Raw genomic sequence first — 56,397 nt, 5'->3', positions numbered from 1 at the left:
ACCAGTTATCACTGAGAAGAGCATGGAGCTTATGGGTGAAAAGAAATATACTTTCTTAGTACACACAGAAGCAACAAAAAATCAGGTAAAAGAAGCTGTTGAAAAAATGTTCGCAGGAACAAAAGTTGCAAGTGTTCACACAATGAATATGGATGGAAAATCCAAAAGACGTGGAATGACAGTTGGAAAAACAGCTAAAACAAAGAAAGCGATCGTTCAGTTAACAGCTGACAGCGCAGATATCGAGATCTTCGAAGGACTGTAAGAAGTAGTCCGCGAACAGAATTGAAACTATATACGGTGCAAATCCGTGAAACGAATAATTAGGAGTTGAAAGGAGAGACAGTAATGGGAATAAAACATATAGCCCTTACACACCTTCCAGAAGACATATGACAAGCTCTGATTTCGCAGAAATCACAAAGACAACTCCAGAGAAATCATTAGTAGTTTCTCTGAAGAAAACAGCTGGTCGTAATGCACAGGGTAAAATCACAGTAAGACACCGCGGAGGCGGAGAAAAGAGAAAATACAGAGTAATCGATTTCAAGAGAAATAAAGACGGAGTTCCGGCTACAGTAATCGGAATCGAATACGATCCAAACAGAACAGCTAACATCGCACTGATCTGCTACGCTGATGGAGAAAAAGCATACATCTTAGCTCCACAGGGATTAACAGACGGTATGAAAGTTATGAACGGACCGGAAGCAGAAGTTAGAGTAGGAAACTGCCTGCCGCTTTCTGAAATCCCGGTTGGTACACAGATCCATAACATTGAGCTTTATCCGGGACGCGGCGGACAGCTTGTTCGTTCAGCTGGAAACAGCGCTCAGTTAATGGCTAAAGAAGGAAAATACGCAACACTTAGATTACCATCTGGTGAAATGAGAATGGTTCCGCTTGTATGCCGCGCATCTATCGGTGTAGTTGGTAACGGCGAGCACAACCTGATCAACGTAGGTAAAGCAGGACGTAAACGTCACATGGGTATCCGCCCAACAGTTCGTGGTTCTGTTATGAACCCTAATGACCATCCGCACGGTGGTGGTGAAGGTAAATGTGGAATCGGACGTCCGGGTCCATGTACACCTTGGGGCAAACCTGCACTTGGTCTCAAGACAAGAAAGAAAAACAAATCTTCTAACAAATTAATCGTAAGAAGAAGAGACGGAAAAGGTATTAAATAATTCATTTCAAGGAGGTAAAACCTAATGGCTCGTTCACTGAAGAAAGGACCATTTGCAGATGCAAGCTTACTGAAAAAAGTAGATGCTATGAACGCTGCAGGTGATAAATCAGTTATTAAGACATGGTCACGTCGTTCAACAATCTTCCCTTCATTCGTTGGACACACAATCGCTGTTCACGACGGAAGAAAACACGTTCCGGTATATGTTACAGAAGATATGGTAGGCCACAAACTCGGAGAGTTCGTTGCTACAAGAACATATAGAGGACACGGAAAAGACGAAAAGAAATCAAGAGTTAGATAATAGATAACGTATTCGAAAGGAGGTTTCATCCATGGCTAAAGGACATAGATCCCAAATCAAGAGAGAGAGAAATGCTCAGAAAGACAACAGACCATCAGCTAAGTTATCTTACGCAAGAGTATCTGTTCAGAAAGCATGTTTCGTATTGGATGCCATCAGAGGTAAGGATGTAACAACAGCACTTGGTATTTTAACATACAACCCAAGATATGCTTCAAGTATTATAAAGAAATTATTAGAATCAGCAATCGCTAACGCTGAAAACAATAACGGTATGAACGCTGAGAACCTTTATATTGAAGAATGCTATGCAAATAAAGGACCAACAATGAAGAGAATCAGACCGAGAGCACAGGGCAGAGCTTACAGAATCGAAAAGAGAATGAGCCACATTACACTTGTGCTGAATGAAAGATAAGGAGGGCAATCATGGGACAGAAAGTTAATCCTCATGGCTTAAGAGTCGGTGTTATTAAAGACTGGGACTCTAAATGGTATGCAGAAGCTGATTTTGCAGACTGCTTAGTAGAGGACCACAAGATCAGAACATTTCTTAAGAAGAAATTATACAGTGCTGGAGTTTCTAAAATCGAAATCGAAAGAGCTTCTGACCGTGTAAAAATCATTATCTACACAGCTAAACCAGGTGTAGTAATTGGTAAAGGCGGTTCTGAGATCGAGAAAGTAAAAGCAGAACTTCAGAAATTTACAGATAAAAAACTTATTGTTGATATTAAAGAAATCAAGAGACCAGACAAAGATGCTCAGTTAGTAGCTGAGAACATTGCATTACAGTTAGAGAACCGTATCTCTTTCAGACGTGCTATGAAATCTTGTATGTCAAGAACAATGAAAGCCGGAGCACTTGGTGTTAAAACAGCAGTTTCCGGACGTCTTGGCGGAGCTGATATGGCTCGTACAGAGTTCTACAGCGAAGGAACAATTCCGCTTCAGACATTAAGAGCAGATATTGATTATGGCTTCGCAGAAGCTGACACAACTTACGGAAAAGTAGGTGTGAAAGTTTGGATCTACAAAGGCGAAGTTCTTCCAACAAAGGCAACTAAGGAAGGGAGCGATAAATAATGTTAATGCCAAAAAGAGTAAAACGTCGTAAACAGTTCCGTGGCTCTATGAAAGGTAAAGCCTTAAGAGGAAATACGATTTCAAATGGTGAATATGGTATCGTTGCAACGGAGCCATGCTGGATTCGTTCAAACCAGATCGAAGCTGCCCGTATCGCTATGACACGTTACATCAAACGTGGTGGTAAAGTTTGGATCAAAATATTCCCAGATAAACCAGTAACTACAAAACCAGCTGAGACTCGTATGGGTTCCGGTAAAGGAACATTAGAATACTGGGTAGCTGTTGTAAAACCGGGCCGTGTAATGTTCGAGATTTCAGGAGTTCCGGAAGAAGTAGCTAGAGAAGCTCTTCGTCTTGCAACACACAAGTTACCTTGTAAATGTAAAATAGTTTCTCGCGCAGACTTAGAAGGCGGTGATAACAGTGAAAATTAAGACATTTGTAGAAGATTTAAAGACAAAATCAGCTGCAGAATTAAATGAAGAATTAGTAGCTGCTAAAAAGGAACTTTTCAACTTAAGATTCCAGAACGCAACAAATCAGTTAGATAACACAAGCAGAATCAAAGAAGTTAGAAGAAATATTGCCAGAATTCAGACAGCAATCACTGAAAACGCTGGTAAATAATTATTGAGCAAGTCCGGAAAGGAGTGACAGTTGTGGAAAGAAACCTTAGAAAAACTCGTGTTGGTAAGGTTATCAGCAACAAGATGGATAAAACAATCGTAGTTGCAGTTGAGAACCATGTAAAACATCCTCTTTACAACAAAATCGTGAAGAGAACATACAAATTAAAAGCACATGATGAGAACAACGAATGCAACATTGGTGATAAAGTAAAAGTTATGGAGACAAGACCGTTATCAAAAGATAAGAGATGGAGACTTGTCGAAGTTATGGAAAAAGTTAAATAATTGAAGGAGGTTTACCTGCAATGATTCAGCAAGAAAGTAGACTGAAAGTAGCAGACAATACAGGAGCAAAAGAACTTCTTTGCATCCGCGTATTAGGTGGCTCTACTAGAAGATATGCTAATATCGGCGACGTTATCGTTGCTTCTGTTAAAGATGCAACACCAGGCGGCGTTGTTAAAAAAGGTGATGTAGTGAAAGCTGTTGTTGTTCGTACAGTAAAGAGCACACGTCGTAAAGATGGTTCTTACATCCGTTTCGATGAAAACGCAGCTGTAATTATTAAAGATGACAAAAACCCAAGAGGAACTCGTATTTTTGGACCAGTAGCAAGAGAACTTCGTGAAAAACAGTTCATGAAGATCGTATCTCTGGCTCCGGAAGTATTATAGGGAGGTGCCGAGGATGTCAACTATGAAAATTAAAAAAGGTGATTTAGTTAAAGTAATCGCTGGAAAAGATAAAGACAAAGAAGGAAAAGTTATTTCCGTAAATCCTAAAAACCGCACAGTTCTTGTTGAAGGAATCAACATGCTGACAAAGCACACAAAACCAAGTGCTGCTAATCAGAACGGCGGAATCATTCATCAGGAAGGCCCGATTGATATTTCAAACGTAATGTACATTCACAAAGGAACAGCTACAAGAGTAGGTTTCAAAATGGATGGAGACAAAAAAGTTCGTTTTGCAAAATCAACAGGCGAAGTAATTGATTAATTTTAGGAAGGAGGTACAGGGCGTTGAGTAGACTGAAAGAACAGTATCAGAACGAGATCATTGATGCAATGATCAAGAAATTTGGATATAAAAATATCATGGAAGTACCGAAACTCGATAAAGTTGTTATCAACATGGGTGTAGGTGAAGCAAAAGACAATGCTAAGCTTTTAGACGCAGCTATCGCTGATATGGAAAAAATTTCCGGACAGAAAGCTGTCGTTACAAGAGCTAAGAATTCCGTAGCGAACTTCAAAATCAGAGAAGGTATGCCGATCGGATGTAAAGTTACTTTAAGAGGAGAAAAAATGTATGAGTTCGTTGATCGTTTAGTGAACCTTGCATTACCTCGTGTACGTGACTTCCGCGGTGTTAACCCGAACGCATTTGATGGAAGAGGTAACTATGCTCTTGGAATCAAAGAACAGCTGATTTTCCCTGAAATCGAATACGATAAAGTAGATAAAGTGAGAGGTATGGACGTAATTTTTGTTACAACAGCAAAAACTGACGAAGAAGCTCGTGAACTTTTAAGACAGTTTAACATGCCATTTGCGAAATAATTAAGGAGGGAAATTCATGGCAAAGACAGCAATGAAATTAAAACAGCAGCGCAAACAGAAATTCTCTACTAGAGAATACAACCGCTGCAGAATTTGTGGTCGTCCACATGCATATTTAAGAAAATACGGAATTTGCAGAGTTTGCTTCCGTGAATTAGCATACAAGGGAGAAATCCCGGGCGTAAGAAAAGCCAGCTGGTAGGCAGTAGGATATCCGTAGCAGCGCCGCCGGGCTTTTCGGCCAGGGCGGCATCTGAAGGATGTTTATAAAAGAAACAAATCAATAATATTTTTAAGGAGGCAACTTCAAATGACTATGAGTGATCCAATCGCAGATATGCTTACAAGAATCCGTAACGCAAATACTGCAAAACATGATACAGTAGATGTTCCGGCATCAAAAATGAAACTTGCTATTGCAAATATTCTTTTAGACGAAGGATATATTACAAAATATGACCTTATTGAAGATGGAGTGTTCAAAACAATCCATATCACATTAAAATACGGTGCAGATAAAAACGAAAAAGTTATTTCTGGACTGAAGAGAATCTCAAAACCAGGTCTTCGTGTATACGCTGGTAAAGATGAGCTTCCGAGAGTTCTTGGTGGACTTGGAACAGCTATCATCTCTACAAACCAGGGTGTGATCACAGATAAAGAAGCCAGAGCAAAAGGTGTAGGCGGAGAAGTTCTTTGCTTTATTTGGTAGTAACTGAAAACAGAGCGGATATCATATCCGTTCCGAGAATTTAAGTAGGAGGTAAAGGCAATGTCACGTATAGGAAGACTGCCGGTAGCTATTCCAGCAGGTGTAACTGTTGAAATCGCTGAGAATAACAAAGTGACTGTAACAGGTCCTAAAGGAACTCTTGTAAGAGAGCTTCCAGTTGAAATGGAAATCAAAAAAGAAGACGATGCAATCGTTGTAACAAGACCAAACGATTTAAAGAAAATGAAATCTTTACATGGTTTAACAAGAACTCTGATCAATAACATGGTTGTTGGTGTAACAAACGGTTACGAAAAAGTTCTTGAAGTAAACGGTGTAGGTTACAGAGCGTCTAAATCAGGAAATAAATTAACACTGAACCTCGGATACTCTCATCCAGTTGAAATGATCGATCCGGAAGGCATTGAAAGTGTTGTTGAAGGACAGAACAAAATCACAGTTAAAGGTATCGATAAAGAAAAAGTTGGACAGTACGCAGCTGAAATCAGAGATAAGAGAAGACCTGAACCGTACAAAGGAAAAGGTATTAAATATGCTGATGAAGTTATCAGACGTAAAGTTGGTAAGACTGGTAAGAAATAATTAAGGAGAGTGCGAAAATGGTTAGTAAAAAATCAAGAACAGAAGTTCGTGTAAATAAACATAGAAAATTACGTAATCGTTTCAGCGGAACTGCTGAGAGACCGCGTTTAGCTGTGTTCAGAAGCAATAATCATATGTATGCTCAGATCATTGACGATACAGTAGGAAACACTCTGGTTTCTGCTTCCACTCTTCAGAAAGATGTGAAAGCTGAGCTTGAGAAAACAAACAACGTTGAAGCAGCAGCATACCTTGGAACAGTTATCGCTAAAAAAGCAATCGAAAAAGGTATTGAAGAAGTCGTATTTGACAGAGGCGGATTCATTTACCACGGTAAAGTAAAAGCATTAGCAGACGCAGCTAGAGAAGCTGGATTAAAATTCTAGGAGGAAAGACACATGAGACAGAATCGTATTGATGCTAGTTCATTAGAATTAACAGAAAAAGTAGTATCAATTAAACGTGTAACCAAAGTTGTTAAAGGTGGTCGTAACTTCAGATTCACAGCTTTAGTAGTTGTTGGTGATGGAAATGGCCATGTTGGTGCAGGTTTAGGAAAAGCAACAGAAATTCCGGAAGCTATCCGCAAAGGAAAAGAAGACGCTATGAAAAAATTAGTGACTGTTGCTTTAGATGAAAACGAAAGTATTACACATGACTTATATGGTAAATTCGGAAGCGCTTCCGTGTTACTGAAGAAAGCACCGGAAGGTACTGGAGTTATCGCAGGTGGTCCTGCGCGTGCGGTAATCGAGATGGCTGGAATTAAGAACATCCGTACAAAATCTCTTGGTTCAAACAACAAACAGAACGTAGTTCTTGCTACGATCGCTGGTTTAAGCCAGGTAAAAACTCCGGAAGCAGTTGCTAAACTTCGTGGCAAATCTGTAGAAGAGATTTTAGGCTAAGGAAGGAGAGCATAAAATGGCAAATTTAAAAGTAACATTAGTGAAATCTACTATCGGTGCTGTACCGAAGCACAAAAGAACAGTAGAAGCTTTAGGTTTAAAGAAACTTAACAAAACTGTTATTTTACCAGATAACGCCGCAACAAGAGGTATGGTAAAACAGGTTGAATATCTTGTAAAAGTTGAAGAGGTATAATAATAGATAAGGAGGTGTCACAATGGACTTATCAAACTTAAGACCAGCTGATGGTTCAAAACAGAACGATAATTTCAGAAGAGGCCGTGGACACGGTTCAGGAAACGGTAAGACTGCAGGTAAAGGTCATAAAGGTCAGAAAGCTCGTTCAGGAGCACCGAGACCAGGCTTTGAAGGTGGTCAGATGCCGTTATACAGAAGATTGCCAAAGAGAGGTTTCACTTGCAGAAACTCTAAGACAATCGTAGGTATTAATGTTAGCGCATTAGAGGTATTCGAAAATGATGCAGTAGTAACTGTAGATACATTGATCGAGGCAGGAATTGTTAAAAACCCAAGAGATGGTGTGAAGATTCTTGGCAACGGTGAATTAACTAAAAAACTTACAGTACAGGTTAATGCATTCAGTGAAGGCGCAAAAGCTAAAATTGAAGGACTTGGTGGAAAAGCAGAGGTGATCTAATGCTTAAGACATTCCGAAAAGCATTTCAAATTGAGGATATTCGTAAGAAAATCATCTATACATTTTTAATGTTGATCGTAGTGCGAATCGGATCACAGCTTCCGACTCCGGGAGTAGATCCAACTTACATTCAGAACTTCTTTGCAAACCAGACTGGTGAAGCGTTTAATTTCTTTAACGCCTTCACCGGTGGTTCTTTTGAGAGAATGTCTGTATTTGCGTTAAGCATTACACCGTATATCACTTCTTCTATCATCATGCAGCTGCTCACAATTGCAATTCCAAAACTTGAAGAAATGCAGAAAGAGGGCGCTGACGGAAGAAAGAAGATTGCAACAATTACCCGTTATGTGACGGTTGTTCTTGCACTGATCCAGTCTACAGCAATGGCTGTTGGATTTGGACGTCAGGGACTTCTGGTAGAATATAATTTTGTAAATGCTGCAGTTGTTGTAATTGCTTTAACAGCCGGTTCCGCATTCTTGATGTGGATTGGCGAAAGGATCACAGAAAAGGGTGTCGGCAATGGTATTTCAATCGTGTTGCTGATTAATATTCTTTCTCGTGTTCCAAGTGATCTCACAAGATTGTATGAACAGTTTATGAAAGGCAAAAGCCTTGCAAAAGCTGGACTTGCGGGTGTGATCATTCTTGCGATTATTATTTTCCTTGTTGTATTTGTTATTATTTTACAGGATGGGGAAAGAAGAATCGCGGTTCAGTATTCTCAGAAGATTCAGGGAAGAAAAAGCTTTGGCGGTCGTTCCTCAAATATTCCGCTGAAAGTTAATACAGCTGGTGTTATTCCGGTTATTTTCGCATCATCACTGATGCAGACACCGATTATCATTGCATCTTTCTTAGGAAAGGGGAATGGAACAGGTATCGGAAGTGAGATTTTACGCGGACTTAATTCCGAGAACTGGTGTAATCCGGATCAGCTGAAATATTCCTGGGGACTTCTGGTTTACATCCTTTTAACTGTATTTTTTGCATATTTCTATACTTCTATTACATTTAATCCGTTAGAAATTGCAAATAATATGAAAAAGAGCGGTGGATTTATTCCGGGTATCCGTCCGGGTAAACCAACAGTCGATTACCTGACAAAGATTTTAAACAAGATTATCTTTATCGGTGTATGCGGACTGATTCTTGTTCAGATCGTACCATTTTTCTTTAATGGTGTGTTTAATGCCAGTGTTTCATTTGGCGGTACTTCACTCATCATTATTGTAGGTGTCGTTCTGGAGACAATTAAACAAATTGAATCACAGATGCTTGTGCGTAACTATAAAGGATTTTTGAACAATTAATATTTAGCTCGCGGGTTTTTCTTGGAAATTATTCAGAGAAATCTCGCGGGTTAAAACGCTATAAGGAGATTTTTTATGAAGATAATTATGTTAGGTGCTCCTGGAGCTGGTAAAGGAACTCAGGCAAAAAAAATATCAGAGAAATATCAGATTCCTCATATTTCTACAGGTGACATTTTCCGCGCGAATATTAAAGAGGGAACAGAGCTCGGAAAACAGGCCAAGACTTACATGGATCAGGGACTTCTTGTTCCGGATGAACTGACAGTAAATCTTGTAATCGATCGTGTTGAGCATGATGACTGCAAAAATGGTTATGTGCTTGATGGTTTTCCAAGAACAATCCCACAGGCAGAAGCTCTCGACAAAGCGCTGAGCGGATTGGGAGAACATTTAGACTATGCACTTAATGTAGATGTTCCGGATGAGAATATCGTAAAACGTATGGCAGGAAGAAGAGCCTGCATCTCCTGTGGGGCTACATATCATGTTGTTTATGCAGCGCCAAAAACAGAAGGAATCTGTGATGTATGCGGCAGCGAGCTCGTACTTCGCGATGATGATAAGCCAGAGACGGTAACAAAACGTCTTGGGGTGTATCATGAACAGACAAAACCTCTGATCGACTATTATGCTGAAGAAGGCATTCTGAAAACGATCGATGGAACACAGAACCTTGAAGCTGTATTTGATGATATCAAAAGAATTTTAGGTGAATAGGGATGCCAATCACAAATAAGTCCGGTGATCCGGTGTTCCTTACTTTGCCAAAAGAGGATAAAATATGATTGACATGAGAACGGGAATGCTTGTAAAATCAAAAGCGGGACATGATAAAGATCAGATATATCTCATATGGAAAGAAGAGGGCTCATACATTTATGTTGTTGACGGCGTACATAGAATGATCGATAAGCCGAAAAAGAAGCGAAAGATACATGTTCAGCCTATTTGCAGATATTATGAGATATCCGAAGCAGACAATGTAAAAATCAAAAAAATAATAAAAGATTATGTTCAGGAACGTAAGACCGGACACAAGGAGGAATAGTATGTCAAAGAGTGACGTGATTGAAATTGAAGGAGTTGTAATTGAAAAACTGCCAAGCGCAATGTTCAGAGTAGAACTTGAGAACGGACATCAGGTGCTGGCTCATATCAGTGGGAAACTCCGTATGAACTTTATTAAAATCTTACCTGGAGATAAAGTAACATTGGAGCTGTCTCCGTATGATTTGTCAAAAGGAAGAATTATCTGGAGAGATAAATAAAACTATTGACTTTCCAGGGATAAAGGTGCTATAATAATTAGCGTACGCTTGCGGAGTTTTCTTCGCAAGTTATTGAAATGTAGGCAGGCACTTAGGGAAAGGAGGATTTGACGTGAAGGTTAGATCATCAGTTAAACCGATTTGCGAAAAATGCAAAATCATCAAGAGAAAAGGAAGCATCAGAGTAATCTGTGAGAATCCTAAGCACAAACAGCGTCAGGGGTAATTATTGACTATGTTTGTATCCCGCACTTAAAAAAAGAGTGCAACATTTTCATTAGGCGGCTGTAGCAGATGACACACACGGTCGTGTGGAACTGCTATTAAAATATACAAGGACGCACCAGAGTCTTCTACAGGCACATTGGTGTAAGGATCGGGTGTCACATACCATATTCGATCCCTGGTATATTGCTTATAATACCGGCTCGTCATTACCGTAAGGTGGCCGGAAAGGCTGCGCGGTCGCGCGGCTGGGAGTGAAAAAACTTTTCTTACTCCCCAATTTGAGACAATATTAATAAGAGCAGTCATCACACACACATTTCAGGCTTTGGCGACAAGGAGCTGTGTGAGCGGACTGACAGAATTCAAAATGGAGGAATTTTACAATGGCTCGTATTGCTGGTGTAGACTTACCAAGAGACAAACGTGTAGAAATCGGACTTACTTATATTTATGGAATCGGAAGAGTAAGTGCGAACCGTATTTTAACAGAGGCTGGTGTAAATCCAGATACTCGTGTAAGAGACTTAACAGATGATGAAGTTAAGAAAATCAGTGCTGTAATCGATGAAACACAGATGGTAGAAGGTGATCTTCGTAGAGAAATCGCTTTAAACATCAAGAGATTACAGGAGATTGGATGCTACAGAGGTATCCGTCATAGAAAAGGACTTCCTGTTCGTGGACAGAAGACAAAAACAAATGCCAGAACAAGAAAAGGCCCGAAGAGAACTGTTGCTAACAAGAAAAAATAATAAAGCAACTGCATTCGGTTTGGACGGGCTGCATGATGCAGCTTAAAGATTTAGAAACGAAGAAATTATATCATATAGGAAAGTGTAGGTTAGTTTAAATGGCTAAAAAAGTTACAAAAAAAGTGACAAAAAAACGTGTCAAGAAAAACGTTGAACGCGGACAGGCACATATCCAGTCATCTTTCAATAATACAATCGTTACATTGACAGATGCACAGGGAAATGCTTTATCATGGGCAAGTGCCGGTGGTCTTGGATTTAGAGGTTCAAGGAAATCTACTCCATATGCTGCACAGATGGCAGCTGAAACAGCAGCTAAAGCAGCATTAGTTCATGGTCTGAAATCAGTAGACGTTATGGTAAAAGGACCGGGTTCAGGAAGAGAAGCAGCAATCCGTGCATTACAGGCATGCGGTATTGATGTAACAAGTATCAAAGATGTAACTCCGGTACCACATAATGGTTGCCGTCCACCAAAACGCAGAAGAGTCTAATTTTAGGAGGATAGAAGAACATGGCAGTAAATAGAGTTCCGGTTCTTAAAAGATGCCGTTCATTAGGAATGGACCCAATCTACTTAGGAATTGATAAAAAATCTAACAGACAGTTAAAAAGAGCAAATAGAAAAATGAGCGAGTATGGTCTCCAGTTACGCGAGAAACAGAAAGCTAAATTCATCTACGGTGTATTAGAAAAACCTTTCCGTAACTACTTCAAGAAAGCTCAGCGCATGAGTGGTATGACTGGTGAAAACCTTATGGTTCTTCTTGAGTCAAGATTAGATAACGTTGTATTCCGTCTTGGATTTGCAAGAACAAGACGTGAAGCTCGTCAGATCGTTGACCACAAACACGTTTTAGTTAACGGAAAACAGGTAAACATCCCGTCTTACCTTGTAAAAGCCGGAGATACAATTGAAATCAAAGAAAAATGCAAAGGTTCTCAGAGATACAAAGACATCCTAGAAGTAACAGGCGGAAGATTAGTTCCGGAATGGTTAGATGTTGATGCTGAAAACTTAAAAGGTGCAGTAAAAGAACTTCCACACCGTGAAGCAATTGATGTACCGGTTGACGAAATGTTAATCGTCGAGTTATATTCTAAATAGGCCATAAGGTTTAAATAGAAGGAACCCTCAACATTTTATTAACCCATAAGGAGGGCTTTGTAGTGTTTGATTTTAATAAACCAAATATCGAAATTACTGAGATTTCAGAAGATAAAAAATATGGCAGATTTGTTGTAGAGCCGCTCGAAAGAGGTTACGGTACTACACTTGGAAACTCCCTGAGAAGAATTATGCTTTCTTCTCTTCCGGGAGCTGCTATCAGTCAGGTAAAGATTGAAGGTGTACTTCACGAATTCAGCTCAATTCCGGGCGTAAAAGAAGACGTGACAGAGATCATCATGAATCTCAAGACTTTAGCTATCAAAAATTCTTCAGAAACAGATGAACCAAAGACTGCTTATATTGACTTCGAAGGTGAAGGTGTAGTAACAGCTGCAGATATTCAGGCAGATCCTGATATCGAAATTATGAATCCGGACACAGTGATCGCAACTTTGAACGGAGGCGTAGACAGCAAATTATACATGGAACTGACGATTACAAAAGGCAGAGGTTATGTAAGTGCAGAGAAGAATAAACGAGAAGACCTTCCAATTGGTGTCATTCCGATTGATTCTATCTACACACCGGTAGAACGTGTAAACCTGACAGTTCAGAATACGCGTGTCGGACAGATTACTGACTACGATAAACTGACACTTGATGTTTATACAAATGGAACACTCGTGCCGGATGAAGCAGTCAGTCTTGCAGCGAAGGTACTTAACGAACATCTGAAACTCTTCATCGATCTTTCAGAAGTTGCTCAGGCAGCAGAAGTTATGATTGAGAAAGAGGACGATGAGAAAGAAAAAGTCCTTGAGATGAGCATTGATGAACTTGAACTTTCCGTTCGTTCATACAACTGCCTGAAACGTGCAGGTATCAATACTGTAGAAGAACTTACAAACAGAACTCCGGAGGATATGATGAAAGTTCGTAACCTCGGACGTAAGTCTCTTGAAGAAGTACTTGCGAAATTAAAAGAGCTCGGATTAGAATTAAATCCGGGAGAAGAATAATTCTGGCTAGTAAGCCCGAAGACGCATAACCAGACGGCAGATGCAGTAAGCCCGAAGACGCATGTATTTGCTGCATATTATTGGAGGAAAATTACAATGGCAAATTATAGAAAACTTGGAAGAACATCCAGTCAGAGAAAAGCACTGATCAGATCTCAGGTTACAGCTTTATTAGCTAACGGCAAGATCGTTACAACAGAGGCAAAAGCAAAAGAAATCAGAAAAGTTGCAGAAGGTCTGATTGCTTTAGCAGTAAAAGAAAAAGATAACTACGAAGAAGTTACTGTAAAAGCTAAAGTTGCCAGAAAAGATAAAGATGGTAAGAGAGTAAAAGAAGTTGTAGACGGAAAGAAAGTAACTGTATACGACGAAGTTGAAAAAACAATCAAAAAAGATAAACCATCAAGACTTCATGCAAGACGTGAAATGTTAAAAGTTCTTTACCCAGTGAAAGAAGTTCCAGCTGGAAAGAAAAAAGCAGAAGAAGTTGATTTAGTTGCAAAACTGTTCGACGAAATCGCACCAAAATATGAAAACCGTAAAGGTGGATACACAAGAATCATCAAGATCGGTCTTCGTAAAGGTGATGCTGCAATGGAAGTTCTTATGGAATTAGTATAAGAATATTTAAGAGCCTAACCCTTGTAAATAAAGGGCATAGGCTCTTTTTCTTTGCGCTGTGATACTACGTGTCGTGTGTGTTAGGTTTTCTGATGGTATATTGTAGTGTTTTATGATATTATTCATGTATAAATAGAACAGGAAACAAAGAACTTCAAAACGGAAAGGGAAGGAATATGGAACAGGAACAAAAGCATAAAAGACGCGTACGGTATAAAGGAACACATCCTCGCAGTTATAAAGAAAAATATAAAGAATTGCAGCCGGAAAAATATCCGGAAATGGTAAAGCACATTATTGATAAAGGCGGAACTCCGGCAGGAATGCATATTTCAATCTGTGTAAAAGAAATTCTGGATTTTCTGCAGATTCAACCTGGACAAAAAGGCTTGGATGCAACACTTGGTTATGGAGGACATACGTTGGAGATGATGAAATGTCTGAAGGGCGAAGGGCATATGTATGCATTAGATATCGATCCGATTGAGTCAGTGAAAACAAAAGAACGCTTAGAAAGTCTTGGTTATGGACCGGAGATTCTGACAATTCGCAATATTAATTTTGCAGATGCAGATCAGGTGGCGGCAGAGGCAGGAAAATTTGACTTTGTACTGGCAGATCTTGGAGTATCCTCGATGCAGATTGATAATCCGGACAGAGGTTTTTCTTATAAGATTGAAGGACCGTTAGATCTTCGCCTAAATCCGCAGAAAGGAATTTCAGCGGCAGAAAGATTGAATTCGGTTTCAGAAGAGGAACTTGTGGGAATGTTGATTGAGAATTCAGATGAACCGTATGCGGCAGAGATTGCAGCCAAAGTAATGCGAAAGAGAAAACAGGGAATCCGTATTGCGACGACAACGATGCTGCAGGAAACGATTGAAGAGGCGCTTCGTTTTCTTCCGGAAGCAGAGCGAAAAGAGGCGGTAAAGAAATCCTGCCAAAGAACGTTTCAGGCGCTGCGGATTGATGTAAACAGCGAGTATGAGGTATTATATACGTTTATGGAAAAATTGCCGGAAATTCTGGCACCGGGCGGAAGGGCAGCCATTTTGACGTTCCATTCCGGAGAAGACAGAATTGTTAAAAAAGCCTTTAAGGAATTTAAGCGTCAAGGAATTTACAGTGATGTGGCAGAAGATGTGATTCGTCCGTCAAAGGAAGAGTGTATTATGAACAGTCGTGCCCGCTCTACAAAAATGCGTTGGGCAATCCGCGCAGAATAGATATGAAGAGTGCTTCAAAGAAATCTCATTTCGTGATACAATAAAAGAAATCTATTGAATGTGATAAATACATGACAAAGGAGACAGCAATATGGAGAAAAGGGAATTTGAAAAATTAGGGGTGGAAACGTCTTTGCTTGGATTTGGATGTATGCGTTTTCCAATGACAGAAGAGGGAAAGATTGATGAGCAGGAAGCAGAAAAGATGATCGACTGTGCTATTGCAGGCGGCGTGAATTATATTGATACTGCATACCCATATCATAATGGGGACAGCGAGCCTTTTGTGGGACGTGTACTTGATAAATATAATCGTGCAGATTATTACCTGGCAACAAAACTTCCAATCTGGAAACTTGAGACACTGGAAGATGCAAAGCACATCTTTGAGGAGCAGCTGGAAAGACTGCATAAAGATTATGTGGATTTTTATTTATTGCATGCGCTTGACAAATCACGTTTTCAGAAGGTAGTAGATCTTGGAATCATTCCATATCTTGAAGAGATGCGTGCGAAAGGAAAGATTAGATATATTGGATTCTCTTTCCATGACGATTATGAAGTATTTGAGGAGATTCTGAATTACTATCATTGGGATTTCTGCCAAATTCAGTTTAATTATATGGATACAGAAGAACAGGCAGGATTAAAAGGCTATCATCTGGCAGAGGAAAAAGGAATCCCGATTGTTATTATGGAGCCGATCAAAGGAGGTATGCTTGCATCGCTTCCGGCACAGGCAGAAGGTCCGTTAAAGGCGATGGCGCCGGATGAGAGCGTAGCTTCATGGGCGCTTAGGTTTGTAGGAACATTTTCCAATGTCAAAGTTATTTTAAGCGGTATGAGCACTATGGAGCAGGTGGAAGACAATCTGCATGTATTCCAGAACTTTCATCCGCTGTCCGAAGAAGAGCAGAAGCTAATTGAGGATACGGCAAACGGACTGAAGGCAAGAGTAAAGAATGGCTGTACAGGATGCGCTTACTGTATGCCTTGCCCGGCAGGAGTAAATATTCCGGCAAACTTTAAGCTGTGGAATGAACATGCAATCTACGAAAACACATCCCAGATCAAAAAGCGATGGGAAGGCTGGGAAGAGGAATCCAGGGCAGATCACTGTGTCAAATGCGGCAAATGTGAGACGGTATGTCCACAGAAGATTTCCATTCGGGAAGACCTGGCAAAAGTTGCAGCGGAAATGAAAGCACTTTAGTGATTCATTTGCAGAGTGCTTTCAGGATATTCGACTGTTTCTAAAAAGAGTCCCTGTGGAGGAGCGGTAATTCCCGCATCTTTCCGGTCGCAGGAGGAAAGAATCTGTGCTGCGGCAGTTTGAGGAAGTGTGCCCCGCCCAATATCTACAAGGGTTCCGCAGATAATGCGCACCATATTATAAAGAAATCCATTTCCGCGGATACGAATTTGAATCTCGCGTTCCAACTCGATGATATCAAGTGAGTAGATTTCCCGGACAGTGGATTTCTTTGTTTTTTTCAGAGAAGAAAATCCTTTAAAATCATGAACGCCGATAAGCACGGAAGCTGCCTGACGCATGACAGAAAGGTTTAGTGTTTCCGGAAACTGCCAAGTATACTTACGGTCGAAAACAGACGGGCAATCCGGCTTTGCGATACGGTACAGATAAGTCTTGGCAGAGGCGCTCAGGCGGCTGTGAAACCGTTCAGGAACGTCTTCTACGGAATATACAAAAATATCCTTTGGAAGATAGGAAGACAGATATGTGCGAATTTCCTGACAGGATCTGCAGCAGTTAGTATGAAAGTTAGCAGTTTGTCCGAGGGAATGAACACCGGCATCTGTTCGCCCGGAACCAATAACAGAAATTTCTTCTCTGGTCATTTTGGAGAGTACCTCTTCCAGTTTTCCCTGAATTGTGTTTGTGTTAGTATCATTTCCGAGACGCTGCCATCCATAATAGCGGGTTCCATCGTATTCTAGTATCATCTTTATATTTCGTTTCATTAGTTGTTCTCCATCATTTTAAATTTTTATGCGATTTTCTCATGAAAATACTATAATTATCTTAACATAGCCCCCCATTCAATGCTATACTAAAAAAGAATGTAAATGAAAGTTGAGGAGGAAAGAAATATGGAATTACAAGGACTGCTGATTGTGTGTCCGTTAGTCTTTCTTGCGGGATTTGTGGACGCGATTGCAGGAGGCGGGGGGATTATTTCGCTTCCAGCCTATTTATTTGCAGGGATTCCACCCCATATGGCGCTGGGAACAAATAAACTCTCGTCTACTAGCGGAACATTGATTTCAACAATCAGATATATGAAGAATGGTTATTTGAAAGGAATCGGTTTGCTAGCTGCGTTAGCTGCTGTGGCAGCAATTGCCGGAAGTGCAGCAGGCTCCAGGATTGCATTGTTTGTTCCGGGGAAGATTATTGAGAACTTGATGCTGATTGTATTGCCGGTAGTAGCATTTTTTGTATTGAGAAATAAATCATTTTCAGAGGAGAAGGAGGCACAGCCGCTTCCGGGAAAGAAAAGAATCGTTTTGACGCTTGCAGCAGCGTTTGGGATTGGAATGTATGACGGGTTGTACGGACCTGGAACCGGAACCTTTCTGCTGCTTGTTTTGACAGGAATTACCCATCTTTCTATGAAACAGGCAAGTGCTGCTACGAAGATCATTAATTTGTCAAGCAATGTATCGGCGCTGATTACATTTCTTATCAGCGGCTCGGTAGATTATCGACTTGGAATTGCCGGAGCTGTCTGTTGTATTGCCGGACATTATGTTGGTGCGGGAATGGTTGTCAAGGATGGAACAAAGATTGTAAAACCGGTCGTGATATTTGTGCTTGCGGCTTTATTTATAAAAGTAATATTAGGAAAGTAGGGGTAAGTTATGGAAAAGTTATTTACATATGGAACATTCCAACATCCATATGTGCAGGAAAAGATTCTTGGAAGGGTGATACAGGGACGAAAAGGTATCTTGGAGAATTTTGCGGTAAACTGTGCATTGGAATATTATGATCTTACCGAATGTGAGGGCAGCAGTGTAAGTGGAATGGTGCTTGATCTGACGGAAGAGGAGCTTGATCGGGCAGATATTTGGGAAAATGTACCGCTGTATACGAGACGACATTTTCCGGTTCGCACAGAACAGGGCCTGGAAGAGGCTACTGTTTATATGATGACAGAGCGCCCGAAAGAATTTCGCAAACTGGAAATCAGCGGAACATACTCCTGTGTTTCCGAAGAAAATCTGAGAAAAGAGATTGATGCATGTGTAGATGCGCATCCGGAACTTCAGACGCATAAACGGGAATAAAAACAGGGGGAAGAGTGGTCATGGTAGGAATTTATAAGACAGAACATGGTGTTATGCACGCTCTGGAAAAACCGGAAGATGGTACATGGATACAGCTTACGAGTCCGACACTGGATGAATGTCGGGAAGTGGCAGCAGAATTCGAGATTGATATTCTTGATCTTAGAACAGCGCTTGATGATGAGGAGAGTGCCCGTGTCAGTATTGAAGACGGATATACACTAATCCTTGTAGATATTCCGTCAAGAGAAGTACGACATGGAAGGGAAGCGTACACAACAATCCCTCTTGGTATTATTTTGACAGAATCGGTAATCATTACTGTCTGCGCGGAAGAAAATGCGGTGCTGGATTATTTTACAGATCATCGCCTGAAAGATTTCAGTACAAAGAAACGTATGCGCTTTGTATATCAGCTGTTGTATCGCTGTTGTATGTATTATCAGAGTTATCTGAGAGTCATTAACCGCAGAAGAACGGAAATCGAGGCAAGCATTCATAAAAACACAGAAGATTCTGATCTCATCGATCTTCACGAATTAGAGTCAAACCTTGTATATTTTGCAACATCTTTGCGGAAGAATGGAGTTGTATTAAACAGACTGACGAGATATGAACGGATTAAGCAGTATCCGGAGGACAGTGAACTTTTGGAAGATGTGATTGTCGAGAATACGCAGGCGATTGAAATGACACAGATTTACAGAGATATTATCAGTGGTACAAAGGAATTGCTGTCAACGGTCATTAATAATCGTTTGAATAATGTAATGAAATATTTAGCTTCGATTACGATTGTAATGGCGATTCCGACAATTATTTCCGGGCTGTACGGGATGAATGTTGAGGCAAGCGGGATGCCTCTTTCACAGAATCCATATGGATTTGGAATTATTTGTCTCATGACGCTTGTGATCTGCTGCGTGACAGTAGTGATCTTAAAGAAGCGAAAGATGATGTAATCACTTTATATGGACACGCTCATATTGTGAAGAAATTTCATACTATTTATAAAGAGATAGAGTTTTATGACAGTCTTTAGCAGAAAAAATATATAGGAGGGATCAGATGCAGGGAATCGGTGAAAGTATAGCAGGAGCTGCCAGGGAGATCTGCAAGAATTACGAAGAAGAAGAACTGTTTCGGCCGAAGCCGGGGAAGAAGATGCCGGAACGGACAGTGATTATTGAATTTATCCGGGAATTGAAGAAGATTATATTTCCGGGATATTTCGGAAGAGATGCAGCGCTGGACGGAGATGTAAATTGTTATATCGGCTACAGGATCAGTCACCTGTATTGTATGTTAAAGGAGCAGGTTGCGATTGCAATGGCCTATTTTAGAGAAATAGAGGCATGTGAGGCTGAACGGGATGAGGAGGCAGATAAGATCTGCCAGAGATTTTTTGAGGAATTGCCGAAGCTTCAAAGAACACTTTTGACAGATATTCAGGCCGGGTTTGACGGAGATCCGGCAGCTAAGAGTAAAGAAGAGATCATTTATTCCTATCCGGGATTGTTTGCGATTTATGTATATCGGGTTGCCCATGTACTTTATCAGGAAGAAGTACCGTTTCTTCCACGCATTATGTCAGAATATGCTCATGGAAGAACCGGAATTGATATTAATCCGGGCGCATCGATCGGAGAATATTTTTTTATTGACCATGGTACAGGAGTGGTAATTGGAGAGACAACAGAGATTGGGCAAAATGTAAAACTCTATCAGGGTGTTACACTCGGAGCGCTTTCTACGAGAGACGGTCAGCAGCTTGCAGGAGTAAAGCGGCATCCGACAATTGAAGATAATGTAACGATTTATTCAAATTCAACGGTACTTGGCGGAGAGACTGTGATTGGAGAAAATACAATCATTGGCGGAAATACGTTCATTACAACATCGATTCCGCCGAATACGAAAGTGAGTGCGAAAAGTCCGGAACTTGTAATTAAAAGTCCGAAAAGAAATGCAAAGGATTGGGAGATTTAAAAAAGGAGATACAAATGAGTATTAGTATTTTATTTGGCCTGCTTGGCGGGTTGGCATTATTTTTATATGGAATGCAGATGATGAGTACGAATTTGGAAGCAGTTGCCGGAAGCCGTATGAAAGGGCTTTTGGAGAAACTTTCATCGAACCGTCTGCTGGGAGTTATCGTGGGGGCGGTAATCACTGCGTTGATTCAATCGTCATCCGGTACAACAGTTATGGTAGTTGGATTTGTAAATTCCGGATTGATGACGCTTCGCCAGGCTGTCTGGATTATTATGGGTGCCAATATCGGTACAACGATTACCGGGCAGCTCGTAGCGCTTGATATCGGTGTATTTATGCCGTTTGTGGCATTTATTGGTGTGGCAGTGCTGATGTTTTCAAAAGATAAAAAAGTGCAAAGCATTGCAAGTATTGTTGCCGGGCTTGGAATTTTGTTTATGGGGCTGGATGCCATGAGTGCAGCGATGGAACCTTTGAGAGATTTACCGGAATTTATTAATCTGATTACGAAGTTTTCCAATCCACTTCTTGGCATTATGGCAGGTGCTCTGTTTACAGCAGCGATCCAGTCTTCTGCGGCATCTGTAGGTATTCTTCAGGCGCTTGCGGTAAGCGGTGTAATCGGACTTGACAGCGCGGTATTTGTACTTTTTGGACAAAATATCGGTACTTGTATTACAGCAGTTCTGGCATCTATCGGTGCGAATCGTAATGCAAAGCGTACAACGGTGATCCATTTACTGTTTAATGTGATTGGAACGACAATATTTGTAATCATCGCATTAGTTACACCATTTGTGCCGTGGATAGAGTCATTGACACCTACGAATCCGGCAGGACAGATTGCAAATGTACATACTGTGTTTAATATTGTAACAACATTGTTGTTACTCCCGTTTGGAGAGTATCTTGCGAAAGCAGCAGAGATGATTCTTCCGGAGCGTGCCGGTATGCACAGTGGTTCCCGCCAGTGGTATCGTGCGATCGGAAAACCGGGACGAGCTCTTGGTTCCTCTGCGATTGCTGTACAGAATCTTCTTGAGCAGACAGGGCATATGATGGATGCAGCTCGTGAAAATGTAAATGCGGCATTTGAAATGTTTTTGACAGGCGAGACAAGTGACATGCAGGATATCGAGGACAGAGAAGAACAGATCGACCTTTATAACGTAGAGATTTCTGAACGTATTTCAGACATTCTTGCGGTAGAGCAGTCAGTAAGTGAAATAGAACAAGTGAACTGCATTTTCAATATTATCGGGAACATCGAACGAATCGGCGATCACGCAGTCAACCTCGCAGAGTATGCCCAGACAATGAAAGAAAAGGGATATGAATTGTCTAAAAAAGGAAGAAAAGAAGTAGAACGGATGCAGGAAAACTGCCGCGAAGGATTAGGTGCATTAAGGTTTGAGCAATTTGATGCATGCAAGGAGATACTTGATGCGGCAATACAGTTTGAGCAGCAGACGGATGAAGAATCTACGGACTACAGAAGCAGACAGATTCGCCGTATCGGAAAGAAAGAATGCAGTATGGAGAGTGCGATACTGTATTCGGAATTACTTGTGGATTATGAACGAATTGGGGATCACGCATTGAATATTGCACAGAATTTTGCAAAGATTCAGGACGTATAATAAAGTTTTGAAGTGTTTTATTGTAATTTGAAGCGCTTTCTTGTAAACAGAAAAAAGGATAAATGAAAGAAAAGGAATTGATTATGGGAGAAAGAAAAGCAGTCATAAGAAATGCAAGACCGGAAGAATGGGAATTGCTGGCGGATATTGAAGCAGAGTGTTTTCCACCGGCGGAGGCAGCAACGAGAGAATCCATTGAAAAACGTATGCGATTGTTTCCGGAAAATTTCTGGGTGGCAGAAGCAGAAGGCGTCATACTTGGATTTATCAATGGAGGAGCAACTGATCAACCAGAACTTCCGGATGCGTTCTATCACGAAGAAGAAAAGCTTCATGTGCCGGATGGAGCTTATCAGACAGTGTTTGGTCTGAATGTGCGTCCTCAGTATCGAAGACAGGGGATTGCCAGACAGTTAGTTATGCAGATGATAGAAGCATCAAGACAGAGAGGAAAGAAAGGTGTTATTCTGACATGCAAGGAACATTTAATTCCCTTTTATTCTTCCTGTGGTTTTGTGAATCATGGAGTATCAGATTCTGTACACGGAGGGGCAGTCTGGTATGATATGAAATGTATTTTCTGATTTTTATAAAGGGAAATATATAGAAATAGTAACGGAATATACGTTTTTAGAAATGCTTGGAGTGGGTGATCAGAGATGATCCCACTCCAATGCTGTGTCAGGGGGAATTTTAGGCACCAGTGGGAGAAGAAATACAAAGAAAATGTATAATTATATACAAATATCTTGGAAACTAAATAGAAATAGTGTTAATTTGCATAAATATACAAAAATATTAATAAAAATACTTGCATTTGCCAAATTAAGTGATATAATAAGAAACATCAGAACACAAGAAATAAGAAATAATAATTAAGATTGATTGATAAGAAGGGAAGAGAGATTATGAAAAATTGGAAGAAAGTTACAGCAGGGATTTTAACAGTAATGATGGCAGCTTCACTTGCTGCATGCGGAGGCACAAAAGAAGCGAAAACAATTGCAGGGAAAGAGGATCTGAAGGGCGCTGTTATTGGAGTACAGTTAGGAACAACAGGCGATCTTGAAGCATCAAAAGAAGAGTACGGTGCAAAAGAAGTACAGCGTTTCAGTAAAGGAAGCGAGGCAATTCAGGCAGTGAAAACGGGACAGATTGACTGTGTGATTATTGATTCACAGCCGGCTAAGAATTTTGTAGAAAAGAATGATGATCTGAAGATCCTTGATGAAGAATTTGTGAATGAAGAGTATGCAGCATGTTTGAAAAAAGGAAATACAGAGCTTCTTGAAAAGATTAATCAGGCGCTTGAAGAATTAAAAGCAGATGGAACTATCGATGAAATTATGTCTAACTACATTGGTGAAGATGCGAAAAAAACTCCATACGAATCTCCGGCAGATGCAGACCACTCTAATGGAAAATTGATTATGGCAACCAATGCAGAATTTGATCCGTATGAGTACCATGAAGGGGATAAGATTGTTGGAATTGACATAGACATTGCACAGGCAATCTGCGATAAGCTTGGATATGAATTACAGGTTGATGATATGGAATTTGATTCTATTCTTCCGGCAGTACAATCCGGAAAGGCGGATTTTGGAATGGCAGGTATGACTGTGACAGAAGAGCGTGAAAAAAATGCTGATTTTACAGATACATATGCAAATGCAAGCCAGGTAATTATCGTTAAGAAATAAGAAAGCAAGCGGGTGACAAAGTGAGTTTGATTAATAAGATAGCAGATGGGTTTTACTCTAATTTTATAGCCGGAGATATGTATCAATGGCTTTTAGATGGTTTGAAAAATACACTGCTCATTACAATCTTTGCAGTAATCCTCGGAATTATTATCGGATTTTTTGTAGCGATTGTGCGGGCGAGCCATGATAAATCAGGATCTTTTAAGATTCTTAACAGATTGTTTGTAATTTATATTACAGTCATCCGGGGTACACCGGTTATGATTCAGCTTTTGTTTATGAATTTTGTTATTTTCGCAAGTGTGTCTATGAATAAGATTCTGGTAGGGGCACTGGCATTTGGAATTAATTCCGGCGCATATGTGGCAGAGACAGTGAGATCCGGTATTATGGCGGTGGACAATGGACAGTTTGAGGCGGGCAGAAGCCTGGGATTAAATTATCGTCAGACAATGCGTCTCATTATTATACCACAGGCATTTAAAAACGTATTGCCGGCGCTTGTAAATGAGTTTATTGCGTTGATGAAAGAGACTTCAATCATTGGATATATTGGAATGCAGGATCTGACAAAGGGCGCTATGATGATTCAGAGCCGTACATTCGATGCGTTCTGGCCGTTATTGGCAGCAGCGGCAATTTATCTCGTACTTGTTATGGCGTTGACAGCATGTATGAATAAACTGGAAAAGAGGTTGCGTACAAATGAGCGATAAGAAGAATGTGTTAATTGAAGTAAAAAATTTGCAGAAGCAGTTTGGCAATAATAAGGTGTTGGACGGTATTTCTACAGACATCTGTCAGGGAGAAGTTGTGGCGATTATTGGACCATCCGGTTCAGGAAAATCAACATTTCTCAGATCGTTAAATCTTCTGGAAGTACCAACAGGAGGACAGATTTTATTTGAAGGAACAGATATTACCGATCCAAAAGTGGATATTAATCGTCACCGCCAGAAAATCGGAATGGTGTTCCAACAGTTCAATTTATTCCCGCACAAGAGTGTGAAAGAGAATATTATGTTGGCTCCGGTGACACTTGGACTTTTGACAAAAGAAGAGGCATCAGAGAAAGCGGACGAACTGCTGGCAAGAGTAGGACTTCCGGACAAGGCAGATTCCTATCCGGATTGTCTTTCCGGCGGACAGAAACAGCGTATTGCTATTGCAAGAGCGCTTGCGATGAATCCGGATGTGATGCTTTTTGATGAACCAACATCCGCACTTGACCCGGAGATGGTAGGAGAGGTTTTAAATATTATGAAAGAGCTGGCGGCGGACGGCATGACTATGGTTGTTGTTACACATGAGATGGGATTTGCAAGAGAAGTTGCAACGCGAGTTATTTTCATTGATGAAGGTAAGATTCAGGAAGAGAACACTCCGGAAGAGTTTTTTGCTCATCCGAAAAATGCAAGACTTCAGGATTTTTTATCTAAAGTGCTATAGTGATTTTTTGTGCCGGATATGATATAATGGTACAAGGTGAGGACAGTGATTTTCACTGTCCTTTTTGAATTTGCAGAAAGGAAGAGCTGATCGGCACAGCATGCAGACAGCGAAAGAGTTGAGCGATGAGGACAAGAGAAGAAAACATTGAGTTAATCAAAACATTGAGCAATGCCAACGGTGTATCCGGATTTGAGGATGAGGTTGCTGAAATCGGAAGAAAAGAGACAGAGCACTATTGTAATGTTACTATTGATTCTTTGAGAAATACATACATGAGCCTGAAAAATAACAAGGGGCGGAAGTTAAAAGTATGGATGGATGCTCACAGTGATGAAGTAGGATATATTGTGCAGGCGATCAAACCAAATGGAACGATGAATTTTCTTACTTTGGGCGGGAGTGAAGTGACAAACCTTCCCTCAAATAAGGTGCGGGTAAGGAATGACGACGGAGAATATATTCCAGGCATCATTACAAGTAAACCACCGCATTTTATAAGTGAAGCGGAAAAAGGACGTGGACGCACGCTTTCTGATATGGCAATTGATGTGGGAGCTGTAAGTACAGAGGATCTGAAGAAGAACTTTAACATCCGTATGGCTGCCCCGGTAGTTCCGGATGTGGAGTGTACTTATGATGAGAAACGGGATCTGTTTATGGGAAAAGCATTTGACTGTCGCGTAGGCTGTGCGGCTCTGATCGAAGCGCTGAACCAGTTAAGTAAAGAAGAACTGGAGGTGGATGTGGAAGCGACGCTTACCGTGCAGGAAGAAGTGGGAGAAAGAGGTGCTATGGCAGCTGTAGACAATATTGATGCAGATGTGTGTATTGTTTTTGAAGGATGTCCGGCAGATGATACGTTTTCACCGGATTATATGATTCAGACGGCTCTTAGAAAAGGACCGATGCTGCGCCATTTTGATTGTTCTATGATTACAAATCCGCGATTCCAGAGATTTGCATTGGATCTGGGAGAAGAACTTGGTATTCCGGTACAGGAATCCGTAAGAAGTGGCGGAGGAACGAATGGAAAATACATTCACGCATCACGTCACGGTGTTCCGACAATCGTTATTGGAGTGCCGGTACGCTATATTCACAGCCATTATGGAATCTGTACACTTGAAGATTACCAGAATTCTGTGCGGCTTGCCGTTGAAATCGTGAAACATCTCAATGAGGAGACGATTGGAAACTTCTAGTAACAATAAACAGCAGAACAGTAAAAAACAGAAGATAAAAAAGAGGTCGGGATTCTTTGTGTTTGTTCAAAGAATTCCGATCTCTTTTGATGAAAAGCGTTAAAATACAATATGGTGGAATATAGTCTGACTTTATTCCATTTTTGTTATCGCATAAAATGGTCGATTACATGAAGAATCCCATCTTCATCATTGGATTTTGTAATAAAATCTGCCCGTTCCAAAAGAATCGGCTGTGCATTGGCCATTGCTACGCCAAGTCCTGCAAATTCCAGCATCGTCAGATCGTTAAAGCCGTCTCCGCAGCAGATCATTTCATTGGCGCTGCGTCCGATATTGTTCAGAAGCTTCTGGAGAGAATAGGCTTTATCGATGTTTGCCGGCATGATTTCCAGAAAGAAAGGTTCGGAGCGATAAATATTGAGTCTGGAACGAAACTGCTTTTTCAGCAGTGTTTCCAGGTCTTCCGTATATTCTGGTTCCCCGGAGATTAATATCTTATTGACCGGAAAGGAGATGCCGGAAAAATCATTGACCGGAACTACCGGGATAGAGTTGATCCGGGATTCCAGCATTGTGTATTCATTCGGTGTCTCTTTTGCCTGGATACAGTAAATGTGTTCCATATCGTAAGTGAGAATATCAACCGGATAAGATATGGAAGCTTCTGTAATTGGCAGCAGTACGTCTGGCGGAAGCACCTTCTGGTAAATAATTTCACCTGTTTTGCAGTTCATAATCCGACCACCGTTAAAAGAAAGGACGTAGCCGCCGAAACGGTCAAGTTCCAGTTCTTTTGCAAGAGGGAGCACACCGGTTGTCGGTCGGCCGGAAGCAAGAATCACTTGTTTGCCGGCTTTCTGAATCTCTATCAGTGCATTTTTGGTAGGCGGAGTAATCTTCTTCTCTGAATTAGTTAGCGTGCCGTCCAGATCGAGCGTAATGATTTCGTAACTCATAGCTATTGCAGTGCCTCCACAATGACTGGAAATTCCATTCCATGTGATGCCTTGATCAGAATAGAGTCCCTGTCTGTTAAGAGTTCTTCACGGTGCTGAAGAAATTCTTCTTTTGTTGCAAAATAATGTATTTCCGGGTGAAAATCATCGTTATGGTGAATGCTTTTAGCGCCTTCGGCAATCTGCTGTGCCAAAGTTCCGATACATATAAGTACATCAATTGCTTTTTGGGCGGCATATACACCTACTTCATAATGCATTTCTTTTTCATTCGCTCCAAGCTCAAACATATCTCCAAGTATGGCCACTTTGCGTCCGAGCGCACAGGTAAGAACATCAATGGAAGCTTTCATGGAAACTGGATTTGCGTTGTAGCAGTCGTCAATCAGCATATAATGTTCAGTTTCTATGATGTTATTGCGTCCGGAGACCGGTCGGAGCGCTTCGATTCCGGAGCGTATCTCGTCAAGAGAAAGTCCAAGTCTCATACCTACCGCAGCTCCGGCAAGAGCGTTATATACCATATGAGCACCCGGAATTGGAATAATTGCCCGGAGTGTACCGGATGGAAGATGGATTGTGCAGGCAGTGCCGCGAAGGCCAAGGTCTTCTACATCGGAAGCATAAATACCGCTCTGAGAAGAGCGGCCGAAGAAGAAGCTGGAAGCGTGCTCCGGCACTTCTGCATGAACCAGCATATCGTCGTCTCCGTTTAAAATCACATCTCCGCCATGATGCATATGACGGAACATCTCTGTTTTGGCACGAAGAACGCCCAAGCGGTCTCCGAGCTGTTCTAAGTGGCAGTAGCCGATATTTGTAATGACACAGATATCCGGCTGTGCGATGGCAGCCAGGCGATCCATTTCGCCAAAATCGCTGATTCCCATTTCAAGGACAGCAACCTCATGTTCCTCACGGATACGAAATACTGTCAGAGGAAGACCAATTTCGTTATTGAAATTACCTTCTGTTTTCAGAACATGGTATTTCTGAGCCAATACAGAGGCAATCATTTCTTTTGTACTTGTTTTTCCGACACTTCCGCTAATGCCGACAACTTTAATTCCAAGTGCCTGACGATAGTGACGGGCGATATCCTTGAGCGCCTGAGGAGCAGATTCCACAAGGATGTATGGAAAGGATACATTGCCGAGCGGTTTTTCAGAAAGTGTGGCAAGAGCTCCTTTTTCTATGACTTGCGGAATAAAATCATGTCCGTCTACCCGGGCGCCTTTGATCGGGACAAATAAAAATCCGGTTTCAATTTTGCGGCTGTCAATAGCAACGCCGGTAACTTCCCGGGCGGCAAATTCATCTTTACCAAAATAGGTGCCGCCGCAGGCAGCGGCAATTTCTTTTAATGACATTTGTTTCATAATACCGTTCCTCTTTTGTTTAGACCGTTTTGTTGTAGCGGGCAAGAGATTTTTCGATGATCATCTCACAAAGCTCACTGTAATTGATTCCGGCAGCGCCGGCTTCCTTTGGGAGAAGGCTTGCAGGAGTCATACCAGGGAGGCTGTTGACTTCCAGACAGTAGATATCTCCATTCTCTGTCAGAAGGAAATCTGCTCTTGAATAAACATCTAATTTTAATGCAGCAAATGCTTTTTCGGCAGCAGATTGCATCTTATGTGCAATGTCTTCCGGAATTTGTGCCGGACAGATTTCCTGAGTACATCCGTCCTGATATTTGTTTTTATAATCGAAGAAACCGCTGTTTGGAATGATTTCAATAACCGGGAGCGCTTTTCCTTCAATAATTCCGACAGCAAATTCCCGTCCTTTAATATATTCTTCAATAATCAGCTCATCTTCATAGCAAAAAGAAGCTTCAATCGCCTGCTGATATTCGTCTTCCGTGTGTACGATATATACACCAACGCTGGAACCGCCGGAGCATGGTTTTACAACGACTGGGAGTGAAAGACCAAGAGCAGCAAGAGAAGTATCCCGGCAGGATTTGTAAAGCCATGTTCCCTTTGGTGTTGGTACGCCTTCTGTGCGGAAAATTTGTTTTGTCAGTCCTTTGTCCATTGCCAGAGCGCTGCCAAGAGAATTCGGGCCGGTATATTTGATTCCCAGCACATCGAAAGTAGCCTGGAGCTTTCCGTTTTCACCAATATCACCGTGAAGTCCCATAAATACAATGTCTGCCATCTGGCAAAGGGCGATTACATTTGGTCCAAGCAGACATGGAGACTGGTCCGGGCGGGAAGCGCGGATGGCAGCCAGATCAGGTTCATCTGCGCTGATTCCGGATGCAATGGAAAGTCCGGCATCCGGAAGGGAGAACAGTTCATCTAATTTATCAGCATCATATGGAATTCCCATAAATGCATCCATCAGGACAGCCTGATGACCATTTGCAAGTAATGTACGGCAGATACCGGCACCGGATGTAAGAGAAACATCACGCTCTGTGCTTAATCCGCCTGCTAATACAACTATTTTCATATATATTATCCTCTTTTCTCAGTTTAACGATAGTCTATCCTATTTTAATCATCCATGCTCATTTGGTCAAGCAGTGACTTCTTCACATCATAGAGTTTCTGGGAAAGGTCAACATAGACCGGATGCGGGTTAAAGAGACGCATTGTCTCATCCCAGAGAGTTTCTTTCTCCTGACGGCAGTAGTCAGCAATTTCGGTAACAGATTTCTCAAGATAAACACAAGCCCCATTTAAAAATACCGGGCACATCAATTCACGAACAGTGTAGGAACCGCCTTTTAAGCGTGTTTTCTTCCATGTTTCAATTGGATCAAAAAGAAGAAGTTCCTTTTCCGGGTCCAGAATCTCATCGGCAAAGCAGATCAGATCGGCTTTAATCTTTCCGGTTTCTTTCTCATAGATTCGGTAAATGGTTTTATTTCCTGGATTGGTAATTTTTTCTGAATTTTCAGAAAGTTTAATCTTCGGGAGAAATTCTCCTTCTTCATTTTGAATGGCAGCCAATTTGTAAACACCGCCGAAAGCAGGGCAGTCTTTGGAGGTAATCAGATTTGTGCCGACGCCCCAGGAATTAATGGCTGCGCCCTGCATCTTCAGATCATGGATCAGGTATTCATCCAGATCATTAGAGGCAGAAATAAATGCATCCGGAAAACCGGCTTCATCCAGCATCTTGCGGGCCTTTTTGGAAAGATAAGCAAGGTCGCCGCTGTCAAGACGAATACCGTATTTTTCCAGTTCGATTCCCTCTTCCTTCATTTCGCGGAATACCCGGATGGCATTTGGAACACCGGATTTCAATGTGTCATAAGTGTCAACGAGAAGACAGCAGAAAGAAGGGTAGAGTCTTGCATATGTCTTAAATGCAGTGTATTCATCCGGAAAACTCATAATCCAGCTATGAGCATGGGTACCCATAACCGGGACATCAAATTCTTTGCCGGCCAGTACGTTGGAAGTTCCGGCACAGCCTCCGATCATAGCAGCTCTGGCGCCGTAGAGTCCTGCATCCGGTCCTTGAGCCCGTCGCAGACCGAATTCCATAATGGTATCATTCTGGGCAGCATGAACTACCCTGGAAGCTTTTGTTGCGATCAGCGACTGGTGATTGATGATATTTAAAAGAGCGGTTTCTACAAGCTGCGCTTCCATCATCGGTGCGATTACTTTTACAAGAGGCTCCCGAGGAAAGACAACAGTTCCTTCCGGAATGGCATAGATGCTCCCGCTAAAATGATATCCGCTTAGATAGTGGAGAAATTCTTCACTGAACATATGAAGACTTCTTAAATAATCTACGTCATCGTAAGAAAAATTCAGGTTCTTTACATAGTCGATAGCCTGTTGAAGTCCGGCGGCAATGGAATATCCGGAGCCGCATGGATTCGCCCGGAAAAAGATATCAAAAACGACTACTTCATTGTCTCCCCGTTCAAAATATCCCTGCATCATCGTTAATTCATATAAATCTGTAAGTAATGTTAAATTTCTTGAATCCATATTAATTGTCCTCCTACAGCAATGCTGCATTTTTGTGTATGGTTTCGTCGATGATATTCTGGCAGTAACGTCCAGATGTTTACGAGTCTCTTTATCAAGGGAACCCGGATAGATCGGTTCGCCATATTCGATAACCACATGTGTTTTTTTGATCCGCGGGAGATGATTCTCGAAGATCTCAGCTGTGTTATTCATAGAAATCGGTACAATGGCACAGCCTGTTTTTTCGGCAATTTTTAATGAGCCGTCTTTGAATGGAAGGAGTGAGAGTTCTTCTCCTTTATTCCGCGTTCCTTCCGGGAAAATGCAGATAGAAATTCCCTTTTTTACATAGTCGATGCCCTGCAGAATTGTCTTTAATCCTTCTTTAATATTCTCGCGGTCAAGGAAGAGGCAGTAGAGCAGACGCATCCATGTGGAAAGAAGCGGGATTTTCTCCATTTCTTTTTTGGCTACATAGCCTGTCAGCCGCTTACAGCGGGAATATGTGAGAAGAATATCGAAAAAGCTTCTATGGTTACCGATAAAAAGCACCGGTTCATCCGGAACACGTTCTTCTCCGATGACAGTAATCTTTACCCCGGTGATTTTAAGAATACATTTAAAACCCCACTGTACAATACGCAGACTGGAGTAGTCCCGTGCATTTGGACGGAATTTACCTATGAGCCATTCCACAAGCATAACAGGAATAGACAAGATTAAAAAGCTGACTAAAAAAATAAAGACGAAGATAAAGCGAATCATAGTATTCGGTCCTTTCTAATATCTTCCATATAAATGGGAGAGAGATTTTAAATATTCCGCGAGGGAATCACTCAATGCTTCGCGGCAGAAGCGCCAACTCCAGTTTCCGGCTGCTTTACCGGGTACGTTCATGCGTCCGTCTGAGTTGACGCCGAGTACATCCTGCATTGGGAAGATAGCATAGGCCGCAATGCTTCCGAGACAGGTGCGGATGAAGTCAAAATGAACAGAATTGCCGTCCGTATTCATATAGCGGCGCACTTTATCCTGAGCTTTCGGAGAAGCATTCGTATACCAGCCCATAGAAGTATCGTTATCGTGAGTGCCGGTGTAACAAACACAGTTCGTTGTTGTGAATTGGTGAGGAAGATATGCGCTTTCTTCTTCTGATTCAAAGGCAAACTGCAAAACTTTCATTCCCGGAAAGCCAAACGTATCCCGAAGTTTTTCGACTTCCGGTGTGATGATCCCAAGATCTTCTGCGATGATTGGCAGATGATCTCCAAGAGCTTTCTGGATCGCAAGAAAAAGAGATTCTTTTGGACCGCGTTTCCATGTTCCAAGAGCAGCAGATTCGGCGTTGGCAGGAACTGCCCAGAAGGCTTCAAATCCACGAAAATGGTCAATCCGCAAATAATCAACAAGATCGAGCTGGTTACGAATCCGCGCAATCCACCAGGCATATCCGGTTTTCTTGTGGACTTTCCAGTCATAGAGGGGATTGCCCCAAAGCTGTCCGGTTGCAGAAAAATAATCCGGCGGAACACCTGCAACGACAGTTGGATAGCCTTCTTCATCAAGAAGAAAGAGTTCCTGATGACTCCATACATCTGCGCTGTCCAAAGAGACGAAGATAGGGATATCACCGATAATCTTGATATCTTTGTCATTGGCATATGCTTTTAAGGCATACCATTGACGGAAGAATATGAACTGAACAAATTTGTAATAATGAATCTCATGTTTCAGAGACAGCATTAATTCTGCCTTTTCTGCCGGAGAAGGATTCCGGTACGGAGCCTTCCAGTCCAGCCAGGAACGCCCATCATTAGCAGCTTTACATGCCATATAAAGTGTGTAGTCAGAAAGCCAGAATTCATTTTCACGGCAGAAAGAGTCGTACTCTTCCAGAAGCATCTTGTCAGCTGTGTGACAGAATTTTTCGTAGGCTTTCCGGAGAAGTTCATTCTTCCACGGAATCACAGTCCCATAATCAACAGTTTCAGAATCTGTGTCCGGAAAGTCTTTTAAGTCTTCTGCGCTGATGAGATCCAGTTTTTGAAGATCGTCAGGACTGATCAAAAGCGGTTGACCGGCAAATGCAGAGAAACTCTGATAGGGAGAATCTCCGAATCCGGTCGGGTTAAGTGGAAGCACCTGCCAGAGATGCTGACCTGCTTTATTTAGAAAATCAATAAATTCATAAGCACCGTCTCCGAGATCTCCGATGCCGTATGGAGATGGAAGAGAAGTAGGGTGCAGTAAAATCCCGGACAGACGGTCTGACGGACCATATGTCGTCTGGGCAGTTTCAAAATTCATAAGTGCCCTCTCCTTTTTTGAAATGATTTGAAGTTTATTATACTCGATTTTGGTATTTTTCACAACCTTCCTGTGTATGATGTTAAAAAAGAATGAAAGCCGGAGGGGATATGAAACGGGCAATACTGGGCGTGCTGCTGACAGGCTTTTTGGTTTTGTTATCAGGATGTCATTTCCAGAAGCTCCATGAGGCAAGCGGAAAAGATCTGGATTATGTCATTCTTGAAGAACATGAGATTCCGGAAACATTTCTAAAAGAACTGGAAACTGCGAAGAAAGAGCCTTTTCAAATGACATATGAAGATCAGGGAATGATTTATGCAGCAAAGGGCTACGGGGAGCAGGAAATGAGCGGTTACAGTATTATTGCAGATGAGGTTTATGAAAGCAAAGATGCGGTTTGGATCCATACAAATCTGCTTGGTCCAAAGAAAGGAGAAAAGACAGAGGAAAGAAAAACATATCCATATATTGTCATAAAAATGGAACAGACCGATAAATATATTGTATTCAAGTAGAGGAGGAAGAAGCAATGGAATTAGTAAAAAAGATGATTCATTTTAATGATGCGGGAAAGAAGGTCACAGCTCAGTTTTTTCTTGATGAAGATTATAATGTGCCGGATGCAAAAAATGATGTAGGGCGGATTGTTCTGAGTGAAGGAAAGCTTCGGGTAGAAGAGCTGCGGCACATGGAAAACTATCTGAAGATCTCCGGCAGGCTTATATTTTCCATTTTGTATGTGACGGAAGAGGGAGAGAAAAGGCTGGCTTCACTGGAAGGGAAACTTCCGTTTGAGGAAATGATCTACATAGAAGAACAGGAAGAAGGGCGCTATCAGCTGACGGATATGAAAGTGGAATTTTCAGCATCCATTGTACATTCCAGAAAGCTTAGTATCAAAGCAGTCGTGGATCTGGCAGCAGCGCCGGAGGGACTTCGGGATGAAGAAGCGTCTATTGATGTGGATAGTGAGGAGAGCATCTGCAAGAAGTTCCGGAAAGAAAATCTTTTGGAACTGCGGGCAAGTAAAAAAGATACTTATCGGCTGAAAGAAGAAATACGCCTTCCGGGAACAAAGGAAAATGTCGGAACAATCCTCTGGTCAGACGTAACGGAAAGAAAACTGGAAACAAAGCTTGAGGAGGGAGCGTTGGCGCTTCAGGGAGAGCTTCTTGTCTTTGTTTTCTATGAGTCGGCAGAAGGAAAACTGGACTGGCTGGAACAGACGGTTCCTTATGAGGGGCGCATTGAAGTAAGTAAAGCGGAAAGTGGAATGTATCATCATGTTATGAAAAATCTCGGGGATGTAAATATAGATCTTCGCATGGATGAAGACGGGGAGCCGAGGATTTTGGGAATTGAAGGGACGATTGATTTAAAAATCGCAGTATATGAGGAAGAGGAAGTAACTTTTCTGGAAGACGTATATTCTCTGCAGCAGGAGCTGAAGCCTTCTTTTCGAAAATGCTGCTATGAGAGTATGGTTATGCAGAATCACTCTAAGTGTAAGCTGACAGAGCAGTTATCGCTGCCGGAACTGCAAAATGATATTTTACAGATCTGTCACAGTAAAGGTGTACTGCAGCCGGAAAATTGCCGTGTGGAATCCGATGGTATTCGCGTAGAAGGGGTGATTCATATTTGTTTTCTGTATGTGAAAGCCAGTGATGAGGTACCATTTGACGTATGGCAGGGGATGATCCCATTTTCTCATCTGATTGAGAGCAATGAGACTGTACCGGACATGAAATACGATATTACGCACGGGATTGAACAGCTTTTTGTGAATCTGCTTGGCGGAAATCAGGTGGAAGTAAAGGCGGTACTTTCTTTTCAGAGTTTTTTGAAAAGAGCATTTGAGATGGACACAATGGAATCAATAGAAGTTAGTGAAATTGATAAAAAAGAGTTGGAAAAATGTCCGGGGATCGTAGGGTATACAGTAAAAAAAGGCGATACATTATGGGCGCTTGCGAAACGCTACAGTACAACAGCAGAGGGAATCCGGGAAGTGAATCATCTGCAGACAGAAGAGGTAAAAGAAGGAGAGAAAATATTGATTTTTAAAGAAAGTACGAGTATACTTTAAAATAGTATAATGTATACAAGATACAGCTAATACATGATATATGCGAAAGAAAAGGAGGGAATATACAACATGGATAAGCTGAAGTTAAGAGCATTGGCGAAAATTAACCTTGCGCTTGATGTACTTGGACGACGGGAAAATGGATATCATGACGTGAGAATGATTATGCAGAGTATTTACCTGTATGATAATGTACTTTTGGAAAAGACAAAAGAGCCGGGAATCCGGATTTCAACAAATCTGTATTTCCTTCCGGTTGATGAAAATAATATTGCATATAAGGCAGCAAAGCTTCTAATGGATGAGTTCGGGCTTCCGGGTGGAATCAGTATTTCACTTCAGAAATATATTCCGGTGGCAGCAGGATTGGCCGGAGGAAGCTCTAATGCTGCTGCAGTGTTGTTTGGAATGAACCGGATGTATGGCCTGGGATTAAGTATAGAAGAACTGATGGAGCGCGGTGTAAAACTGGGAGCAGATGTTCCGTACTGCATTATGAGAGGAACCGTTCTTGCAGAAGGAATTGGAGAAGAATTGACAAGACTTCCTGCGCTTCCGAAATGTTATGTACTCATTGCAAAACCGCCGATCAGTGTATCGACGAAGATGGTGTATGAGAAGTTGGATGCAAAGGAGATTGTGGAGCATCCGGATGTGGATGGAATGATGGAAGCGCTGAAAGAGGGAGACTTACAGCGAATTGCATCTAAGATGGGAAATGTACTGGAACAGGTAACGGTAGAAGCATATCCGGTTATTGATCAGGTAAAGAAGATGATGAAAGAAGCAGGGGCGCTGAATGCGATGATGAGTGGAAGCGGTCCAACGGTGTTCGGGCTGTTTGATGACCGGAAAAAGGCGTCAAAAGCAATGCGGATGATTCGGGAGCATACGGTGACAAAACAGGTATACCTGACAAATATACATGGAGCAAGGAGGAACATATAAGAGAATGGATGCCAAATTTAATGTGACGATGAACGAATATCTTCCGCTCAGAGATGTGGTGTTTAACACACTGCGCCAGGCAATTCTGAGAGGAGAACTTAAGCCGGGGGAACGTCTGATGGAGATTCAGCTGGCGAATAAATTAGGAGTGAGCCGGACACCGATTCGCGAGGCAATTCGTAAACTGGAACTGGAAGGGCTTGTGCTGATGATTCCGCGAAAGGGAGCAGAGGTTGCGGAAATTACAGAAAAGAATTTAAGAGACGTTCTGGAAGTGAGGAAAGCTCTGGAGGAACTGGCAGTGCAGCTGGCCTGTGATAAGATTACAGAAGAAGGAATTGCTGAATTGAAAAAGTGCGCCAGGGAATTTAAGGAGAGTCTCGATCATGATGATATTACACAGATAGCTGAGGCGGATGTGAGATTTCACGATGTGATTTATTTTGCAACAGATAATCAACGTCTGATCCAGCTTCTAAATAATCTGCGGGAGCAGATGTACGCTATCGGGTAGAATACCTGAAACGAAAGGAATGTCACGAAGGACTGTTGAATGAACATGAAGAACTGATTCATATGATTGAAGCTCATAATAAAGAAAAGGCAACAGAAATCACAAACCGCCATATTGATAATCAGGTACAGGCTGTTGCTGATTTAATCCGAAAAGAGTAAATCATGTGAATAGGCTGTCAAAAGACGGATATACTCCTGACAGAGAGGAAGGAGTGAAAGATCGGTATGAGAAAACAAGATAGAATCTGTTTTATCGTGTCAGTTATTATGGCAGTATTTTTGACAGCAGGAATCATCGAGAAAAGAGAGTGCAGGGCAGCGGAGAAAATAGCCGGACTGCAGGAGGAACTGGCACAGGAAGTATTTCGCTTTCATGTGCGTGCCAACAGCGACAGGGAAGAAGATCAAACATTGAAACTGAAAGTAAAGGACGCAGTGATTACATATATGAAAAAGGCGCTTCCGGATTCGGACAGTGCAAAGGAAACAAAGGATTGGGCCATAAAGCATCAGGAAGAACTGATTCGGGAAGCAAGGCGGGTGATCCGGGCAGAAGGCTATGACTATTCGGTTCAAGTTCAAATCGGTCCGTGTAAATTCCCGGATAAAACGTATGGAGATATTACATTTCCGGCAGGAACGTACGAAGCGCTGGAAATTCTGATTGGCAGTGCTTCCGGAAGAAACTGGTGGTGTGTACTCTATCCAAATCTTTGTTTTGTGGACGCTGTGAATGCAGTTGTACCGGAAGAGGGGAAAATACAGCTGCAGAATGTATTGACGGAAGAGGAATATGAGATGGTAAGCGCCTATACAGATTTTAAGATTAAATGGTTCTTTTTTGGAAAATAATATGACAGCGGAGGAAATATGTATACAATAGATGGAAGAATCCGTCTGAGCGAGACGGATCACAAAGGAAAAGCAACGCTGCCTGCAATTGTGAATTATTTTCAGGACTGCAGTGCATTTCAGTCGGAAGATATCGGATTGGGTGTGGAATATCTGGAGACACATAAGAAAGCTTGGGTGCTGAATGCCTGGCAGATTGTTGTGGAAGAGTACCCGCATTTAGGAACGAAGATCCGGACCGGGACATGGGCCAGTGGATTTGAAGGGCTATATGGAACGAGAAATTTTTTAATGTGTGATGAGAGCGGGAAAAAATTAGCGTATGCCAATTCCATATGGGTTTTTATGGATCTCAGTAAAGGAAGACCGGCACGTCCGGCGGAAGAAGATATTGCGCCTTACGGGGTAGAAGCGCCTCTGGAAATGGAGTATGCTCCCCGGAAGATTCCGCTTCCGGAGGAGTATGGAAGCTGTCGGAAAGAAATCACGGTTGCAGGAAGTGATATTGATACAAATGAACATATGAACAACTGTATTTATATCCGAATCGCATTGGACGTACTTCCGCAGGATACGGCATTTCATCAAGTGAGAGTAGAATACAGGCGTTCTGCTGTGCTTGGAGATGTGATTGTTCCATGGGTTATGGAAGAAGAGGACAGAATTCTGATCAGACTTTGCGATAGCGAGAAAAAGTTGTTTGCAATTGTGGAGTTTCAGAAATAATCGGATAAAAAGGAGACAAAAGATGGAATTAACATTAGGGAAAAAACAAGTATTGACAATTGTAAAACAGGTGGAATTTGGTGTCTATCTCGGGACAGAGAAAGAAAAAGTGCTTTTGCCGAAAAAACAGGTGCCGGAAGGAGCAGAACCGGGAGATCCGGTGGAAGTCTTTCTCTATAAAGATTCTCAGGATCGCCTGATTGCGACAACCAATGAACCATTGCTTACACTGGGAGAGCTGGCGGTTTTAGAAGTGGCAGAAACCGGTAAATACGGGGCATTTTTGAAATGGGGACTGGAAAAAGATCTTTTTCTTCCATTCAAGGAGCAGACAAGCCGTGTCAAAAAAGGCGATAAATGTCTTGTGACACTGTATGTGGACAAAAGCCAGAGATTATGTGCAACGATGCGGGTATATGAATTGCTCCGAAAAGATTCCGAATATAAGAAAGATGATATGGTAACAGGAATCGTGTATGAGACAAGCCAGCAGTTCGGCGCATTTGTTGCAGTAGATAATCAATTTTCAGCTCTGATTCCGCGACGGGAATTATTCCGTGAAATACCGGTTGGAACAATCGTCCATGCTCGTGTTACGTCAGTCAAAGAAGATGGCAAACTGGATCTGAGTCTGCGCGAAAAGGCATTTGTTCAGATGGATGCGGATGCGGAGATGATTTATGAAAAAATGAAATCGCAAAACGGTATGCTCCCATTTACAGATAAGGCAGATCCAGAGATCATCAAGAGAGAGTTTGGAATGAGCAAAGCAGCTTTTAAGAGAGCGGTAGGACGTCTTCTGAAAGCAGGAAAAATAGAAATCGGAGAACAGAAGATTACGACGAAATAAGAGGTTGAGATGAATTTTGCACATTTACATGTCCATACAGAGTACAGTCTGCTGGACGGTTCCAATAAAATAAAAGAATATGTTTCCAGAGTCAAGGAACTTGGCATGAACAGTGCGGCAATTACAGACCACGGCGTCATGTTCGGGGTAATTGATTTCTATCGGGAGGCAAAAGCCAGGGGATTAAACCAATCCTCGGATGCGAAGTTTATGTGGCGCCGGGTTCACGCTTTGAGAAAGAGGCGGGAGGAAGCGGAGAGGACCGATATTATCACCTTGTGCTTCTGGCGGAAAATAATACAGGTTATCAGAATCTTATGAAGATTGTGTCAAAAGGATTTGTGGAAGGTTATTATTATAAACCGCGTGTGGATCTGGAGGTATTGCGGGAATATCATGAGGGGATTATTGCTCTTAGCGCCTGCCTGGCAGGAGAAGTACAGAAAAATCTGTTGCGCGGCATGTATCATGAAGCCAAAAAGGCGGCGCTTCAGTATGAAGAGATTTTCGGTAAAGGAAATTTTTTCCTGGAGCTGCAGGATCATGGTCTTTCAGAACAGGCAACGGTAAACCAGAGACAGCTTCGCCTGTCAGAAGAGACAGGAATCCCTCTTGTGGCGACAAACGATGTTCACTACACTTATGCGGAAGATGAGAAGGCTCATGATATTCTTCTTTGTATTCAGACAGGGAAAAAACTGGCAGATGAAGATCGGATGCGTTACGAAGGAGGACAGTACTATGTAAAGTCTCCGGAAGAAATGAAAGCGCTCTTTCCATATGCGCTTCAGGCATTAGAGAATACGCAGAAAATTGCAGATCGATGTGAAGTGACGATTGAGTTCGGCGTAACGAAGCTCCCGAAATATGATGTGCCGGAAGGATATACGTCATGGGAATATCTGAATAAACTATGCTTTGAGGGGTTGGAGCGGCTTTATGAAGCTCCGGATCAGGAACTGCGGGACCGGCTTAACTATGAGTTAGAGGTAATCCGAACAATGGGGTATGTGGATTATTTTCTGATTGTATGGGATTTTATTAAATATGCCAAAGACCACGGGATTAAAGTAGGTCCGGGCCGTGGCTCGGCAGCGGGAAGCATCGTGTCCTACTGTCTTGGAATCACTACGATAGATCCAATCCGGTATCAGCTGCTCTTTGAGCGGTTTCTGAATCCGGAACGAGTGTCTATGCCGGATATTGACGTGGATTTCTGTTTTGAACGGCGTCAGGAAGTCATTGACTATGTTGTAGAAAAATACGGTGCCGATCGGGTTGTCCAGATTGTTACTTTCGGTACGATGGCAGCGCGGGGAGTCATTCGGGATGTTGGAAGAGTTATGGATCTTCCATATGCTTTTGTAGATTCCATTGCCAAACTTGTGCCAAAAGAACTAAATATTACACTTGATAAGGCATTGAATAATCCGGAAATGAAAAAAGCCTATGAAGAAAATCCACAGGTCAAAGAACTGATCGATATGTCGCGAAGGCTGGAAGGACTTCCAAGACATACTTCTATGCATGCAGCAGGTGTTGTAATCAGTCAGAAATCAGTGGATGAATATGTTCCGCTGTCACTCGGCGCAGATGGTTCTGTTGTGGCGCAGTTTACAATGACAACGCTTGAACAGCTGGGGCTTTTGAAAATGGATTTTCTTGGTCTGCGAACACTTACCGTTATCCAGAATGCAGTGCTTCTTGCTGAGAAGAGCAGTGGAAAGAAACTGGATATGGATCAGATTGATTACAACGATCCGAATGTACTCGGAATGATCGGTCAGGGAAAGACAGAGGGCGTCTTCCAGTTGGAAAGCGGCGGTATGAAGAACTTTATGAAAGAGCTAAAGCCAAATAATCTGGAAGATATCATTGCGGGGATTTCCTTATATCGTCCGGGACCGATGGACTTTATTCCGCAGTATATTAAAGGGAAAAATGATTTTGCCTCTGTCACATATGACTGCCCACAGCTGGAACCGATTCTGGCTCCGACTTACGGATGTATTGTTTATCAGGAGCAGGTAATGCAGATTGTGCGGGATCTGGCAGGTTATACGCTGGGACGGAGCGATTTGTTACGAAGAGCAATGTCTAAGAAAAAAGGCGATGTCATGGAAAAGGAACGGCAGAATTTCGTCTATGGAAATCAAGAAGAAGGCGTTCCGGGCTGTATTGCAAATGGAATTGATGAGAAAACTGCGAATAAGATTTATGATGAAATGATTGATTTCGCCAAATATGCATTTAATAAATCCCATGCAGCAGCCTATGCTGTTGTTTCCTATCAGACAGCTTATTTGAAATATTATTATCCGGTGGAATTTATGGCAGCTTTGATGACTTCTGTGATTGATAATCCGGGAAAGGTTACGGAGTATATTTATGCAAGCCGGCAGATGGGAATTGAAATTCTGCCTCCGGATATTAATGTGGGAGAGGGAAGCTTCTCGGCAGATGGAGGAAATATCCGTTATGGTCTGAGAGCAATCAAGAGTATTGGACGTCCGGTCATTGAATCGATTATCCGTGAACGGGAATCCAGAGGCAGATTTAAAAACCTGAAAGATTTCATTGAGCGAATGAGCGGACAGGATGTCAATAAGAGAACAATTGAAAATCTGATCAAATCAGGAGCGCTCGACAGTCTCGGAGGAACGAGAAAACAGTATATGGTGATTTATCTCCAAATTCTTGAGCAGGTAAATCAGGAGCGGAAATATTCGATGACAGGACAGTTGTCGTTATTTGATATTGTAAGTGAAGAGCAGAAGAAGGAATTCGATATTGCCCTTCCACCGGTAGGAGAATATCAAAAAGAGACAAAGCTTGCATTTGAAAAAGAAGTACTTGGCGTGTATCTGACAGGACATCCGCTGGAAGAATATGAAGAAAAGTGGCGAAAGAGTATTTCAGCTACCACTCTCGATTTCCAGATGGACGAAGAGACAGGACGAACGAAAGTATCCGATGGAGCCAAAGAAATTATTGGCGGAATGATCGTCGGCAAGACGATTAAATATACAAAGAAGAATCAGACGATGGCATTTCTGACGATCGAAGATCTTCTCGGTACAGTAGAAGTAGTGGTATTTCCAAGAGACTATGAGAAGAATCGGGAATATCTGAATGAAGATGCAAAGGTATTTGTGCAGGGCCGGGCTGTGGAAGAAGATGACCGTCCGAGCAAGCTGATCTGTGAGTCGATCGTGCCGTTTGAGGAGACGCGATGTGAACTTTGGATTCAATTTGAAGATAAACAGACTTTTTTGAGACGAGAGAGAGAACTGTATGACCTATTGAAAGAATCCGAAGGGAAAGACAGCGTTGTCATCTACTGCCGGGCAGAAAAAGCGATCAAACGGCTTCCGGCAAATAGAAATATCAAGGTAAATGATGGGCTTTTAAGCATATTGTCAAATTACTATGGCAAAAGCTGTGTAAAAGTTGTAGAAAAACCTATTGAAAAGATGTACTAAATCATGTACAATCTATTCGAAATGTTAAAATAATGTCGAAATGTGAAGAAGATAGATATTGTTGATATCACAATGGAGGGAAAACTATGACACGCAAATTGAGAACAATTGGAGTTTTAACAAGCGGTGGAGATGCACCTGGAATGAATGCTGCTATTCGTGCAGTTGTAAGAACGGCACTTGGAAAAGGACTGAATGTTGTTGGAATCAGAAGAGGCTACGCAGGACTTTTAAATGAAGAGATCATTGAGCTGTCAGCCAGGGATGTGTCAGATACCATCCATAGAGGCGGAACAATGCTGATGACAGCGCGCTGTCCGGAGATGAGAACAGAAGAAGGTCAGAGAAAAGCAGCGGGAATCTGTAAGAAATACGGAATTGACGGACTTGTAGTAATTGGCGGAGACGGTTCCTTTGCGGGAGCACAGAAACTTGCATATCTGGGAGTAAATACAATCGGAATTCCGGGAACAATCGACTTGGATATTGCATGTACAGAGTATACAATTGGATTTGATACAGCGGTAAATACAGCTATGGAAGCGATTGATAAAGTGCGTGATACTTCCACATCTCATGAGAGATGCAGTGTGATTGAAGTTATGGGACGTGATGCGGGATGGCTTGCATTGTGGTGTGGAATTGCCAATGGTGCAGAACGCATTATCATGCCGGAAGAACATGATTATGATGAGGAAAAGATCATCAAAGATATTATTGCGAGCCGTGAGCGCGGTAAGAAGCATTATATCATTATTAATGCAGAAGGAATCGGCGATACAATCAATATGGCGAAACGTATTGAAGAGGCAACAGGCATGGAGACAAGAGCAACTGTTCTCGGACACATGCAGCGCGGCGGAAGTCCGACATGTAAAGACCGTGTGTATGCATCCATTATGGGAAGTAAGGCGGTTGATCTGCTTTTGGAAGGCAAGACAAACCGCGTAGTAGGATATCGACATGGAGAATATGTGGACTTTGATATCAATGAAGCCCTTCAGATGAGTAAAGAGATTCCGGAATATCAGTATCAGGTTGCGAAAGCTCTTGCATTATAAGAGATTGAGCCGTTTGAGAAAGAGCTGGGGAATCAGCTATTGAAAATAGAAAATGCAGGCAGAAAAGGACTGTGATGTGTTCACGGGAAATTTTCTGTCTGTTTTTTTCTCTTGAAAAGTTCTGGCGGAGTGAGTACAATAAAATAGGTAGACTTGAAAAGGAGAGTTAGATTGTGAATATAGATGACAGAAAATATGCACCGATCGGCGTCTTTGATTCCGGTGTCGGAGGTCTGACTGTAGCAAGAGAGATCATGCGCCAGCTCCCAAAGGAAGATATTGTATATTTTGGCGATACGGCAAGAGTGCCATATGGAAGCAAATCAAAAGATAATATTATCCGGTATTCCAGACAAATTGTTCGATTTCTTCAGACGAAAGATGTGAAGGCAATCGTAATTGCATGCAATACAGCAAGTGCGCTGGCGCTTGACATTGTACGGAATGAGACGGATATTCCGGTGCTGGGAGTTGTTGTGCCGGGAGCTAAGTCTGCGCTTCAGGCAACGCGGACAAAGAAGATCGGGGTAATCGGTACGGAGGCAACGATTCGAAGCGAGATGTATACGAAAGTGATGAAGGAAATGGAACCGGATGTTGAGGTGACAGGGAAAGCCTGTCCGCTATTTGTTCCGCTTGTAGAGGAAGGATTTGCAAAGCATCACGTTACAGAAGAAATCATTGAATACTATCTGAAATCAATGAAAGAATCAGATATTGATACGTTGATCCTTGGCTGTACTCACTACCCGCTGCTCCGTTCCGGAATCCGTGCTTATATGGGAGAAGAAGTCAATATTGTGAATCCGGCTTACGAGACAGCAATGAATCTGAAACAGCTTTTAGAAGAGAAACAGATCGCAAAGGATGTCTCGGAAGGGGCACATGCAGAATATGATTTTTATGTGAGTGATGCCGCAGAAAAATTCCGTCAGTTTGCGGGAACAATCTGGCCGTGTGAGATTGATACAACAAAGCAGATCAGTATTGAAGAATATTAGGAGAGAGCAATTTTATGACAAGAGATGTATTAGTGACCATTTCCGGACTGCAGACAGACGTTGTTCCAAGAGAGGATACAGAGGATGAACCAATTGAAGTCGTTACTCCTGCTAGCTATTTCTACAAAAACGGGAAACATTACCTCATTTACGAGGAAGTTACAGAAGGCTTTCCGGGAGTTACAAAGAATAAGATTAAAGTAACGGATGCAAATACAATTGAAATTTTGAAGAGTGGTAATGTCAATACCCATATGCTTTTCTGCAAAGGGAAAGACAGCATGACTTATTATGACACGCCCTACGGAAAAATGCTTGTAGGAATTCACACAACGGAAGTTCAAGTGGAAGAGACAGAGAATTTTATCAGGATTTTGATTGAATATGGATTAGATGTGAATCATGATCCGATAGCAGATTGTGAGATCCGAATTACAGTACAATCAAAAGAGGTAAAAGAATTTCCGGTAACGGAGACAGACTGGCAGTAGAAGCCGGCGTATTCCGGAATTGGAAGCACAGAGCTGAAAATGGAAGAAGAAAAGAGACAGAAGCTATTGCGGGAATATTGATTACCCGAAAGTTTCTGTCTCTTTTTATACATACTGTAAACACAGTTTGAAAGTTTATTTATTATTCTTTTTGAAGCGGTCGAAAAATTTCTTTTTCTTCGGCGGCGCTTCCAGTGGTCCGCGAAGCCCCTTGACAGAAGTAATGTAAATACCGCTGATAACAGCTTTTACTTCTTTTTTTACCGGAATGTTCTCGAAGATCTTTTCATCACACATCATAGTCATGATTCTAGGTCCGATCTTGGCCTTTACGACCGGTACTTTGGAGCGGCGGAGATACTTTGGAGTATTCTCCACTACAGCGGCAGGAAATCCTGCTTCTTTGAGCTTCATATGTTTCTTATCAATGATCAGCATCGTGACGTTCTGCTTGATAGCATCCAGCTTTTCCTGCTGTTCTGCCTGCTTCTTCTCAGCTTTCTTTCCAAGAAAATATAAGACAACTAAAACAACGATCATAACGATCAGGATAATCAGCATGATTTTAGCAAATAAAGACAAAAGTATCCCTCCTCATTTTTAGATTCTGATTCTGTATATACTTATGTATAACGATTGTATTGTATCATTGTTACCTGGGAAGTGCAAGCGAAAATGAATCTTCTGTGAAAAAAGGATAAATCCCTTTTATTTGTGAAAGAAATGTGTTATAAATGAAAGAGTGTCTGTAACAAAGCATGTCTGTAAGAAAGCGTGCAGCAGACAGAATTATTAGGAAGATTGAGGTATGAATATGAAGAAAAAGTTGATAGCAGTTCTTGCCGGCGCTATGGTGCTTTCCTCTTTGGCAGGCTGCAGTAAATTAAGCGGTTCAAAAGAATTGTCAAATGATAATATTAAGATTTCACAGTATAAAGGTGTTGAAGCAGAGAAAGCAGAAATTGCTGAAGTAACAGAAGAAAACGTGGATGCAGAGATTCAGTCTGTACTGTATGCAAACAGAATCGTGAATGATGCGGCAGATCGTCCGGTTCAGAGCGGAGATACGGTGTCAATCAACTATACAGGAACAAGCGAAGGAGAAGAGTTCGATTCCGGTACATTGGATGTTGAGATCGGAAGCGGGCGCATGATTCCGGGATTTGAAGAAGGACTGATCGGACATAGTGTTGGAGAAAGTTTTGAGCTTAACCTGACATTTCCGGAGAGCTATACACCGGAGCTTGCCGGAAAGCCTGCGGTATTTGCCATTACAATCAATTCTATTACAACATATACGCTTCCGGAACTGAATGATCAGTTTGTACAGGATGTGTCAGAAGATGCTAAGACAGTAGAAGAATTTAAAAAGAATATTAAAAAAGAACTGAAAGAAAAAAATGAAGAAGCTGCCAGAACTTCTTTGGAGAACAATGCATGGCAGGTCGTATTAGATAATACAGAAGTAAAGAAATACCCGGAAAAACAGGTGCAGGAGCAGAAAGAAGCATTAGTTGCCCAGTACAAACAGCTTGCGGAGATGAATGGTTTGGAATTTGCTGATTTTCTTTCTCAGGCAATGAACGGAATGACAGAAGAAACTTTTGAATCTGAGGCAGAAAAAGTTGCAAAGCAGACAGTAAAACAATCATTGGCAGTGGATCTGATCATGAAAAAGGAAAAGCTGGAATTAAGTGAAAAAGAACTGGATAACGTGATGAAAGAGTACAAAGAAAAATTCGGATTTGAGTCAGTTGATGCTATGAAAGAGTCGATTGGCGAGGATGCACTTCTGGCGGATATCCATCTGAGTACAGTTAAGACATGGGTGGCAGATAACTGCAAGCCGGTGGAGAAAACGTCAAAATAAAAGAAAATGCAAAGGTATTTCATAAAAAAGAATGGTCTGAAAACAAAGTAAGTTTCCGGACCATTCTTTTTTGATTGATAATTATTGAGTTTATGGTATGCTATAAGCAGATATCTGTTTCTTATTCTTAGAAACAGAGAGAAACGGTGGGAAGCATCCCAAAAGTATTAAAAACAGAATAAAAGCATTTCGATTTCAGGAGGAAGACAATGAAAGAACTGGAAATGAAATACCTGGAGCGGCTGGCAGAACTGTATCCATCAATTGCATCTGCATCGACAGAGATGATCAATCTGCAGGCGATACTGAACCTTCCGAAAGGAACAGAACATTTTCTGACGGATATTCACGGAGAATATGAAGCTTTTGCTCATGTGCTGAAGAATGGCTCCGGTTCTGTGCGCAGGAAGGTCGATGAAGTATTTGGAACGACACTCAGTGCAAAGGATAAGAAATCTCTCGCTACTTTGATCTATTATCCGAAAGAAAAAATGGAAAGCATTGCAAAAACAGAGACAGATATGGAAGACTGGTACAAGATTACACTTTATCGTCTGATTGAAATCTGCAAATGTGCGGCGAGTAAGTATACGAGAAGCAAAGTACGAAAAGCACTTCCGAAAGATTTTGCATATGTGATCGAAGAGCTGATTACAGAGAAGTCGGAGGCAGCGGACAAAGAATTCTACTACAATTCCATTGTAGAAACGATTATCCGCATCGGCCGGGCAGAGGAATTTATTATCGCAATGAGTGAATTGATCCAGCGTCTTGTTGTGGATCATCTCCATATTGTTGGAGACATCTATGACAGAGGACCGGGACCGCATATTATTATGAGCAAATTAAAGAAGTATCATTCGCTTGATATTCAGTGGGGCAATCACGATGTACTATGGATGGGAGCAGCAGCAGGACAGCGTTCCTGCATTGCCAATGTGATACGGATTTGCGCCCGTTACGGTAATCTGGATATTCTGGAAGATGGATATGGAATTAATTTGCTGCCGCTTGCAACATTTGCTGTCAATACTTACAAAGATGATCCATGCAGCTGCTTTAAATTAAAGGGATTTTCCAGTTATAATTCAGCAGAGATTGAAAATGATATTAAAATGCATAAAGCAATTTCTATCATTCAATTTAAACTGGAAGGACAGCTGATTCAGCGTAATCCAGGATTTCATATGGAGAACAGGAGGCTGCTGCACCTGATTGATTATGAGAAAGGAACTATCCGGATTGGGGAAAGAGAGCTGGAACTTCTGGATAAGAATTTCCCAACGATTGATCCAAAGGCGCCGTATCGTTTGACGGCGGAAGAACAGGATATTATGGATCGGCTTGAGAAAGCATTTATGCACTGTGAGAAGTTGCAGGATCATATGAAGTTTCTTCTGACGAAAGGAAGCCTTTATAAAGTTTATAATGGTAATTTACTGTATCATGGCTGTGTGCCATTGAATGCAGACGGAAGCTTGAAAGAAGTTAAAATTCACGGAAAAAGTTATAAAGGAAAAGGGCTTTATGAAGCGTTGGAAATCTATGTGCGGAAAGGGTTTTTTGCTGTAGATGAGCATGAGCGGAAAATAGGAAGAGATATGATGTGGTATATTTGGCTGCATCCGGATTCACCGTTGTTTGGAAAAGATAAGATGGCTACATTTGAGCGGTATTTTCTGGCAGAGAAGGATACACATAAAGAAAATAAAAATCCTTATTATGAATTTCTTGAAAATGAAGAAGTAATGAATGGTATTCTGGAAGACTTTGGGTTGGATACAAAGACGAGTCATATTGTAAACGGACATGTTCCTGTGAAACGTAAAGATGGAGAAAGCCCGATCAAATGCGGCGGAAAAGTTCTTGTGATTGACGGAGGATTTGCAAAGGCATACCAGAAGGAGACAGGATTGGCCGGATATACACTGATTTATAATTCTTATGGGTTAATTCTTGCGGCCCATGAACCATTTGAATCGTTAGAGGCAGCGATTGAGAAAGAGAGTGATATTCATTCGGATACATTTCTTGTGAAGCGTGCAGCGCAGCGAAAACTGGTAGCAAATACGGACATAGGATTAGAATTAAAAGAACAGATTAAGGATCTGGAACAGCTTCTGGATGCGTATCGTTCTGGTAAGATTGCAGAAAAAGTTTAAGAAATAAAGCTGGTAAGGAAATGATAGATCAGTTTGAGTGTGGTTTCATCATTGAGTGTTTGAATCATTTTTATGATTGCTTCTTTATAGTTCATGGGTGCCGCCTCCTGTAATGTTTGTACAACTATCTGCTATGAAGCTTACATGATTTGGATAAAATTGTCAACAATATTCTATATAAGACAACAAATATCGTATTTTTGAAGATAAAAATACGGGAAAGTAGGACATAAAATGGGAATTGGAAAAAGAATAAGGGACAGAAGAGCGGAGCTTGGAATGTCAAGTATGGAGTTAGCAGAGCAAATTGGAGTGTCAAAACAGACAATCAGTGGATATGAACTGGAACGGACATATCCAAATCCGGAAAAACTAAGCCGCATATTGAACGTACTTCAATGTGATGCAAATTACCTGTATCAGGATGTAATTGATCTTGAGGTGCTCAAACGAGAGAGAAATGGAATGACAGAAACGGAATTCGAACTCCTTAGAAAATATCGGCTGCTGAATGATCATGGTAAATTCGTAGTGGAATCCATTGCAAATATTGAGTATGATCGGATGTTGGAAGGTCTGGAGCGATCAAGAGCGAAAAAAAATCAATAAGACTATATGAAGATAAAAGCCGCTGCATAGATAGCTATAAGCAGGAAATATAATATTTCTTTCAGCTTTCTATGGGCGGCTTTTTTTGATGTCAGCTTCGGATCTGACTGTTTCTGATGTAAATAACAATCGAAATACGGTAGCAAAAATATAAAATAATAAAGATAAATAAAACACTGAGCAGATTAATTGAAAACAGTGGCGTCTGCATCATTTTAGAAAGCGAGAGCACTGCAAAATAAGATCCGGCTGTCATGACGAGAAACGGAGCCATGTAAGTAAAACGAAGTTCGTTTTGGATTGCTTTTCGCAGAGTCTCTTTGGAGAAGCCCAGTTTCTGAAGTACTTCATACTTTGCACGGTCATCGAAAGCATCGTTGTAAAGTTTCATAAAAAGAATACTTCCGCTGGCGCAGACAAATACAAGGAACATGAACAGGCAGACGGAGAATAGCACTTTAATCCATTCAATGTCGCTATTTTTCGGATCTACAGCCACATAGCTGAGCGGCTGTGACGGATTGCTGGCGATCAGAGATTCCAATTCATCTGTAGATGCCTGGTACTGTTCCGGTTGATGAATCTGGTAATTGTATAGATAAGCTTCCTGACCGATGGCACGGAGCCGTTCATATTCCGTATCATTCATCACATAAAAAGACATTTGTTCTTCAAAAATTCCGAGATATGGTTCATAAGATTCTGCAATCTGATGATAAGTTTTGTGATTTAATGTAAGCGTAACATCAGTTTTGGCAGTAATGAACGACATCAGCGGAGGATTTGACAGATTAATAAATTCGTTGTCAGCCGGTTCCGGAAGGTTGAATGGAATACCGGTTTCCTTTGCCAGCTGTTTTATCCGGGAATAAGGAACAGCGGAATAAATATTGTTTTTGTAAAGTGTTTCAATCAGGGAAGGATCAAAGATAAGGAGCGGAGTATCGGCGTGAAGCTTCACATCATTATCTTGTTCAATCGAAGAAAGAATCTGGCTGTTCAGACCATCCTGAGTCCCAAGCACCTGATAGGTGTACATGTTTCGAAAATGAATAATATTTTTATAGCGGGCCTGCATCGCAAATGCAGCCGCCAAAGCTGTGACAGAGCATAAAAGCAGTACGCTTACCATAGCATAAGTACGATAATTTTTGCGGATACGGAAAATCACGTTGTTAATCCAAAGGCAGCGTTCTTTTTGATAGAGAAATTTCTTGTGCTTTGAACATGTCTGAAAAATCAGAGGAATCAGTCCGCCGAAGAGGAAATAAATTCCAACGACAACTAAAATAACAGAAAGAAGAAGATTTCTCATCACTTCCATACCGCCTTCTTTTACTGCCAGCAGGCATCCGGATAATGTTAATGCAGTTCCGAGAATCGCTTTGACAATTAAAAAGCACTTTGGTTCGTGAACGTATTCATTTTGTTTTGCGGCAGAAATCATATCAAGGACGCTGCTCCTGACAATACTCACATAGCCCTTGATTACAAAGATCATATAGATTGCGCCGTAAATGGCGGAAGTAATTAGGATGGAGCGGAAGGAGATTTGAAAACCAATCTGAATGGAAAGATCAGAAAGGCTTGAAATCATCATCTGGAAAAGCCGGGTTGTCAAAATACCAAAGACAAGGCCGAGCGTTAATGCCAGTCCTCCGATTAACAGAGTTTCGATGACATATAATTTTCCAATCCGTTCATTTGTAAGTCCGGTAAAAATATAAATACCAATTTCTTTTTTTCGTTTTGTCAAAAAAACATTTGTCGAATACCAGACAAAAAAGAACATAAAGCATCCAAGGACAAAAGTAATGATCTGCAGAATCATCTCCACATATTCGGCATTGTGAGTTCCAAGTCGGTCTAATACACCGGAGCTTATAAGGTTCTGGAAATTATACAATACCAGAACAGTAAAAGCGAGAGAAAAGATGAGGGAGAGATAGTTCCTCATACTATTCTTAAAATTCATGAAAGCAAGTTTGAACATGCTCATGAGAAATCACCTCCCATAGAGGCCTGCATATCGATGATCCGGTCATAAAATTCTTTTCGGTCTTTTCCGCGAGTCAGTCTGCAGGTAATGGAGCCATCGCTTAAAATATAAACATCTTTTGCATAGGAAGCGCTGAAGGCATCGTGTGTTACCATTAAAATGGTAGCATTTCTGTGTTCATTGATCGCCTTTAGACATTCCAGAAAATCCCTGCTCGATTTTGAATCCAGAGCGCCGGTTGGTTCATCGGCAAAGATGATCTCCGGATTCGTAATCAGCGCGCGGCACGCAGAACCCCGCTGTTTCTGACCGCCGGAAAGCTGATAGGGATATTTCTTTAAATGGTTTTCAAGTCCGAACATATGAGCTAATGCAGTTGTTTTTTCAATGCATGTTCGGCTGTTTACGCCATTGAGTGACAGTGGAAGTGCGATATTATCCTGTAGTGACATTGTATCCAGAAGATTATAGTCCTGAAAAATGAAGCCGATTTTATCTCGCCGAAGATGAGAGAGTTCCTTGTTCTTTAATTTGGTAATATCTTTTCCATCCAGAAGGATAGAGCCTTGTGTTGGTTTGTCAATGGTTGAAAGAATATTTAATAAAGTTGTTTTGCCTGAACCGCTTGGTCCCATAATGGCAATAAAGTCGTTCTGCATGACAGAGAGGCTGATTCCTTTCAATATTTGTGACTGGAATCCGCTTTGTCCGTAACTTTTTGTCAGATTTGTAATCTGAAGTACTGTTTTTTCATTCATAACGTGTGTTCCTCCTTACAATTGCTATTATAGAAAAAGACAGCGGAAAAATCCTAACATTAGCATTACAGAACATCCATCTGCCTTACATTTTATGTAAGATAAAAATAATCACGGCTGTCAGAAAAGGTAATTGTAAAGCGGGTATAGATTCCCGGTTCACTCTCTGCCTGAATACGGTGTCCAAGTTTCTCGATCATCTGTGCAGTCATATAAAGTCCCATGCCGGTAGAACGATAACGCCCATTGTGATGATTTTGCCCGGTATATCCTTTGTCAAAAATACGTCTGATATCTGCCGGCTGGATTCCTTCGCCGTGATCTTCTACAGTAAGAAGAATTCGCTGACCTTCAGAGAACATGCGGATTTTGAGAAGTGGAGGACCTTCCGTATATTTCACTGCGTTGCTGATGAGCTGATCAAGAATATAGACAAGCCATTCTTTGTCAGTATATACAGATAAATCATTGTATTCGATATCCAGCTCAAAATGTTTTTGAATCAGAAAAAACTGTTGATTGTGGATTGAAGTGCGGACACAGTCGGCAAGATTTACCCGTTTCATCTGAAGATCATACAGATGACTTTGGATTTTGCAGCCGACAAGGGCGGTATTCAAATATTGGTTAATTTTTTCAAGCTGCAGTTTCATATCTGCGCGAAGAACAGGAGTAGAAATACGTTCCTGCATTAATCGGGCGGCAGAAAGCGGCAGTTTTACTTCATGGCACCATTTTGTGAAATAATCTTGAAGATCACAATGAGCCTCGTAAAGATCCTGATACTGCTGCTGGTAGATGCGGGCATCGTGTTCCATCAAGTCTGCATATTCAAATGAGAAATCCGGTTGCCAGATCACAGTGTCTTGAGAGAGAAGGAAATCGAGATTACGGCGTAATTTCTTAAATCGCAGGAAATCCCAGACTCCAACGCAGACGAGAAAAACAAAAATAAGGAAATCGAGATAGAACAAATCTTCCGGCTGCTCAAGTGTCACAAGACATAGAAAATACAGATGATAAAATATGCAGACAGAACAGATCAGCAGCAGAACGAAAGAGCGTTTTTTGAAATAAGCAATCAGATACTTCATTTGATAAAATACCCCTGTCCTTTCTTTGTGAGGATAATGTCCTGATCGCAAAAAGCCCGGATCTTACTTCGCAATCTGGAAATCATCGTAGTCAATGTGCCATCGGAAACATATTCATCGGTATTCCAAAGTTCCATCATCAATTCATCTCTGCTGACAATATCTGGTCTGTGGTCCAGAAGAACAGAGAGGATTCTTTTTTCGGATTTGGTCAGCTCCATAGTTGCACCGTGGAAACGAAGAGAAGAAGTTCCCGCATCAAATAAAAGTTCAGAAGATAAATGATGCTCTTCTTTCATTCTGTACTGATAGGTTCTGCGAAGAATTGCTTCTATCTTAGCTTTCAGCAATTCTAAATGGAATGGTTTTTCCACGTAATCATCGCCGCCCTGGGCAATTGCCATAATCTTGTCACGGTCATCACTGCGGCTGCTGATATAGATCACAGGTACGTCAGAAATCTCACGAATCATCCGGCACCAGTAAAAGCCGTCATAATACGGCAGATTAATGTCCATAAGAATTAAATGAGGTTTCCAGTTGAGAAATGTATCCGTAATATTCTGAAAATCTGTACAAATTTTGGCACAGTATCCCCAGCGAAGAAGAAAGGTCCGGATTTCATTTGCCAGAATCTCATCATCTTCAACGATCATAATTGTTGTTTCAATATCCATGTTATATCACCTCATATCTATTATAAGTGTTTCACAAAAAGAAGAAAAGAAAAAGAAGGAAATGTTACAACAATGTAAGGTGCGAAAAAATAAAAAAACTATCGCAATCACTTAAAAAGGAAATTGCGATAGTTAAAAAGTAGAAGAGATGATTAGAACAAAATTAGTAAGATTATTTAGAAGCGGATGTCTTTTGAGAAAGCGGTTCATTTTGTGCCTCTTTCGATTCCGCTACAAGCCGAAGAAAATCGGCATCTTCTTCCTTCAAGCTTGGAATAAAGCGATTGGCAAATTTACTGCGACCACGTTTTTTAACATAGAAATAACCGATAATGGAAAATACAACTGCTCCGATGAAATTGACAATAAGATCTTTCATAGTATCTTTCAGACCAATGTCAAGATAGCCGCCAAGTCCTAATTCCTGGCCGTTGATGATCACTTCTTTTATATTATCAATGTGTTGGACAGCTGTGCCGCCGGTTGGATCGAGCATTACTGTGGAAATAGAATGTACGATAGCGTCTTTCTGCGTATCCATACCGAAAAAAGTATCCATAGAGAATTCAAAAAATTCCCACATAACGCCAACTGTCATGGAAAAGCAAAATGCAACGATCGCCATATACAAAGGAGACAGAACAAACTTGGCTTTTTCATTTCGATTTAAAATATCAACGAGAGAAAAGCCAATGGCAGCAGCCAGAAATCCGTTTAATGTGTGGAGCATCGTATCCCAATATGGAAAATGGGTGTAGTAAGAACTGACTTCTCCAAGAATCTCGGCTGCAAAAATAAAGAGCAGGATGATGATCTCAAGCGTTGTCGGCAATTCAATTTTGAGCTGAACCTGAAGAAAACTTGGAACAATCAAAAGCAGCAGCGTCAGGATACAGTAGAAAACATTTTCATAGTTATGATTTAGGATTTGAAGTATCATAATTATAATTACAAGAAGGCGCAGCACAAAATAAACAATAAAAGAACTCTTGTGTTCACGCAGTTCCATCTGCAACGCTTTGAAATTATTTTTAATAATATTTTTCATAGATTTATTGTCCTTTCCTAATGTTATTGCACATTGTAACATATTTGAGATTATAAAGAAAAGAAAAAATAGAAAGAAGGAAGAAAATTAAGAATTAAAAAAATAAAAGTTTTTGCAAAAAAATGTTGACAATCGCATCTGGGAGTGATAATATGAACGAGCTGTCGCAAGACAGGGCTTCCGATCAACAAAAAAAGTTTTCTGGAAAAGAAAAAAGTTGTTGACAAAGTCGAACAGATGTGATAATCTAAATGAGCTGTCGCAAAGACAACAAGAACTTGAAAAAATAAAATAAAAAAAGTTCTTGACAAAGCAAATTGGTTATGATAAACTAGATGAGCTGTCAAACGACAGAGAACCTTGATAACTAAACAATAGACAACAACCCTGAAAATTTCTTTAAAGAGATTTCAGAACGAGTTGGACACAAAAGTCTAACGACCTA

General features: G+C 41.4%; 64 protein-coding genes and 3 pseudogenes (1 of these 67 only partly in view). 54 read left to right on the top strand and 13 right to left on the bottom strand.

Translation table 11 applies throughout. The features are described from left to right. The 30 genes from rplW to DWX73_RS04995 all read left to right on the top strand — a co-directional run. A protein-coding gene (gene rplW / locus DWX73_RS05140; protein WP_118347502.1) for a 50S ribosomal protein L23 crosses the window boundary here: on the top strand, nt 1-265 show its 3' portion. Its footprint begins 35 nt before the window's first position; 265 of the gene's 300 nt are visible here — the last part of the coding sequence; its start codon lies off the left edge, out of view; the stop codon is at nt 263-265. Between the two features lie 127 nt (nt 266-392). Further along, nucleotides 393-1,190 carry a 50S ribosomal protein L2 gene (gene rplB / locus DWX73_RS05135; RefSeq protein WP_118347500.1) on the top strand — a complete coding sequence of 266 codons (798 nt, stop codon included), beginning with the start codon at nt 393-395 and terminating at the stop codon, nt 1,188-1,190. Nucleotides 1,191-1,214: 24 nt separating this feature from the next. Beyond that, the gene (gene rpsS, locus DWX73_RS05130) at nt 1,215-1,496 is read left to right on the top strand and encodes a 30S ribosomal protein S19 (protein ID WP_118347498.1); all 282 of its coding nucleotides are present in this window, start codon (nt 1,215-1,217) and stop codon (nt 1,494-1,496) included. Nucleotides 1,497-1,527: 31 nt separating this feature from the next. Then, entirely contained in the window at nt 1,528-1,914 is a 387-nt protein-coding gene (gene rplV, locus DWX73_RS05125; RefSeq protein ID WP_118347496.1) for a 50S ribosomal protein L22, read from the top strand. An 11-nt stretch (nt 1,915-1,925) separates the two neighbouring features. Then, a complete protein-coding gene (gene rpsC, locus DWX73_RS05120; protein ID WP_118347494.1) occupies nt 1,926-2,582 on the top strand; it encodes a 30S ribosomal protein S3 in 657 nt (218 codons plus the stop codon). Beyond that, nucleotides 2,582-3,019 (top strand): 50S ribosomal protein L16, encoded by a 438-nt coding sequence (rplP, locus tag DWX73_RS05115; protein ID WP_118347492.1) that lies wholly within the window; start codon nt 2,582-2,584, stop codon nt 3,017-3,019. Before rpsC ends, rplP begins: the two co-directional genes overlap by 1 nt. After that, nucleotides 3,009-3,212: a 50S ribosomal protein L29 gene (gene rpmC, locus DWX73_RS05110; RefSeq protein WP_118347490.1), complete on the top strand. Its 204-nt coding sequence runs from the start codon at nt 3,009-3,011 to the stop codon at nt 3,210-3,212. The genes rplP and rpmC overlap by 11 nt, the downstream gene beginning before the upstream one ends. A gap of 32 nt (nt 3,213-3,244) precedes the next feature. Beyond that, the gene (gene rpsQ / locus DWX73_RS05105; protein WP_118347488.1) at nt 3,245-3,499 is read left to right on the top strand and encodes a 30S ribosomal protein S17; all 255 of its coding nucleotides are present in this window, start codon (nt 3,245-3,247) and stop codon (nt 3,497-3,499) included. A gap of 20 nt (nt 3,500-3,519) precedes the next feature. Beyond that, complete coding sequence (gene rplN, locus DWX73_RS05100) at nt 3,520-3,888, top strand: 50S ribosomal protein L14 (protein WP_118347486.1); 369 nt, start codon at nt 3,520-3,522, stop codon at nt 3,886-3,888. Nucleotides 3,889-3,901: 13 nt separating this feature from the next. Further along, nucleotides 3,902-4,213: a 50S ribosomal protein L24 gene (gene rplX / locus DWX73_RS05095; RefSeq protein ID WP_118347484.1), complete on the top strand. Its 312-nt coding sequence runs from the start codon at nt 3,902-3,904 to the stop codon at nt 4,211-4,213. A gap of 23 nt (nt 4,214-4,236) precedes the next feature. After that, a complete protein-coding gene (gene rplE / locus DWX73_RS05090; RefSeq protein WP_118347482.1) occupies nt 4,237-4,776 on the top strand; it encodes a 50S ribosomal protein L5 in 540 nt (179 codons plus the stop codon). Nucleotides 4,777-4,792: 16 nt separating this feature from the next. Further along, nucleotides 4,793-4,978, top strand: coding sequence for a type Z 30S ribosomal protein S14 (locus tag DWX73_RS05085; RefSeq protein ID WP_118347480.1), 186 nt, complete (start codon nt 4,793-4,795; stop codon nt 4,976-4,978). A gap of 108 nt (nt 4,979-5,086) precedes the next feature. Next, nucleotides 5,087-5,488, top strand: coding sequence for a 30S ribosomal protein S8 (rpsH, locus tag DWX73_RS05080; protein ID WP_118347478.1), 402 nt, complete (start codon nt 5,087-5,089; stop codon nt 5,486-5,488). A 60-nt stretch (nt 5,489-5,548) separates the two neighbouring features. Then, nucleotides 5,549-6,091: a 50S ribosomal protein L6 gene (gene rplF / locus DWX73_RS05075; protein ID WP_118347476.1), complete on the top strand. Its 543-nt coding sequence runs from the start codon at nt 5,549-5,551 to the stop codon at nt 6,089-6,091. A gap of 17 nt (nt 6,092-6,108) precedes the next feature. Next, nucleotides 6,109-6,477 carry a 50S ribosomal protein L18 gene (gene rplR, locus DWX73_RS05070; RefSeq protein ID WP_118347474.1) on the top strand — a complete coding sequence of 123 codons (369 nt, stop codon included), beginning with the start codon at nt 6,109-6,111 and terminating at the stop codon, nt 6,475-6,477. Nucleotides 6,478-6,489: 12 nt separating this feature from the next. After that, entirely contained in the window at nt 6,490-6,999 is a 510-nt protein-coding gene (rpsE, locus tag DWX73_RS05065) for a 30S ribosomal protein S5 (RefSeq protein WP_118347472.1), read from the top strand. A 16-nt stretch (nt 7,000-7,015) separates the two neighbouring features. Continuing rightward, complete coding sequence (gene rpmD, locus DWX73_RS05060) at nt 7,016-7,195, top strand: 50S ribosomal protein L30 (RefSeq protein ID WP_118347470.1); 180 nt, start codon at nt 7,016-7,018, stop codon at nt 7,193-7,195. A 22-nt stretch (nt 7,196-7,217) separates the two neighbouring features. Further along, nucleotides 7,218-7,658 carry a 50S ribosomal protein L15 gene (gene rplO / locus DWX73_RS05055; RefSeq protein WP_118347468.1) on the top strand — a complete coding sequence of 147 codons (441 nt, stop codon included), beginning with the start codon at nt 7,218-7,220 and terminating at the stop codon, nt 7,656-7,658. Continuing rightward, nucleotides 7,658-8,974, top strand: a complete 1,317-nt coding sequence (secY, locus tag DWX73_RS05050) for a preprotein translocase subunit SecY (protein ID WP_118347466.1) — start codon at nt 7,658-7,660, stop codon at nt 8,972-8,974. The genes rplO and secY overlap by 1 nt, the downstream gene beginning before the upstream one ends. A gap of 75 nt (nt 8,975-9,049) precedes the next feature. Continuing rightward, a complete protein-coding gene (locus tag DWX73_RS05045) occupies nt 9,050-9,694 on the top strand; it encodes an adenylate kinase (protein WP_118347464.1) in 645 nt (214 codons plus the stop codon). Nucleotides 9,695-9,758: 64 nt separating this feature from the next. Then, nucleotides 9,759-10,025: a KOW domain-containing RNA-binding protein gene (locus tag DWX73_RS05040; protein ID WP_118347462.1), complete on the top strand. Its 267-nt coding sequence runs from the start codon at nt 9,759-9,761 to the stop codon at nt 10,023-10,025. Between the two features lies 1 nt (nt 10,026). Next, entirely contained in the window at nt 10,027-10,245 is a 219-nt protein-coding gene (gene infA, locus DWX73_RS05035; protein WP_118347460.1) for a translation initiation factor IF-1, read from the top strand. A 112-nt stretch (nt 10,246-10,357) separates the two neighbouring features. Then, on the top strand, nt 10,358-10,471 hold the full coding sequence (rpmJ, locus tag DWX73_RS05030) for a 50S ribosomal protein L36 (protein WP_003497809.1): 114 nt from the start codon (nt 10,358-10,360) through the stop codon (nt 10,469-10,471). A gap of 385 nt (nt 10,472-10,856) precedes the next feature. Further along, nucleotides 10,857-11,225, top strand: a complete 369-nt coding sequence (gene rpsM / locus DWX73_RS05025; RefSeq protein WP_118347458.1) for a 30S ribosomal protein S13 — start codon at nt 10,857-10,859, stop codon at nt 11,223-11,225. 98 nt (nt 11,226-11,323) lie between these two features. Then, nucleotides 11,324-11,719 carry a 30S ribosomal protein S11 gene (gene rpsK, locus DWX73_RS05020; protein ID WP_004607272.1) on the top strand — a complete coding sequence of 132 codons (396 nt, stop codon included), beginning with the start codon at nt 11,324-11,326 and terminating at the stop codon, nt 11,717-11,719. 20 nt (nt 11,720-11,739) lie between these two features. Next, nucleotides 11,740-12,333 carry a 30S ribosomal protein S4 gene (gene rpsD / locus DWX73_RS05015; RefSeq protein ID WP_118347456.1) on the top strand — a complete coding sequence of 198 codons (594 nt, stop codon included), beginning with the start codon at nt 11,740-11,742 and terminating at the stop codon, nt 12,331-12,333. 62 nt (nt 12,334-12,395) lie between these two features. After that, on the top strand, nt 12,396-13,355 hold the full coding sequence (locus DWX73_RS05010) for a DNA-directed RNA polymerase subunit alpha (RefSeq protein ID WP_118347454.1): 960 nt from the start codon (nt 12,396-12,398) through the stop codon (nt 13,353-13,355). A gap of 96 nt (nt 13,356-13,451) precedes the next feature. Further along, on the top strand, nt 13,452-13,976 hold the full coding sequence (locus DWX73_RS05005) for a bL17 family ribosomal protein (protein ID WP_118347452.1): 525 nt from the start codon (nt 13,452-13,454) through the stop codon (nt 13,974-13,976). Nucleotides 13,977-14,152: 176 nt separating this feature from the next. Next, nucleotides 14,153-15,202, top strand: coding sequence for a 16S rRNA (cytosine(1402)-N(4))-methyltransferase RsmH (gene rsmH / locus DWX73_RS05000; RefSeq protein ID WP_118347449.1), 1,050 nt, complete (start codon nt 14,153-14,155; stop codon nt 15,200-15,202). A 91-nt stretch (nt 15,203-15,293) separates the two neighbouring features. Then, entirely contained in the window at nt 15,294-16,415 is a 1,122-nt protein-coding gene (locus tag DWX73_RS04995; protein ID WP_118347447.1) for an aldo/keto reductase, read from the top strand. Here DWX73_RS04995 and truA read toward each other — a convergent pair. Next, nucleotides 16,412-17,185, bottom strand: a complete 774-nt coding sequence (gene truA / locus DWX73_RS04990; protein WP_118347445.1) for a tRNA pseudouridine(38-40) synthase TruA — start codon at nt 17,183-17,185, stop codon at nt 16,412-16,414. The genes DWX73_RS04995 and truA overlap by 4 nt on opposite strands. 129 nt (nt 17,186-17,314) lie before the next feature. Between truA and DWX73_RS04985 the strand changes: the two genes are divergently transcribed. The 10 genes from DWX73_RS04985 to DWX73_RS04940 all read left to right on the top strand — a co-directional run bounded on the left by DWX73_RS04985 (nt 17,315) and on the right by DWX73_RS04940 (nt 26,509). Next, entirely contained in the window at nt 17,315-18,076 is a 762-nt protein-coding gene (locus tag DWX73_RS04985; RefSeq protein WP_118347443.1) for a sulfite exporter TauE/SafE family protein, read from the top strand. Nucleotides 18,077-18,085: 9 nt separating this feature from the next. Next, the gene (locus tag DWX73_RS04980; RefSeq protein WP_118347441.1) at nt 18,086-18,514 is read left to right on the top strand and encodes a gamma-glutamylcyclotransferase family protein; all 429 of its coding nucleotides are present in this window, start codon (nt 18,086-18,088) and stop codon (nt 18,512-18,514) included. A gap of 20 nt (nt 18,515-18,534) precedes the next feature. Next, on the top strand, nt 18,535-19,476 hold the full coding sequence (locus tag DWX73_RS04975) for a magnesium transporter CorA family protein (RefSeq protein ID WP_118347439.1): 942 nt from the start codon (nt 18,535-18,537) through the stop codon (nt 19,474-19,476). Nucleotides 19,477-19,582: 106 nt separating this feature from the next. Beyond that, a complete protein-coding gene (gene epsC, locus DWX73_RS04970; protein WP_118347437.1) occupies nt 19,583-20,503 on the top strand; it encodes a serine O-acetyltransferase EpsC in 921 nt (306 codons plus the stop codon). 14 nt (nt 20,504-20,517) lie between these two features. Further along, the gene (locus DWX73_RS04965; protein ID WP_118347435.1) at nt 20,518-22,149 is read left to right on the top strand and encodes a Na/Pi cotransporter family protein; all 1,632 of its coding nucleotides are present in this window, start codon (nt 20,518-20,520) and stop codon (nt 22,147-22,149) included. 83 nt (nt 22,150-22,232) lie between these two features. Next, on the top strand, nt 22,233-22,733 hold the full coding sequence (locus DWX73_RS04960) for a GNAT family N-acetyltransferase (protein WP_199413532.1): 501 nt from the start codon (nt 22,233-22,235) through the stop codon (nt 22,731-22,733). A 324-nt stretch (nt 22,734-23,057) separates the two neighbouring features. Continuing rightward, on the top strand, nt 23,058-23,852 hold the full coding sequence (locus DWX73_RS04955) for a transporter substrate-binding domain-containing protein (RefSeq protein ID WP_118347431.1): 795 nt from the start codon (nt 23,058-23,060) through the stop codon (nt 23,850-23,852). 26 nt (nt 23,853-23,878) lie between these two features. Beyond that, the gene (locus DWX73_RS04950; protein ID WP_442871980.1) at nt 23,879-24,571 is read left to right on the top strand and encodes an amino acid ABC transporter permease; all 693 of its coding nucleotides are present in this window, start codon (nt 23,879-23,881) and stop codon (nt 24,569-24,571) included. After that, nucleotides 24,561-25,304, top strand: a complete 744-nt coding sequence (locus DWX73_RS04945) for an amino acid ABC transporter ATP-binding protein (RefSeq protein WP_118347427.1) — start codon at nt 24,561-24,563, stop codon at nt 25,302-25,304. The genes DWX73_RS04950 and DWX73_RS04945 overlap by 11 nt, the downstream gene beginning before the upstream one ends. A gap of 125 nt (nt 25,305-25,429) precedes the next feature. Continuing rightward, on the top strand, nt 25,430-26,509 hold the full coding sequence (locus DWX73_RS04940; protein ID WP_118347425.1) for a M42 family metallopeptidase: 1,080 nt from the start codon (nt 25,430-25,432) through the stop codon (nt 26,507-26,509). A gap of 146 nt (nt 26,510-26,655) precedes the next feature. Here the strand turns inward: DWX73_RS04940 and DWX73_RS04935 are convergent, their stop codons facing one another. The 6 genes and pseudogenes from DWX73_RS04935 to malQ form a co-directional block, all read right to left on the bottom strand. Then, the gene (locus DWX73_RS04935) at nt 26,656-27,468 is read right to left on the bottom strand and encodes a Cof-type HAD-IIB family hydrolase (RefSeq protein WP_118347423.1); all 813 of its coding nucleotides are present in this window, start codon (nt 27,466-27,468) and stop codon (nt 26,656-26,658) included. Between the two features lie 2 nt (nt 27,469-27,470). Continuing rightward, nucleotides 27,471-28,847, bottom strand: a complete 1,377-nt coding sequence (locus tag DWX73_RS04930; protein WP_118347421.1) for a UDP-N-acetylmuramoyl-tripeptide--D-alanyl-D-alanine ligase — start codon at nt 28,845-28,847, stop codon at nt 27,471-27,473. A gap of 19 nt (nt 28,848-28,866) precedes the next feature. Beyond that, nucleotides 28,867-29,928: a D-alanine--D-alanine ligase family protein gene (locus DWX73_RS04925; protein WP_118347419.1), complete on the bottom strand. Its 1,062-nt coding sequence runs from the start codon at nt 29,926-29,928 to the stop codon at nt 28,867-28,869. Nucleotides 29,929-29,972: 44 nt separating this feature from the next. Next, nucleotides 29,973-31,427 carry a nicotinate phosphoribosyltransferase gene (locus DWX73_RS04920; RefSeq protein WP_118347417.1) on the bottom strand — a complete coding sequence of 485 codons (1,455 nt, stop codon included), beginning with the start codon at nt 31,425-31,427 and terminating at the stop codon, nt 29,973-29,975. Nucleotides 31,428-31,679: 252 nt separating this feature from the next. Then, nucleotides 31,680-32,111: pseudogene (locus DWX73_RS15485) on the bottom strand (lysophospholipid acyltransferase family protein); the annotation flags it as partial. A 78-nt stretch (nt 32,112-32,189) separates the two neighbouring features. After that, a complete protein-coding gene (gene malQ, locus DWX73_RS04910) occupies nt 32,190-33,716 on the bottom strand; it encodes a 4-alpha-glucanotransferase (protein WP_118347415.1) in 1,527 nt (508 codons plus the stop codon). 110 nt (nt 33,717-33,826) lie between these two features. Between malQ and DWX73_RS04905 the strand changes: the two genes are divergently transcribed. The 11 genes and pseudogenes from DWX73_RS04905 to DWX73_RS04855 all read left to right on the top strand — a co-directional run bounded on the left by DWX73_RS04905 (nt 33,827) and on the right by DWX73_RS04855 (nt 45,735). After that, nucleotides 33,827-34,234 (top strand): protease complex subunit PrcB family protein, encoded by a 408-nt coding sequence (locus DWX73_RS04905; RefSeq protein ID WP_118347520.1) that lies wholly within the window; start codon nt 33,827-33,829, stop codon nt 34,232-34,234. Nucleotides 34,235-34,248: 14 nt separating this feature from the next. After that, nucleotides 34,249-35,808 carry a DUF3794 and LysM peptidoglycan-binding domain-containing protein gene (locus DWX73_RS04900; RefSeq protein WP_118347413.1) on the top strand — a complete coding sequence of 520 codons (1,560 nt, stop codon included), beginning with the start codon at nt 34,249-34,251 and terminating at the stop codon, nt 35,806-35,808. A 69-nt stretch (nt 35,809-35,877) separates the two neighbouring features. Next, nucleotides 35,878-36,756 carry a 4-(cytidine 5'-diphospho)-2-C-methyl-D-erythritol kinase gene (gene ispE / locus DWX73_RS04895; RefSeq protein WP_118347411.1) on the top strand — a complete coding sequence of 293 codons (879 nt, stop codon included), beginning with the start codon at nt 35,878-35,880 and terminating at the stop codon, nt 36,754-36,756. Nucleotides 36,757-36,760: 4 nt separating this feature from the next. Further along, nucleotides 36,761-37,431, top strand: a pseudogene (locus DWX73_RS04890) (GntR family transcriptional regulator). Nucleotides 37,432-37,497: 66 nt separating this feature from the next. Further along, nucleotides 37,498-38,124 (top strand): stage II sporulation protein R, encoded by a 627-nt coding sequence (spoIIR, locus tag DWX73_RS04885; protein ID WP_118347409.1) that lies wholly within the window; start codon nt 37,498-37,500, stop codon nt 38,122-38,124. Nucleotides 38,125-38,142: 18 nt separating this feature from the next. Beyond that, nucleotides 38,143-38,850, top strand: coding sequence for an acyl-[acyl-carrier-protein] thioesterase (locus tag DWX73_RS04880; RefSeq protein WP_118347407.1), 708 nt, complete (start codon nt 38,143-38,145; stop codon nt 38,848-38,850). A gap of 22 nt (nt 38,851-38,872) precedes the next feature. Continuing rightward, nucleotides 38,873-39,700 carry a CvfB family protein gene (locus tag DWX73_RS04875; protein WP_118347405.1) on the top strand — a complete coding sequence of 276 codons (828 nt, stop codon included), beginning with the start codon at nt 38,873-38,875 and terminating at the stop codon, nt 39,698-39,700. A gap of 9 nt (nt 39,701-39,709) precedes the next feature. Continuing rightward, nucleotides 39,710-43,182: pseudogene (locus tag DWX73_RS04870) on the top strand (DNA polymerase III subunit alpha). An 86-nt stretch (nt 43,183-43,268) separates the two neighbouring features. Beyond that, the gene (gene pfkA / locus DWX73_RS04865; protein WP_118347403.1) at nt 43,269-44,243 is read left to right on the top strand and encodes a 6-phosphofructokinase; all 975 of its coding nucleotides are present in this window, start codon (nt 43,269-43,271) and stop codon (nt 44,241-44,243) included. A 173-nt stretch (nt 44,244-44,416) separates the two neighbouring features. Further along, a complete protein-coding gene (murI, locus tag DWX73_RS04860; RefSeq protein WP_118347401.1) occupies nt 44,417-45,244 on the top strand; it encodes a glutamate racemase in 828 nt (275 codons plus the stop codon). Between the two features lie 14 nt (nt 45,245-45,258). Next, entirely contained in the window at nt 45,259-45,735 is a 477-nt protein-coding gene (locus DWX73_RS04855; RefSeq protein ID WP_118347399.1) for a DUF1934 domain-containing protein, read from the top strand. 135 nt (nt 45,736-45,870) lie between these two features. Here the strand turns inward: DWX73_RS04855 and DWX73_RS04850 are convergent, their stop codons facing one another. Continuing rightward, nucleotides 45,871-46,317, bottom strand: a complete 447-nt coding sequence (locus DWX73_RS04850; protein ID WP_118347397.1) for a hypothetical protein — start codon at nt 46,315-46,317, stop codon at nt 45,871-45,873. Between the two features lie 226 nt (nt 46,318-46,543). Between DWX73_RS04850 and tig the strand changes: the two genes are divergently transcribed. The 3 genes from tig to DWX73_RS04835 all read left to right on the top strand — a co-directional run bounded on the left by tig (nt 46,544) and on the right by DWX73_RS04835 (nt 50,376). Then, the gene (tig, locus tag DWX73_RS04845) at nt 46,544-47,605 is read left to right on the top strand and encodes a trigger factor (protein WP_118347395.1); all 1,062 of its coding nucleotides are present in this window, start codon (nt 46,544-46,546) and stop codon (nt 47,603-47,605) included. Between the two features lie 209 nt (nt 47,606-47,814). Then, nucleotides 47,815-49,767 carry a fructose-1,6-bisphosphatase gene (locus DWX73_RS04840; protein WP_118347393.1) on the top strand — a complete coding sequence of 651 codons (1,953 nt, stop codon included), beginning with the start codon at nt 47,815-47,817 and terminating at the stop codon, nt 49,765-49,767. A 234-nt stretch (nt 49,768-50,001) separates the two neighbouring features. Then, a complete protein-coding gene (locus DWX73_RS04835; protein ID WP_118347391.1) occupies nt 50,002-50,376 on the top strand; it encodes a helix-turn-helix domain-containing protein in 375 nt (124 codons plus the stop codon). 91 nt (nt 50,377-50,467) lie between these two features. Here the strand turns inward: DWX73_RS04835 and DWX73_RS04830 are convergent, their stop codons facing one another. The 5 genes from DWX73_RS04830 to DWX73_RS04810 form a co-directional block, all read right to left on the bottom strand. Next, nucleotides 50,468-52,375: an FtsX-like permease family protein gene (locus DWX73_RS04830; RefSeq protein ID WP_118347389.1), complete on the bottom strand. Its 1,908-nt coding sequence runs from the start codon at nt 52,373-52,375 to the stop codon at nt 50,468-50,470. Beyond that, the gene (locus DWX73_RS04825; protein WP_118347387.1) at nt 52,372-53,133 is read right to left on the bottom strand and encodes an ABC transporter ATP-binding protein; all 762 of its coding nucleotides are present in this window, start codon (nt 53,131-53,133) and stop codon (nt 52,372-52,374) included. The genes DWX73_RS04830 and DWX73_RS04825 overlap by 4 nt, the downstream gene beginning before the upstream one ends. Before the next feature lie 92 nt (nt 53,134-53,225). After that, nucleotides 53,226-54,227 (bottom strand): sensor histidine kinase, encoded by a 1,002-nt coding sequence (locus tag DWX73_RS04820; RefSeq protein WP_118347385.1) that lies wholly within the window; start codon nt 54,225-54,227, stop codon nt 53,226-53,228. Next, nucleotides 54,224-54,904 (bottom strand): response regulator transcription factor, encoded by a 681-nt coding sequence (locus DWX73_RS04815; protein ID WP_118347383.1) that lies wholly within the window; start codon nt 54,902-54,904, stop codon nt 54,224-54,226. Before DWX73_RS04815 ends, DWX73_RS04820 begins: the two co-directional genes overlap by 4 nt. Before the next feature lie 172 nt (nt 54,905-55,076). Further along, entirely contained in the window at nt 55,077-55,952 is an 876-nt protein-coding gene (locus DWX73_RS04810; RefSeq protein WP_118347381.1) for a hypothetical protein, read from the bottom strand. Nucleotides 55,953-56,397 lie beyond the last annotated feature (445 nt).

The organism is Coprococcus sp. AF21-14LB (assembly GCF_003458885.1).
Taxonomy (GTDB): Bacteria; Bacillota; Clostridia; order Lachnospirales; family Lachnospiraceae; genus UBA9414.
This window is presented reverse-complemented; position numbering and strand designations above follow the sequence as displayed.

What these genes read in the sequence shown, in the direction of transcription:
- rplB (WP_118347500.1), top strand. Translation starts at nt 393, where the DNA reads ATGACAAGCTCTGATTTCGCAGAAATCACAAAGACAACTCCAGAGAAA.
- rpsS (WP_118347498.1), top strand. Translation starts at nt 1,215, where the DNA reads ATGGCTCGTTCACTGAAGAAAGGACCATTTGCAGATGCAAGCTTACTG.
- rplV (WP_118347496.1), top strand. Translation starts at nt 1,528, where the DNA reads ATGGCTAAAGGACATAGATCCCAAATCAAGAGAGAGAGAAATGCTCAG.
- rpsC (WP_118347494.1), top strand. Translation starts at nt 1,926, where the DNA reads ATGGGACAGAAAGTTAATCCTCATGGCTTAAGAGTCGGTGTTATTAAA.
- rplP (WP_118347492.1), top strand. Translation starts at nt 2,582, where the DNA reads ATGTTAATGCCAAAAAGAGTAAAACGTCGTAAACAGTTCCGTGGCTCT.
- rplN (WP_118347486.1), top strand. Translation starts at nt 3,520, where the DNA reads ATGATTCAGCAAGAAAGTAGACTGAAAGTAGCAGACAATACAGGAGCA.
- rplX (WP_118347484.1), top strand. Translation starts at nt 3,902, where the DNA reads ATGTCAACTATGAAAATTAAAAAAGGTGATTTAGTTAAAGTAATCGCT.
- DWX73_RS05085 (WP_118347480.1), top strand. Translation starts at nt 4,793, where the DNA reads ATGGCAAAGACAGCAATGAAATTAAAACAGCAGCGCAAACAGAAATTC.
- rpsH (WP_118347478.1), top strand. Translation starts at nt 5,087, where the DNA reads ATGACTATGAGTGATCCAATCGCAGATATGCTTACAAGAATCCGTAAC.
- rplF (WP_118347476.1), top strand. Translation starts at nt 5,549, where the DNA reads ATGTCACGTATAGGAAGACTGCCGGTAGCTATTCCAGCAGGTGTAACT.
- rplR (WP_118347474.1), top strand. Translation starts at nt 6,109, where the DNA reads ATGGTTAGTAAAAAATCAAGAACAGAAGTTCGTGTAAATAAACATAGA.
- rpsE (WP_118347472.1), top strand. Translation starts at nt 6,490, where the DNA reads ATGAGACAGAATCGTATTGATGCTAGTTCATTAGAATTAACAGAAAAA.
- rpmD (WP_118347470.1), top strand. Translation starts at nt 7,016, where the DNA reads ATGGCAAATTTAAAAGTAACATTAGTGAAATCTACTATCGGTGCTGTA.
- rplO (WP_118347468.1), top strand. Translation starts at nt 7,218, where the DNA reads ATGGACTTATCAAACTTAAGACCAGCTGATGGTTCAAAACAGAACGAT.
- secY (WP_118347466.1), top strand. Translation starts at nt 7,658, where the DNA reads ATGCTTAAGACATTCCGAAAAGCATTTCAAATTGAGGATATTCGTAAG.
- DWX73_RS05045 (WP_118347464.1), top strand. Translation starts at nt 9,050, where the DNA reads ATGAAGATAATTATGTTAGGTGCTCCTGGAGCTGGTAAAGGAACTCAG.
- DWX73_RS05040 (WP_118347462.1), top strand. Translation starts at nt 9,759, where the DNA reads ATGATTGACATGAGAACGGGAATGCTTGTAAAATCAAAAGCGGGACAT.
- infA (WP_118347460.1), top strand. Translation starts at nt 10,027, where the DNA reads ATGTCAAAGAGTGACGTGATTGAAATTGAAGGAGTTGTAATTGAAAAA.
- rpsM (WP_118347458.1), top strand. Translation starts at nt 10,857, where the DNA reads ATGGCTCGTATTGCTGGTGTAGACTTACCAAGAGACAAACGTGTAGAA.
- rpsK (WP_004607272.1), top strand. Translation starts at nt 11,324, where the DNA reads ATGGCTAAAAAAGTTACAAAAAAAGTGACAAAAAAACGTGTCAAGAAA.
- rpsD (WP_118347456.1), top strand. Translation starts at nt 11,740, where the DNA reads ATGGCAGTAAATAGAGTTCCGGTTCTTAAAAGATGCCGTTCATTAGGA.
- DWX73_RS05005 (WP_118347452.1), top strand. Translation starts at nt 13,452, where the DNA reads ATGGCAAATTATAGAAAACTTGGAAGAACATCCAGTCAGAGAAAAGCA.
- rsmH (WP_118347449.1), top strand. Translation starts at nt 14,153, where the DNA reads ATGGAACAGGAACAAAAGCATAAAAGACGCGTACGGTATAAAGGAACA.
- DWX73_RS04995 (WP_118347447.1), top strand. Translation starts at nt 15,294, where the DNA reads ATGGAGAAAAGGGAATTTGAAAAATTAGGGGTGGAAACGTCTTTGCTT.
- truA (WP_118347445.1), bottom strand. Translation starts at nt 17,185, where the DNA reads ATGAAACGAAATATAAAGATGATACTAGAATACGATGGAACCCGCTAT.
- DWX73_RS04985 (WP_118347443.1), top strand. Translation starts at nt 17,315, where the DNA reads ATGGAATTACAAGGACTGCTGATTGTGTGTCCGTTAGTCTTTCTTGCG.
- DWX73_RS04980 (WP_118347441.1), top strand. Translation starts at nt 18,086, where the DNA reads ATGGAAAAGTTATTTACATATGGAACATTCCAACATCCATATGTGCAG.
- DWX73_RS04975 (WP_118347439.1), top strand. Translation starts at nt 18,535, where the DNA reads ATGGTAGGAATTTATAAGACAGAACATGGTGTTATGCACGCTCTGGAA.
- epsC (WP_118347437.1), top strand. Translation starts at nt 19,583, where the DNA reads ATGCAGGGAATCGGTGAAAGTATAGCAGGAGCTGCCAGGGAGATCTGC.
- DWX73_RS04965 (WP_118347435.1), top strand. Translation starts at nt 20,518, where the DNA reads ATGAGTATTAGTATTTTATTTGGCCTGCTTGGCGGGTTGGCATTATTT.
- DWX73_RS04960 (WP_199413532.1), top strand. Translation starts at nt 22,233, where the DNA reads ATGGGAGAAAGAAAAGCAGTCATAAGAAATGCAAGACCGGAAGAATGG.
- DWX73_RS04955 (WP_118347431.1), top strand. Translation starts at nt 23,058, where the DNA reads ATGAAAAATTGGAAGAAAGTTACAGCAGGGATTTTAACAGTAATGATG.
- DWX73_RS04945 (WP_118347427.1), top strand. Translation starts at nt 24,561, where the DNA reads ATGAGCGATAAGAAGAATGTGTTAATTGAAGTAAAAAATTTGCAGAAG.
- DWX73_RS04940 (WP_118347425.1), top strand. Translation starts at nt 25,430, where the DNA reads ATGAGGACAAGAGAAGAAAACATTGAGTTAATCAAAACATTGAGCAAT.
- DWX73_RS04935 (WP_118347423.1), bottom strand. Translation starts at nt 27,468, where the DNA reads ATGAGTTACGAAATCATTACGCTCGATCTGGACGGCACGCTAACTAAT.
- DWX73_RS04930 (WP_118347421.1), bottom strand. Translation starts at nt 28,847, where the DNA reads ATGAAACAAATGTCATTAAAAGAAATTGCCGCTGCCTGCGGCGGCACC.
- DWX73_RS04925 (WP_118347419.1), bottom strand. Translation starts at nt 29,928, where the DNA reads ATGAAAATAGTTGTATTAGCAGGCGGATTAAGCACAGAGCGTGATGTT.
- DWX73_RS04920 (WP_118347417.1), bottom strand. Translation starts at nt 31,427, where the DNA reads ATGGATTCAAGAAATTTAACATTACTTACAGATTTATATGAATTAACG.
- malQ (WP_118347415.1), bottom strand. Translation starts at nt 33,716, where the DNA reads ATGAATTTTGAAACTGCCCAGACGACATATGGTCCGTCAGACCGTCTG.
- DWX73_RS04905 (WP_118347520.1), top strand. Translation starts at nt 33,827, where the DNA reads ATGAAACGGGCAATACTGGGCGTGCTGCTGACAGGCTTTTTGGTTTTG.
- DWX73_RS04900 (WP_118347413.1), top strand. Translation starts at nt 34,249, where the DNA reads ATGGAATTAGTAAAAAAGATGATTCATTTTAATGATGCGGGAAAGAAG.
- ispE (WP_118347411.1), top strand. Translation starts at nt 35,878, where the DNA reads ATGGATAAGCTGAAGTTAAGAGCATTGGCGAAAATTAACCTTGCGCTT.
- spoIIR (WP_118347409.1), top strand. Translation starts at nt 37,498, where the DNA reads ATGAGAAAACAAGATAGAATCTGTTTTATCGTGTCAGTTATTATGGCA.
- DWX73_RS04880 (WP_118347407.1), top strand. Translation starts at nt 38,143, where the DNA reads ATGTATACAATAGATGGAAGAATCCGTCTGAGCGAGACGGATCACAAA.
- DWX73_RS04875 (WP_118347405.1), top strand. Translation starts at nt 38,873, where the DNA reads ATGGAATTAACATTAGGGAAAAAACAAGTATTGACAATTGTAAAACAG.
- pfkA (WP_118347403.1), top strand. Translation starts at nt 43,269, where the DNA reads ATGACACGCAAATTGAGAACAATTGGAGTTTTAACAAGCGGTGGAGAT.
- DWX73_RS04855 (WP_118347399.1), top strand. Translation starts at nt 45,259, where the DNA reads ATGACAAGAGATGTATTAGTGACCATTTCCGGACTGCAGACAGACGTT.
- tig (WP_118347395.1), top strand. Translation starts at nt 46,544, where the DNA reads ATGAATATGAAGAAAAAGTTGATAGCAGTTCTTGCCGGCGCTATGGTG.
- DWX73_RS04840 (WP_118347393.1), top strand. Translation starts at nt 47,815, where the DNA reads ATGAAAGAACTGGAAATGAAATACCTGGAGCGGCTGGCAGAACTGTAT.
- DWX73_RS04835 (WP_118347391.1), top strand. Translation starts at nt 50,002, where the DNA reads ATGGGAATTGGAAAAAGAATAAGGGACAGAAGAGCGGAGCTTGGAATG.
- DWX73_RS04830 (WP_118347389.1), bottom strand. Translation starts at nt 52,375, where the DNA reads ATGAGCATGTTCAAACTTGCTTTCATGAATTTTAAGAATAGTATGAGG.
- DWX73_RS04825 (WP_118347387.1), bottom strand. Translation starts at nt 53,133, where the DNA reads ATGAATGAAAAAACAGTACTTCAGATTACAAATCTGACAAAAAGTTAC.
- DWX73_RS04820 (WP_118347385.1), bottom strand. Translation starts at nt 54,227, where the DNA reads ATGAAGTATCTGATTGCTTATTTCAAAAAACGCTCTTTCGTTCTGCTG.
- DWX73_RS04815 (WP_118347383.1), bottom strand. Translation starts at nt 54,904, where the DNA reads ATGGATATTGAAACAACAATTATGATCGTTGAAGATGATGAGATTCTG.
- DWX73_RS04810 (WP_118347381.1), bottom strand. Translation starts at nt 55,952, where the DNA reads ATGAAAAATATTATTAAAAATAATTTCAAAGCGTTGCAGATGGAACTG.